At 64.5% G+C, this 57,387-nt stretch carries 53 protein-coding genes and 1 tRNA gene (2 of these 54 running past the window's edge); 22 read left to right on the top strand and 32 right to left on the bottom strand.

The genetic code is table 11. The annotated features are described in order from the left end of the window. Positions 1–444 carry the final stretch of an amidohydrolase family protein gene (locus SMA01S_RS05475; protein ID WP_066818935.1) on the top strand. 612 nt of this gene lie to the left of the window's left edge, so 444 of the gene's 1,056 nt are visible here — the last part of the coding sequence; the start codon falls outside the window, past its left edge; it ends in the stop codon at positions 442–444. Then, entirely contained in the window at positions 441–2,054 is a 1,614-nt protein-coding gene (locus SMA01S_RS05480) for an MFS transporter (RefSeq protein WP_066818937.1), read from the top strand. The genes SMA01S_RS05475 and SMA01S_RS05480 overlap by 4 nt, the downstream gene beginning before the upstream one ends. A gap of 73 nt (positions 2,055–2,127) precedes the next feature. Here the strand turns inward: SMA01S_RS05480 and SMA01S_RS05485 are convergent, their stop codons facing one another. Beyond that, positions 2,128–3,603 (bottom strand): lignostilbene-alpha,beta-dioxygenase, encoded by a 1,476-nt coding sequence (locus SMA01S_RS05485; protein ID WP_066818939.1) that lies wholly within the window; start codon positions 3,601–3,603, stop codon positions 2,128–2,130. A 103-nt stretch (positions 3,604–3,706) separates the two neighbouring features. On the opposite strand from SMA01S_RS05485, the gene SMA01S_RS05490 reads away from it, so the two are divergent. Next, positions 3,707–4,171: a Saro_0803 family transcriptional regulator gene (locus SMA01S_RS05490; RefSeq protein ID WP_066818941.1), complete on the top strand. Its 465-nt coding sequence runs from the start codon at positions 3,707–3,709 to the stop codon at positions 4,169–4,171. A 34-nt stretch (positions 4,172–4,205) separates the two neighbouring features. Here SMA01S_RS05490 and SMA01S_RS05495 read toward each other — a convergent pair whose 3' ends face one another. The 8 genes from SMA01S_RS05495 to SMA01S_RS05530 form a co-directional block, all read right to left on the bottom strand. Continuing rightward, positions 4,206–5,441 carry a molybdopterin molybdotransferase MoeA gene (locus SMA01S_RS05495; protein WP_066818944.1) on the bottom strand — a complete coding sequence of 412 codons (1,236 nt, stop codon included), beginning with the start codon at positions 5,439–5,441 and terminating at the stop codon, positions 4,206–4,208. Continuing rightward, positions 5,438–5,980, bottom strand: coding sequence for a molybdenum cofactor guanylyltransferase (mobA, locus tag SMA01S_RS05500; protein ID WP_066818948.1), 543 nt, complete (start codon positions 5,978–5,980; stop codon positions 5,438–5,440). Before mobA ends, SMA01S_RS05495 begins: the two co-directional genes overlap by 4 nt. Further along, complete coding sequence (gene fdhD, locus SMA01S_RS05505) at positions 5,977–6,741, bottom strand: formate dehydrogenase accessory sulfurtransferase FdhD (RefSeq protein ID WP_066818950.1); 765 nt, start codon at positions 6,739–6,741, stop codon at positions 5,977–5,979. The genes mobA and fdhD overlap by 4 nt, the downstream gene beginning before the upstream one ends. Positions 6,742–6,785: 44 nt before the next feature. Next, entirely contained in the window at positions 6,786–7,016 is a 231-nt protein-coding gene (locus SMA01S_RS05510) for a formate dehydrogenase subunit delta (protein WP_066818957.1), read from the bottom strand. Positions 7,017–7,026: 10 nt separating this feature from the next. Further along, on the bottom strand, positions 7,027–9,873 hold the full coding sequence (fdhF, locus tag SMA01S_RS05515) for a formate dehydrogenase subunit alpha (RefSeq protein WP_066818960.1): 2,847 nt from the start codon (positions 9,871–9,873) through the stop codon (positions 7,027–7,029). 5 nt (positions 9,874–9,878) lie between these two features. Next, positions 9,879–11,435, bottom strand: coding sequence for an NADH-ubiquinone oxidoreductase-F iron-sulfur binding region domain-containing protein (locus SMA01S_RS05520; RefSeq protein ID WP_066818963.1), 1,557 nt, complete (start codon positions 11,433–11,435; stop codon positions 9,879–9,881). Continuing rightward, positions 11,432–11,899: an NAD(P)H-dependent oxidoreductase subunit E gene (locus SMA01S_RS05525; RefSeq protein WP_066819262.1), complete on the bottom strand. Its 468-nt coding sequence runs from the start codon at positions 11,897–11,899 to the stop codon at positions 11,432–11,434. The genes SMA01S_RS05520 and SMA01S_RS05525 overlap by 4 nt, the downstream gene beginning before the upstream one ends. A 111-nt stretch (positions 11,900–12,010) precedes the next feature. Beyond that, the gene (locus SMA01S_RS05530) at positions 12,011–12,898 is read right to left on the bottom strand and encodes a LysR family transcriptional regulator (RefSeq protein WP_066818966.1); all 888 of its coding nucleotides are present in this window, start codon (positions 12,896–12,898) and stop codon (positions 12,011–12,013) included. A 106-nt stretch (positions 12,899–13,004) separates the two neighbouring features. Between SMA01S_RS05530 and SMA01S_RS05535 the strand changes: the two genes are divergently transcribed. From SMA01S_RS05535 to SMA01S_RS05550, 4 genes are all read left to right on the top strand, one after another. Next, a complete protein-coding gene (locus SMA01S_RS05535; protein ID WP_066818969.1) occupies positions 13,005–14,390 on the top strand; it encodes an RNB domain-containing ribonuclease in 1,386 nt (461 codons plus the stop codon). Between the two features lie 134 nt (positions 14,391–14,524). Continuing rightward, entirely contained in the window at positions 14,525–15,469 is a 945-nt protein-coding gene (cysD, locus tag SMA01S_RS05540) for a sulfate adenylyltransferase subunit CysD (RefSeq protein WP_066818972.1), read from the top strand. A gap of 43 nt (positions 15,470–15,512) precedes the next feature. Further along, the gene (cysN, locus tag SMA01S_RS05545) at positions 15,513–17,429 is read left to right on the top strand and encodes a sulfate adenylyltransferase subunit CysN (protein ID WP_066818975.1); all 1,917 of its coding nucleotides are present in this window, start codon (positions 15,513–15,515) and stop codon (positions 17,427–17,429) included. After that, positions 17,426–18,178 (top strand): 3'(2'),5'-bisphosphate nucleotidase CysQ, encoded by a 753-nt coding sequence (locus SMA01S_RS05550; RefSeq protein ID WP_066818977.1) that lies wholly within the window; start codon positions 17,426–17,428, stop codon positions 18,176–18,178. The genes cysN and SMA01S_RS05550 overlap by 4 nt, the downstream gene beginning before the upstream one ends. Here SMA01S_RS05550 and SMA01S_RS05555 read toward each other — a convergent pair. Beyond that, positions 18,175–18,696: a YciE/YciF ferroxidase family protein gene (locus SMA01S_RS05555; RefSeq protein WP_066818979.1), complete on the bottom strand. Its 522-nt coding sequence runs from the start codon at positions 18,694–18,696 to the stop codon at positions 18,175–18,177. The two genes, SMA01S_RS05550 and SMA01S_RS05555, sit on opposite strands and share 4 nt — an antisense overlap. 338 nt (positions 18,697–19,034) lie before the next feature. Here SMA01S_RS05555 and SMA01S_RS05560 point away from each other — a divergent pair, with 338 nt between their 5' ends. Together SMA01S_RS05560 and SMA01S_RS05565 are read left to right on the top strand one after the other, a co-directional pair. Further along, on the top strand, positions 19,035–20,243 hold the full coding sequence (locus SMA01S_RS05560; RefSeq protein WP_066818982.1) for a TetR/AcrR family transcriptional regulator: 1,209 nt from the start codon (positions 19,035–19,037) through the stop codon (positions 20,241–20,243). Positions 20,244–20,265: 22 nt separating this feature from the next. Next, on the top strand, positions 20,266–20,790 hold the full coding sequence (locus SMA01S_RS05565; RefSeq protein WP_066818987.1) for a gamma carbonic anhydrase family protein: 525 nt from the start codon (positions 20,266–20,268) through the stop codon (positions 20,788–20,790). Between the two features lie 138 nt (positions 20,791–20,928). Here SMA01S_RS05565 and SMA01S_RS05570 read toward each other — a convergent pair whose 3' ends face one another. After that, the gene (locus SMA01S_RS05570; RefSeq protein ID WP_066818990.1) at positions 20,929–23,517 is read right to left on the bottom strand and encodes a M1 family metallopeptidase; all 2,589 of its coding nucleotides are present in this window, start codon (positions 23,515–23,517) and stop codon (positions 20,929–20,931) included. A 163-nt stretch (positions 23,518–23,680) separates the two neighbouring features. Between SMA01S_RS05570 and SMA01S_RS05575 the strand changes: the two genes are divergently transcribed. After that, positions 23,681–24,634 (top strand): NAD(P)H-dependent flavin oxidoreductase, encoded by a 954-nt coding sequence (locus tag SMA01S_RS05575; RefSeq protein ID WP_066819265.1) that lies wholly within the window; start codon positions 23,681–23,683, stop codon positions 24,632–24,634. Positions 24,635–24,667: 33 nt separating this feature from the next. On the opposite strand, the gene SMA01S_RS05580 is transcribed toward SMA01S_RS05575, so the two are convergent. Both SMA01S_RS05580 and SMA01S_RS05585 read right to left on the bottom strand, forming a co-directional pair. Then, positions 24,668–25,129 carry a DUF1465 family protein gene (locus SMA01S_RS05580; RefSeq protein WP_066819268.1) on the bottom strand — a complete coding sequence of 154 codons (462 nt, stop codon included), beginning with the start codon at positions 25,127–25,129 and terminating at the stop codon, positions 24,668–24,670. A gap of 68 nt (positions 25,130–25,197) precedes the next feature. Then, complete coding sequence (locus SMA01S_RS05585; RefSeq protein ID WP_066811480.1) at positions 25,198–25,395, bottom strand: YdcH family protein; 198 nt, start codon at positions 25,393–25,395, stop codon at positions 25,198–25,200. A gap of 144 nt (positions 25,396–25,539) precedes the next feature. Between SMA01S_RS05585 and SMA01S_RS24105 the strand changes: the two genes are divergently transcribed. Beyond that, on the top strand, positions 25,540–25,695 hold the full coding sequence (locus SMA01S_RS24105) for a YdcH family protein (protein WP_084250123.1): 156 nt from the start codon (positions 25,540–25,542) through the stop codon (positions 25,693–25,695). A 45-nt stretch (positions 25,696–25,740) separates the two neighbouring features. Here the strand turns inward: SMA01S_RS24105 and SMA01S_RS05590 are convergent, their stop codons facing one another. The 5 genes from SMA01S_RS05590 to SMA01S_RS05605 form a co-directional block, all read right to left on the bottom strand. Continuing rightward, the gene (locus SMA01S_RS05590) at positions 25,741–26,115 is read right to left on the bottom strand and encodes a PilZ domain-containing protein (RefSeq protein ID WP_066818992.1); all 375 of its coding nucleotides are present in this window, start codon (positions 26,113–26,115) and stop codon (positions 25,741–25,743) included. A gap of 107 nt (positions 26,116–26,222) precedes the next feature. Then, on the bottom strand, positions 26,223–26,681 hold the full coding sequence (gene dksA / locus SMA01S_RS05595) for an RNA polymerase-binding protein DksA (RefSeq protein WP_066583685.1): 459 nt from the start codon (positions 26,679–26,681) through the stop codon (positions 26,223–26,225). 531 nt (positions 26,682–27,212) lie between these two features. Then, positions 27,213–27,725, bottom strand: coding sequence for a hypothetical protein (locus SMA01S_RS24470; RefSeq protein ID WP_066818994.1), 513 nt, complete (start codon positions 27,723–27,725; stop codon positions 27,213–27,215). A 60-nt stretch (positions 27,726–27,785) separates the two neighbouring features. After that, on the bottom strand, positions 27,786–27,980 hold the full coding sequence (locus tag SMA01S_RS24475; RefSeq protein ID WP_157093818.1) for a hypothetical protein: 195 nt from the start codon (positions 27,978–27,980) through the stop codon (positions 27,786–27,788). Positions 27,981–28,001: 21 nt separating this feature from the next. Next, positions 28,002–28,442: a host attachment family protein gene (locus SMA01S_RS05605; protein ID WP_066818997.1), complete on the bottom strand. Its 441-nt coding sequence runs from the start codon at positions 28,440–28,442 to the stop codon at positions 28,002–28,004. 89 nt (positions 28,443–28,531) lie between these two features. On the opposite strand from SMA01S_RS05605, the gene serS reads away from it, so the two are divergent. The 5 genes from serS (at position 28,532) to SMA01S_RS05630 (ending at position 33,299) form a co-directional block, all read left to right on the top strand. Further along, on the top strand, positions 28,532–29,809 hold the full coding sequence (serS, locus tag SMA01S_RS05610) for a serine--tRNA ligase (protein ID WP_066818999.1): 1,278 nt from the start codon (positions 28,532–28,534) through the stop codon (positions 29,807–29,809). After that, on the top strand, positions 29,806–30,570 hold the full coding sequence (gene surE, locus SMA01S_RS05615) for a 5'/3'-nucleotidase SurE (RefSeq protein WP_066819002.1): 765 nt from the start codon (positions 29,806–29,808) through the stop codon (positions 30,568–30,570). The genes serS and surE overlap by 4 nt, the downstream gene beginning before the upstream one ends. 17 nt (positions 30,571–30,587) lie before the next feature. After that, on the top strand, positions 30,588–31,643 hold the full coding sequence (locus tag SMA01S_RS05620; RefSeq protein ID WP_066819005.1) for a LysM peptidoglycan-binding domain-containing M23 family metallopeptidase: 1,056 nt from the start codon (positions 30,588–30,590) through the stop codon (positions 31,641–31,643). A 25-nt stretch (positions 31,644–31,668) separates the two neighbouring features. Beyond that, positions 31,669–32,895 (top strand): tyrosine--tRNA ligase, encoded by a 1,227-nt coding sequence (gene tyrS, locus SMA01S_RS05625; protein WP_066819008.1) that lies wholly within the window; start codon positions 31,669–31,671, stop codon positions 32,893–32,895. Positions 32,896–32,981: 86 nt separating this feature from the next. Continuing rightward, positions 32,982–33,299 (top strand): PilZ domain-containing protein, encoded by a 318-nt coding sequence (locus tag SMA01S_RS05630; protein ID WP_066819011.1) that lies wholly within the window; start codon positions 32,982–32,984, stop codon positions 33,297–33,299. Between the two features lie 153 nt (positions 33,300–33,452). On the opposite strand, the gene recG is transcribed toward SMA01S_RS05630, so the two are convergent. Next, entirely contained in the window at positions 33,453–35,561 is a 2,109-nt protein-coding gene (gene recG, locus SMA01S_RS05635) for an ATP-dependent DNA helicase RecG (protein ID WP_439654300.1), read from the bottom strand. A 15-nt stretch (positions 35,562–35,576) separates the two neighbouring features. On the opposite strand from recG, the gene SMA01S_RS25090 reads away from it, so the two are divergent. The 3 genes from SMA01S_RS25090 (at position 35,577) to SMA01S_RS05650 (ending at position 40,080) form a co-directional block, all read left to right on the top strand. After that, positions 35,577–35,843: an FAD assembly factor SdhE gene (locus tag SMA01S_RS25090; protein WP_066819014.1), complete on the top strand. Its 267-nt coding sequence runs from the start codon at positions 35,577–35,579 to the stop codon at positions 35,841–35,843. 114 nt (positions 35,844–35,957) lie between these two features. Then, positions 35,958–39,413, top strand: a complete 3,456-nt coding sequence (gene mfd / locus SMA01S_RS05645) for a transcription-repair coupling factor (RefSeq protein WP_066819016.1) — start codon at positions 35,958–35,960, stop codon at positions 39,411–39,413. A gap of 157 nt (positions 39,414–39,570) precedes the next feature. After that, a complete protein-coding gene (locus SMA01S_RS05650; protein WP_066819018.1) occupies positions 39,571–40,080 on the top strand; it encodes a GAF domain-containing protein in 510 nt (169 codons plus the stop codon). Here the strand turns inward: SMA01S_RS05650 and SMA01S_RS05655 are convergent. The 3 genes from SMA01S_RS05655 to SMA01S_RS05660 are packed head-to-tail and all read right to left on the bottom strand — an operon-like array spanning position 40,056 to position 42,438. Then, positions 40,056–40,316 carry a hypothetical protein gene (locus SMA01S_RS05655; RefSeq protein ID WP_066819020.1) on the bottom strand — a complete coding sequence of 87 codons (261 nt, stop codon included), beginning with the start codon at positions 40,314–40,316 and terminating at the stop codon, positions 40,056–40,058. The genes SMA01S_RS05650 and SMA01S_RS05655 overlap by 25 nt on opposite strands. Next, positions 40,313–40,471: a hypothetical protein gene (locus SMA01S_RS24480; RefSeq protein WP_157093820.1), complete on the bottom strand. Its 159-nt coding sequence runs from the start codon at positions 40,469–40,471 to the stop codon at positions 40,313–40,315. The genes SMA01S_RS05655 and SMA01S_RS24480 overlap by 4 nt, the downstream gene beginning before the upstream one ends. Further along, positions 40,468–42,438 (bottom strand): putative bifunctional diguanylate cyclase/phosphodiesterase, encoded by a 1,971-nt coding sequence (locus tag SMA01S_RS05660; protein ID WP_066819023.1) that lies wholly within the window; start codon positions 42,436–42,438, stop codon positions 40,468–40,470. The genes SMA01S_RS24480 and SMA01S_RS05660 overlap by 4 nt, the downstream gene beginning before the upstream one ends. Before the next feature lie 139 nt (positions 42,439–42,577). Here SMA01S_RS05660 and moaA point away from each other — a divergent pair, with 139 nt between their 5' ends. The 3 genes from moaA to SMA01S_RS05675 all read left to right on the top strand — a co-directional run bounded on the left by moaA (position 42,578) and on the right by SMA01S_RS05675 (position 44,483). Then, positions 42,578–43,576, top strand: coding sequence for a GTP 3',8-cyclase MoaA (moaA, locus tag SMA01S_RS05665; RefSeq protein WP_066819026.1), 999 nt, complete (start codon positions 42,578–42,580; stop codon positions 43,574–43,576). Beyond that, on the top strand, positions 43,573–44,340 hold the full coding sequence (locus tag SMA01S_RS05670; RefSeq protein WP_066819029.1) for an NAD kinase: 768 nt from the start codon (positions 43,573–43,575) through the stop codon (positions 44,338–44,340). The genes moaA and SMA01S_RS05670 overlap by 4 nt, the downstream gene beginning before the upstream one ends. Before the next feature lie 68 nt (positions 44,341–44,408). After that, positions 44,409–44,483: transfer RNA gene (locus SMA01S_RS05675), tRNA-Asn, on the top strand. On the opposite strand, the gene SMA01S_RS05680 is transcribed toward SMA01S_RS05675, so the two are convergent. The 10 genes from SMA01S_RS05680 to SMA01S_RS05725 form a co-directional block, all read right to left on the bottom strand. Next, the gene (locus tag SMA01S_RS05680) at positions 44,469–46,025 is read right to left on the bottom strand and encodes a recombinase family protein (protein WP_157093821.1); all 1,557 of its coding nucleotides are present in this window, start codon (positions 46,023–46,025) and stop codon (positions 44,469–44,471) included. The two genes, SMA01S_RS05675 and SMA01S_RS05680, sit on opposite strands and share 15 nt — an antisense overlap. Before the next feature lie 53 nt (positions 46,026–46,078). Further along, entirely contained in the window at positions 46,079–46,354 is a 276-nt protein-coding gene (locus SMA01S_RS05685; RefSeq protein ID WP_066819032.1) for a hypothetical protein, read from the bottom strand. Further along, positions 46,351–46,584 carry a DUF2274 domain-containing protein gene (locus SMA01S_RS05690; RefSeq protein WP_066819035.1) on the bottom strand — a complete coding sequence of 78 codons (234 nt, stop codon included), beginning with the start codon at positions 46,582–46,584 and terminating at the stop codon, positions 46,351–46,353. The genes SMA01S_RS05685 and SMA01S_RS05690 overlap by 4 nt, the downstream gene beginning before the upstream one ends. A 4-nt stretch (positions 46,585–46,588) precedes the next feature. After that, entirely contained in the window at positions 46,589–46,987 is a 399-nt protein-coding gene (locus tag SMA01S_RS24115) for a TrbI/VirB10 family protein (protein ID WP_084250107.1), read from the bottom strand. After that, positions 46,987–48,423 (bottom strand): glycoside hydrolase family 47 protein, encoded by a 1,437-nt coding sequence (locus SMA01S_RS05700; protein ID WP_084250108.1) that lies wholly within the window; start codon positions 48,421–48,423, stop codon positions 46,987–46,989. The genes SMA01S_RS24115 and SMA01S_RS05700 overlap by 1 nt, the downstream gene beginning before the upstream one ends. Then, positions 48,420–49,277, bottom strand: coding sequence for a basic secretory protein-like protein (locus SMA01S_RS05705; RefSeq protein ID WP_157093822.1), 858 nt, complete (start codon positions 49,275–49,277; stop codon positions 48,420–48,422). The genes SMA01S_RS05700 and SMA01S_RS05705 overlap by 4 nt, the downstream gene beginning before the upstream one ends. Before the next feature lie 188 nt (positions 49,278–49,465). Then, positions 49,466–52,741 (bottom strand): TonB-dependent receptor, encoded by a 3,276-nt coding sequence (locus SMA01S_RS05710; RefSeq protein WP_169804194.1) that lies wholly within the window; start codon positions 52,739–52,741, stop codon positions 49,466–49,468. Positions 52,742–52,825: 84 nt separating this feature from the next. Beyond that, positions 52,826–53,830, bottom strand: coding sequence for a FecR family protein (locus SMA01S_RS05715; RefSeq protein ID WP_066819046.1), 1,005 nt, complete (start codon positions 53,828–53,830; stop codon positions 52,826–52,828). Beyond that, positions 53,827–54,375, bottom strand: a complete 549-nt coding sequence (locus SMA01S_RS05720) for an RNA polymerase sigma factor (protein ID WP_084250110.1) — start codon at positions 54,373–54,375, stop codon at positions 53,827–53,829. Before SMA01S_RS05720 ends, SMA01S_RS05715 begins: the two co-directional genes overlap by 4 nt. Positions 54,376–54,523: 148 nt before the next feature. Next, positions 54,524–57,387: the 3' portion of a M16 family metallopeptidase gene (locus SMA01S_RS05725; protein WP_066819049.1), read on the bottom strand. It continues 64 nt past the right edge of the window; 2,864 of the gene's 2,928 nt are visible here — the last part of the coding sequence; its start codon lies off the right edge, out of view — the gene reads right to left on this strand; its stop codon occupies positions 54,524–54,526.

Genomic DNA, 57,387 nt, shown 5'->3' on the forward strand with positions numbered 1-57,387 from the left:
CTGGATGGCGCGATCTTCGGCTTTGGGGTGGAGACCGGCATGCATCTGCTCCGGCTGATCACCACCGGCATCTTCGATCGCTATCCCGACCTCCAGATCGCGGTCGGCCATGGCGGCGAGGCGATACCTTATTGGCTCTACCGCATCGATTTCATGCACAAGGCAGGCGTCGCCTCGCAGCGGTACGAGCGGCTCAAGCCGCTCAAGAAGGGCATGGTCGCGTGCCTGCGCGAGAATGTGCTGGCGACCACCAGCGGCCTGCCCTTCCCACCCGCGATCAAGCTGATGCTCGAGGTGATGGGCGAGAATCGCGTGATGTACGCGATGGATTACCCCTACGAATATGTCGCCGACGAAGTGCGCGCGCACGACCTGCTCGATATCCCCGACGCTACCAAGAAGAAGCTGATGCAGACCAACGCCGAACGCGTGTTCGGGCTGTGAACACGGGAGCGGGTGCGAGCCGGCCGCTGCCCGGCGCCTGGTACGCGCTGGCGCTGGTCGCCGCGACCCAGGCGATCAGCCTGCTCGACCGCAATATCCTTGCCATCCTGGCGCCGGCGATCAAAGCGGACCTGAAGATCGGCGATGCCGAGATGGGGTTGTTGTACGGCACGGTGTTCGCCCTGTTCTACGCGTTGTTCTCGCTGCCGCTCGGGCGGCTGGCGGATGGCTGGATCCGCACCAGGCTGTTGGCGATCGCCATCCTCTTCTGGTCGCTCGCGACCGGGACGGCGGCGTTCGCCGGCGGCTTCCTGCTGCTGATGCTGTCGCGGTTGGGCGTGGGCATCGGCGAGGCCGCGTCGCAGCCGGCCGGTACCAGCCTGCTCTACGATTATTTCCCGCGCCGGCGCCGCGGGACGGTGATGGCCATCCTCGCCGCGGCGATCGCGATCGGATTGGGCGGGTCGCTGGTGATCGGCGGCGGCGCGGCCGATTGGTGGCACAGGCGTTATCCGACTGGCGGCGCGCCGTTGGGGCTGGCCGGCTGGCAATTCGCCTTTCTCGTCGCGGCCTTGCCGGGACTGCTGATCGCGCCCCTGATGTGGCGCGTGCGCGAGCCCGAGCGCGGCGCGGTCGACGGCATCGCGACGCCGCGCGACCCCAATCCGTTTGGCGCCAGCCTGGGCGTGCTCGGCGCGATCACGCCGGGAATCCACTGGATCGCGCTGGCGCGGCGCCGAGCGACCGGGCGCGACTGGCTGGTCAATGCCGGCATCCTGGTGCTGATCGTGGCCGGCATGGTCGCCGCGATCCACTGGGCCGAAGCCTTTTCGCCCCGGCCGCCGCTGATCCTCGGCGGTGTCGCGATCAGCCCGCACGTACTGCAATGGAGCGTGATCGGCTTCGGCATTTTCGTCATCGCCAATCTGCTCCAGGCGATACGCCGCAGCGACCCGCCGGCCTTCGCGGCGATCGCGACGTCGCCCTCGGTGATCCTTTGCATCGCGGTCGGCGCGCTGCAGGGCGTGGTCAATTATGGCGTGATGGGGTTCACCCCTTCATTCCTGATGAAGACCTATCACCTGTCGCCGGGTGCGACCGGGCTCCAGTTCGGGTTGCTCGCGGCGGCGCTCGGCGTGATCGGGCCGCTGATCGCCGGGCCATTGTCGGACCGGCTGAGCGGCGGCCGGCCGCGCGAGCGGGTATGGGTCACGCTGTTCGCGCTCGGCGTGTCGCCGCTGATCGCTTTCTGGGTTTATCGCGCGCCCTCGGCGGGTGCCTTCTACCTCCGCTTCACCTTCTACAGCCTGGTGCTGACGATGTGGATGCCGCCGCTTTATGCCGTGCTCTACGATCAGGTGCTGCCGCGCATGCGGGGGATCACCTCGAGCATCTATCTGTTCGCGATGACGATCATCGGCCTGGGCATCGGGCCCTATGCCGTCGGATTGGTGAGCGACGCCACGCATGGCGACCTGGCCACCGCGATCCTCTCGGTCAATTGGGTCGCGCCGCCGATCGTCATCATGCTGGTGATCCTCGCGCTGCGCGTCAATCGCGACCAGGCCTCGCTGCTCGACCGAACGCGTGCGGCGGGGGAAAAGGTCTAGCGGCGGGATTTCCGAGGCGCCACGTCGGCGGCTCCCGTGCGTCCGCTTTCGCCGCGCACGGGATCACCTTCGGCTAGGCCGCCTCGGCCAGCCCGATCTCCTCGGCGGTCGCCCAATTGCCGTGCAGGCCGAAGCGCAGCCGGATCGGGATGCGCACTTCGGCGATCGGCCCCTTTTCGATGTCGAGCGCGTCGAACAGCAACAGGTCCGAGCGATGCTCTTCGAGCCGGTTGCAGACCTGGACGATCCAGCCGTCACCTTCCGCGGCACCGGGCCCGCGGGGGATGAAGCAGGGTTCCTGCAGCGACGAAACCGGACCGCACCACCATTTCTGTTCGCGCCCGGTCTCGTGATCGATCAGGCCGAGCGTGTTCATGATCATGCCCCCCGCGCTGCCGCCCTTGAGCTCGACCGGCTTGGCCGGATCGATCACCAGCAGCCAGCCATAGCGATAGGGCAGTCCAGTGCGGCGGTCGTCGATGCGGGGGAATTCGCCCATCATCCCGGTCAGTCGCTCGACGCTTTCGAACGTGTCGGAATTAGATGCCATATCGACCGTCCATCGGGTCAGGAAGCTTGCCGCTTCCATCGGGTTGAACGGTGCGCCGTGGATGTCGGGGAAGAACGGGAACATGTTGTTCTTCGCTTCGGGCGTGTCGAAATGAATCCTGGTTCCGTCCTGGAACGCGTTCATGACATGGCTGGCAAAGCAATTGTCGCGCCTGAACCAGCGTATGTCCTCAGCCGTCGCGTCCGCCCGCCGCGGCAATACGCCGAGATAGACCGGCAAAGTCGTGTCGAAGCCGAAATGCGGCATGCCCTTTTCGAGCCGCTCCCAATTCGAGGTCGAGGGCACGACGTGGAACAGCGCGTAATCGGGCGTGATCGCGAAATCGTGCATCATCGCGTAATAAGGCAGCTCGAACCACAATTCCTGTTTCAGCTCGCCGTCGGGCGACACGACATAATAGGTCATGTCGCGAGTCAGCACGCCCTTGGCGGCATAGCCGAACGCGATCATGTCGCCGGTCGCCGGATCGACCTTGGGATGCGCAGTGAAGGTCTGCCCGGTCATCGCGCCGTTGAACCAGGTGTAACCCTCGGTCTCGAGCGTCGCCGGGTCCATCACCAGCGCGGGACTGTCCTCCTTCAGCGCGTAGAGCTTGCCGCCATAGACGAAAGCATTGGTGTTGGCGGTGCCGCGGATCCGGCCCTTAACGCTGTCGTCGTCGGTCAGCGGATTGCGATAGGCGCCGAACAAGGCATGGCCGGCATCGTGCTCCAACCGCCATTTGTCGGTCTTGGCCCAGCGCTGGCGGAAGTCGACGCGGCCGCCATGGAAGCGGAACATCGTGATCATGCCGTCGCCGTTAAAGGCGATGTCGTCGCCCAGGCGCGGCGCGAATTGGGGATCGGGCTGGACGCGATAGAAAGCGCCGTCGAGCTCGACCGGAACCGCGCCTTTCACGTCGAGATCGGCGATATCCGCCTCGATCCGCGACGGTGTGTTGAAACCGGTGAACGACGGCGTGTCGGGGAAATGCGTCACGGCCGATCCTCTCTCTGTTATCTGCGCCGCATTGTATGCAAGGCAAACATTATTTTCAATCCGCGATGTTGACCTGAACACCCCCGAGGGGCAGGCTGGCGCAATGCTGAGATCGTTTCCCGCCAAAAGCGCCCCCTCGTCGGACGATGGGGACATCGGCGGCATCGACCAGATCGTCGGGTTCCACATCCGCCTGGCCTATGGCGCGGTGTACCGCCATTTCAGCGAGACGTTCAGCGACCTGGGCCTGACCCAGAAACAGGTCTCTGTGCTATGGCTGATCGACGATCATCCGGGCATCGCCCAGGCGGATATCGGCCGGCGGCTGCAGATGGACCGTGCGACCGTGATGGCGATCATCAATCGTTTGCAGAAGCGCGGATTCGTAGTGCGCGGCCCCTCCCCCGACGATCGCCGGCGCCAGACCCTGAAGCTGACCGAAGCCGGCCATGACGGCCTGATCGCGGCGCGCGCGTGCATCCTGGAGCACGAACAATGGCTGAAGAACCGCTTCACGCCGGGCGAGACGGGGATGCTGATCGAGTTGTTGCGGCGGATACACGAGTAAGGGAATGGCTGGGCCCGAGTTTCGGGCCGGCAGATTACTGGGAACGTCCGACTTCCTGATCGCCCACGAAGCTCGGGGTCATCGCGAAACAGGTCCAGACGGGATCGCCCTTCGGATCGACCGACCGCACGACCCAGCTGTTGCACTCCAATAAGGGCCGCATGGTATGCGAGCGCTGGTCAGCCGCGAGGGTGACGGCCGGCGGCGGGCCGGGGTGCCATCGCGCCTTGAGGATCCGGGTACCGACAGTGTCCGCCCCGCCGGGACCGTCCATCGCGACGGCGCATCCGCGCTCACGCCGCAGACCGAGCATCGCGCGGATCGCGGCAATCACGAAGAAGCGAGCACCAACCGCGGCGGCAACCGGATTTCCCGGCAATCCGAAATACAGGCAGCCACTGGGCAAGGTGGCGAAGAGTACCGGCTTGCCGGGGCGCATCGCCACGCCGCGAAAGTGGATCGTCGCGCCCAGCGTCTGCAGCGCGGCGGGCACCTGGTCATGATCGCCGACCGATATCCCACCCGTCGAGATGATCAGGTCCGGCGCGGCGGCAAGGGCCTGCTCTATGCTCGTCACCAACGCCCCGCGCTCGTCGGGCGCCGGCGTGATAAGATGCGGCGCAAGACCGATCTGTTGCGTCATCGCGGCGATCATCGGTCCGTTCGAATCATGGACGAAATGCTCGCCGGTCCCGTTTGTCCGCCGCAATTCATCGCCCGTCGTCAGCACGACCACGCGCGGCAGCCGGATTGCATCGATCCCGGGTACGCCAAAACAGCACAACGCCCCAATGACTTCGGGCGTAACCAACTGGCCACGGGTGGCGACGACATCGCCTTGCCGCGCGTCCTCGCCCCGGCGCCGAATGTTCCTCCCGAGGCCGACCGGCTCGGTCAGCACGACGGCTGAAGGCTCACGAACGACGCGCTCCTTGGCGACCACGGCGTCGAATGGCGCGACGATCGGCGCGCCCGTGCTGATCGCGCAGGCGCCCGGCGCCGACACCAAAGTCGCCGCCGCACCGGCCCGGCTTTCGCCGACCAGGTCCAGACGAACCGGCCTGTCAGACGACGCATCGTCGGCATCGGCGGCCACCACCGCGAATCCGTCCATCGCCGAACAGTCGAACCGCGGATAATCGGCGCGCGCCACGACATCCACGCCGATGATCCGGCCGAGCGCCGCCCCAATTGCCACGGGTTCGACCGGCAGGTGCTGGGCGGCATTCTCGATACAGGTGAGCGCCGCCGGGAAATCGATGCGATTCATTGTCCCGACATACCACGCAGCAGCGCCAGATCGTCGGGCCGATTGACGTTCGGGATAGGCGGCCAGCCGTCGAGCGCCTCGGCGCCAATCTCCTCTGCCCAAGCCCTGACCGCCAGGTTGCCACCGCGGTCGAGATAGTCGCTCAACGCCTCCGCTAAGGCGCAAGGCCACAGTCCGATCACGGGCGTACCGGCGACGAAGCTCGCCACGCTACGCCCGGCGAGGTCGGCGAGCAGGCCGGCGGGAAGCGAGGGCGTGTCGCAAGGGAGCGAGAGGACCGCATCGAAATGGCGATCCCGGGCATGAAGCAGTGCGCCGCACAACCCGCCGAGCGGGCCAAGCCCGGCGGCCGGCCAGTCCGCTATCGAGACATGACCCGGGCTATCGCGTCCGACGATGGCGATGTCGTCGGTGACTGAACGCAATGCCTGGGCCGCATGGTCGAGCAAGGCCATTCCGGACAGCGTCGCGAGCGCCTTGTCGCCGCCGAACCGGCGAGCCTGGCCACCGGCGAGAATGACGCCGAGCAGCCGGGTCACGGTATCGGCTCGAGCAACGCGTCGCTGCGCGCGAGGACGACGAGCCGGAGCCCGGCATCGGCCGCGCGCGCCAAAGCGAGATCGGTCGGCGCCGAAATCGTGACCAGCATCGGACATTGCGCGAGGACTGCTTTTTCGACCAGATCGTAGGAGCAGCGCGACGACAGCAAGGCGAACCCGCCGTCCCAGGTTCGGCCGGATCGCGCCATCGCGCCGATCAGCTTGTCGAAGGCATTGTGGCGGCCGACATCCTCGCGAACCTCGATCACGGCGCCGTCCGCGTCGCACAAGGCGGCGGCATGGACCGCGCCGGTCTGTTCATGAAGCGGCTGGCGGGCACGTAGCCCGGCCAGCGCGGCGAATATCTGGTCGGGCGCGGCACGCGAAACCGTTTTGACCCTGGGTAGCGGCCGGATCGCCTGTTCGAGATTCTCGATGCCGCAAAGCCCGCAGGACGATTCCGACACGCGATGTCGCGCCCGCTCGACCAACGCCTCGGCGCGTGACGGCCCGAGCGACGCGCGGACCACGTCGCCGCTGGGCGCGGTATGAACGTCGATCGCCTCGATCTGGCCGACATGGTCGATCAGCCGCTCGCTCAGCGCGAACCCGACGACAAAATCCTCGATGTCGAGCGGCGTCGCCATCATCACGGCATAGCCGATGCCGTTGAACTCGAGCGCCAGCGGCCGCTCGATGGCCACAGCCCGCTCGACCTCGCCGACGCCCGCGCCGTCGACGGCATGTCGCCGAAAGCGCATGGCGGAGACGCCGGCGGTCGGGAAAGGATCAGATGATGTCCCGGTCAATCGGCCCGTTCCGCAGTCTCGCGGAGCAGCGCAACCGCGTCCCGTGCGGTATCGCTCAGATGCTCCCCACCACCGTCGAGATACGCCACGATCGCCTGACGCATCCGGGGATCCCAGAATTGGCGGAGATGATCCCGGGTCGCCGTCACTGGACGGTCGCGGCACTGGCTGCCGAGTTCGCGCGCGATCTGGTTGGCCATGTAGACGAGGTGGTCGGTGGTCGACATCGCCCGCGCCTCACTCGGCCGCTTCGGGAAGGATGCGGCGCGAGCGTTCGGTTTGCGCCTGATAAGTCTGCTGCCAGTCGCTGGGCCCGTTCGATATCGCCACCTGAACGGCCGTCACCTTGTATTCCGGGCAATTGGTCGCCCAGTCCGAATAGTCGGTGGTGATGACGTTGGCCTGGGTCGCGGGATGATGGAAGGTCGTATAGACTATGCCCGGCGCAACGCGTTCGGTGATCAATGCGCGCAACGTCGTCTCCCCCGCGCGGCTGCGCAGGCTGACCCAGTCGCCGTCCCGGATGCCGCGATTCTCGGCGTCGTGCGGATGAATCTCAAGCCGGTCCTCGGGATGCCAGGCAATATTGTCGGTGCGGCGCGTCTGGGCACCGACATTATACTGGCTGAGGATGCGGCCGGTGGTCAGCAGCAGCGGGAAACGCGGCCCAGTCTTCTCGTCGGTCGGGATATAGTCGGTGACGACGAAATGCCCCTTGCCGCGCACGAATTGGTCGACGTGCATGGTGGGCGTGCCTTCGGACGCGGCCTCGGTCGCCGGCCATTGCATCGATCCCAGCCGGTCGAGCGCCTCATAACTCACCGTGGCAAACGTCGGCGTCAGGGCGGCGATCTCATCCATGATCTCGGACGGATGGGTGTAGGTCCAATCGAGTCCGATCGCATTCGCCACGAGCTGGACGATTTCCCAATCGCCATAGCCATTGAGCGGTGCCATCACCTTGCGCACGCGCTGGATCCGGCGCTCGGCATTGGTGAAGGTGCCGTCCTTTTCGAGAAAGGTCGATCCGGGCAGGAAGACGTGCGCGTAATTGGCGGTTTCGTTGAGGAACAAATCCTGCACCACGACGCATTCCATCGCGGCGAGCCCTGCCGCGACATGGTGCGTGTTCGGGTCCGATTGCAGGATGTCCTCGCCCTGGATGAACAATGCCTTGAACGTACCATCGGTCGCGGCGTCGAGCATGTTGGGAATGCGCAGCCCCGGCTCGGCGTCGAGCGTGACACCCCAGGCGCGTTCGAACATCGCGCGTGTCGCGGCGTCGGAAACGTGACGATAGCCCGAATATTCGTGCGGAAAGCTGCCCATGTCGCACGCGCCCTGGACGTTGTTCTGCCCACGGAGCGGGTTCACGCCAACGCCCTCGCGGCCAATATTGCCGGTCGCCATCGCCAGATTGGCGATCGCCATGACGGTCGACGACCCTTGGCTGTGCTCGGTGACGCCCAGGCCATAATAGATCGCACCATTGCCGCCAGTTGCGAACAGCCGCGCAGCGGCGCGCAGGTCGGCCGCCGGCACGCCGGTCAGCGCCTCGGTCGCTTCGGGCGAGCGCTGGGGCTGCGCGACGAACGCAGCCCAATCCTCGAACTCGCTCCAGTCGCACCGCTCACGGACAAAGGCCTCGTCGGCAAGCCCCTCGGTCACGACGACATGCGCGATCGCGGTCAGCACCGCTACATTGGTGCCCGGACGCAGCGGCAAGTGGTGCGTCGCGGCGACATGCGGCGTGCGAACGAGGTCGATGCGCCGCGGGTCGATCACGATCAGCTTCGCGCCCTCGCGCAACCGCTGCTTCATCCTGCTGGCGAATACCGGATGGCCATCGGTCGGATTGGCGCCGATCACCATGATCACGTCGGCATGGGCGACGCTGTCGAAATCCTGCGTCCCCGCCGACGTTCCGAACGTCGTCTTGAGGCCATAGCCGGTCGGAGAATGGCAGACCCGCGCACAGGTATCGACATTGTTGTTGCCGAACCCCTGGCGGATCAATTTCTGAACCAGGAACGTCTCTTCGTTGGTGCAGCGGCTCGAGGTGATGCCGCCGACGCTGTCCTTGCCGTATTTGGCCTGGATGCGCCGGAACTCGCCGGCGGTATGGGCGATCGCTTCGTCCCAGGACACTTCGCGCCATGGATCCTCGACCGAGGCGCGGATCATCGGCTTCAGGATCCGGTCGCGGTGATTGGCATAGCCCCAGGCGAACCGCCCCTTGACGCAGCTATGCCCGTGATTGGCCTTGCCGTCCTTCCACGGCACCATGCGCACCAGTTGCTCGCCGCGCATTTCAGCCCGGAAAGTGCAGCCGACTCCGCAATAGGCGCAGGTCGTGACGACCGCCTTGTCGGGTGTTCCCTGGGCGATCACCGATTTCTCGATCAGCGCGGAGGTGGGACAGGCCTGTACACAGGCACCGCACGACACGCATTCCGAGGCCAGAAAAGTGTCGTCCTGGCTGGCGGCGACCTTCGAGGCGAAGCCGCTGCCCTCGATCGTCAGGGCAAACGTCCCCTGGATCTCGTCGCAGGCGCGCACGCAGCGCGAGCAGACGATGCATTTGGCGGGATCGAAGGTGAAATAGGGGTTGCTCTCGTCCTTCTCGGCGACGAGGTGGTTGAGGCCCTCATAGCCATAGCGGACGTCGCGCAGGCCGACCGCGCCGGCCTGGTCCTGCAATTCGCAATCGCCATTGGCCGAGCAGGTAAGGCAATCGAGCGGATGGTCGGAGATGTAGAGCTCCATCACCCCCCGCCGCAGCTTGGCCAGCCGATCGGTCTGCGTTCGCACGACCATGCCGTCCGCGACCGGCGTGGTGCACGAGGCCGGATAGCCGGCTCGGCCTTCGATCTCGACCAGGCAGAGGCGGCATGAACCGAACGCTTCGAGCGTGTCGGTCGCGCACAATTTGGGGATGTCGGTGCCGACCAACGCCGCGGCGCGCATGATCGACGTTCCTTCGGGCATCGTCACGTCCTGCCCGTCGATCCTGAGCGTCACCATTGCGGGCGCTGCCGCCGATACCGCCTTGGTGCCGAGATCACGCTCGCCGATCCATGCCATCGTCGCTACTCCGCCGCCGCCGAGGATATGGGTGCGCCCGCACCGAAATCCTGCGGGAAATGATCGAGCGCGCTCAGCACCGGATAGGGTGTGAACCCGCCAAGCGCGCAGAGGGATCCGAATTTCATCGTGTCGCACAAATCGCGCAGCAGCTCGACGTCCTGCCCGGCCGGCCGCGCGCCGCCGGCGACATTGCGCATCTGGGGAAGTCGCTCGACGGCGTCGGCCGCTCGGCGTTCACCGGCGATGAGCCGATCGATCAGCTCGACCCCGCGCGTCGACCCTATCCGGCACGGCGTGCACTTGCCGCAGCTCTCGTGCGCGCAAAATTCCATGGCGAAGCGCGCCATGTGCGCCATGTCGACAGTGTCGTCGAACACCGTGATGCCGGCATGGCCGATCAACCCACCGGCCGCGGCGAACGCTTCATAGTCGAACGGTAAATCGAACATCGACGGTGGGAAATAGGCGCCGAGCGGGCCGCCGACCTGCACCGCCTTGACCGGGCGGCCGCTGTCGGTGCCCCCACCAATATCCATGACCAGCTCGCCCAGCGTGATGCCGAAGCCCACTTCGAACAATCCGCCATTCCTGACATTGCCGGCAAGCTGCACCGGCATGGTGCCGCGCGACCGGCCGAAGCCGATCGCGGCATAGGCATCGCCGCCTTCGCTCAGGATGAACGGCACGGCTGCCAGGCTCAGCACATTGTTGATCACCGTCGGGCGGCCGAACAGCCCGGCGATCGCCGGCAAGGGCGGCTTGGCCCGCACCTCGCCTCTCTTGCCTTCGATCGAGTCGAGCAAGGCGGTCTCCTCGCCGCAGACATAGGCGCCGGCCCCGACTCTGACTTCCAGCGCGAACGGCGCGACGATCGCCGCCGCGCGCGCGATCGCTTCGCGTATCGTGCGGATCGCGAACGGATATTCGGAGCGGATATAGATGTAGCCGCGCTCGGCCCCAACCGCATGGCCGGCGATCGCCATCCCTTCGATCAGGCAGAACGGGTCGCCTTCCATCAGCATGCGGTCGGCGAAGGTGCCGCTGTCGCCCTCGTCGGCATTGCACACGACATATTTGAGAGGCCCTGGCGCGTCATGGACCGTCTGCCATTTGATCCCGGTCGGAAAGCCGGCACCGCCGCGCCCGCGCAGACCGCTCGCCTTGACCGCGTCGATCGCCGCCTGCGGCGACAGCGCGCGTGCAGCCGTCAGTCCGCGCCAGCCGCCATGCGCTTCATAGTCATCCAGACTCAATGGATCGATCACGCCGCACCGGGCGAAGGTAAACCGCTGCTGCCGCGCAAAGAACGGCATGGCGGACACATCGCCGAGCCGCGCGGGATGGCCACCGTCCAGCACCAGGGCCGCATCGGCCGCCGCAACCGGTCCAAATCCCACCCTGCCCTCGGGCGTCTCCACTTCGACCAGCGGCTCCAGCCGAAACAGCCCCCGGCTACCCGTCCGCACGACCTGTGCGCCAGCGTTCGAAAGAGCCTCGGCGACGGCATCGGCGCCGAGCGCGACCGCCGCCATGTCCTTGCTGACATAGACGCGCGTCATCGTGTCAATTCCCCGAGCAGGCGATCGAGCGTCGTCGGATCGATCCGCGACACCGGGACGTCGTCGATCATCGCGTTGGGCCCGGTGGCACAAAGCCCCAGGCAATAGACGGCGTCGAGCGTCACACGTCCATCCACGCTGGTCTCGCCCATCCGCAGGCCCAACCGCTCGGTCGCGATACGCTCGATTGCCGCGGCGCCACGCGCCTGACAACTCTCGGCACGGCACAACCGCACCCGATGCCGGCCGAGAGGCTGGCGGCGGAAATCGTGGTAGAAAGTCACCACGCCGTGAACGTCGGCACGACTGAGGTTGAGCGCCGATGCGATCAGCGGCACCATCAGGTCGTCGATATAGCCGAATTCGTCCTGCAGCGCGTGGAGCATCGGCAACAGCGCGCTCTGTTCGCTGCCGAGATCCTCTGCCAAGCGCGCAACGGCTGCGGCATAGTCGTTCGCATGGATCGCATCGCCGGCGATCAATCTGTCATTCTGTGTTGGACTCACCCGGAGATTAGGAGCCCGAGCCGGCGCCAAGTCAAATCGACAATCTTTGATTTCGATAGAAAATCTCTATCACAGCAGGACCGCCAGCGATCGAGCGGTAGCGAGCGCGGCGCTCGCCAGTGGACCGATCGGCGCGCGGTCGAGCACGATCAGACCGACGCGGCTCGGTGGAAGCGGGTCGTCGAACGGAACGATCCTGGCCCAACCGCCGCCGGGGACGATTTCGGCATAGGTGTCCGGGACGATCGTCGCGAACGGCCCCGCCTCGACCATCGCCAGCAAGGCGACATAGCTGTCGGCGGTCGCCAATGGCCGCACGGCCAACCCCTTACGCGAAAGGTGGTTGTCGAGGATGCGCCGGTTCTGCATGCCTTCGTGGAGCAGGCAGAGCGGGAAGGAAAGCGCCGCGCTCCAGCCGATCCCCGCGCAATCGTCCAGCCTATCGCGGTGACAGAGGAACATCGCCTTTTCCGCATAGAGCGGCGCCGCGAGTACCGAGGTCGGCGGCTCATGATCGAGATAGGTGATCCCCGCATCGAGCTCAAATGCGGCGAGGCCTCGTTCGATCTCGCGCGACGTCAGCGATCGCACGCTCAGCATCAGGTCCGCGTGGGCCGACGCCAGTGCGCGCGCAAATTGCCCGACCATCGGCATTGCCGCGGGAATGACGCCGAGGCGCAGCGTACCGGTCAAAGGCCCGTGTGCCAACTCGGCGGCATGCTCCAGTCCTTCGATCATCGCGATGGCCTGTTGCGCCCATGGCAGCGCCGCGCGCCCCTCGTCGGTCAGGCCGGTAAAGCGCCGATCGCGCTGGATCAGCCGTCGCACTAGTTGTTCCTCCAGCGCGGCGATGCCCGCCGACAGGGTAGGTTGCGACACGTTGCACGCCGCCGCCGCACGGGCGAAATGCCGTTCGCGCGCGACCGCCACGAAATATTCGAGTAGCCTGAGATTCACGCCGTATCGATTTACCTTGCCACGGCGGGTGTCAACCGGCGCGCCATTTCGCGCTCTCCCGCGTCAGGGCTTTCCCCGCCTTGATCGCCCGCTATACCGACCGGCGATGAAGACGCTCGTCGATCCGTCCAATGCGCTTGCGCAGGGACTCGCCACGGTCCGCAGCCAGTTCAAGGTTCCCGCCGCTTTCCCCCCGAACGTGCTCGCCGCCGCCGAAGCGGCCGCGAAACGTGTCCCGACCGAGCATGTCGATCGTACCGCTATGCCGTTCGTTACGCTCGATCCGGCGACCTCGACCGATCTCGATCAGGCATTTGTGATCGAAGCGGCCGGCAGCGATTTGCTGCTGCGCTATGCGATCGCCGATGTCGCCTGGTTCGTCGACGATGGCGATGCCGTCGACCTCGAAGCGTGGACGCGCGGCACGACGCTCTATCTGCCCGACGGCAAGGCCGGGCTTTATCCGCCGGTGCTTGCCGAAGGCGCGGCGAGCCTGTTGCCCGACGGCCCCCGCCCCGCGATCATCTTTTCGGTCGGCGTCGCGCCAGATGGCGCGGTGAAGCTCGACGGCGCCGAGCGCGCGCTGATCCACAGCCGCGGCAAGCTGGCCTATGACAGCGTTCGCGACAGCGACCTGCCGCCCGATTTCGCTGAGCTTGCGCGGCGCATCACGGCGGCGGAGGATGCACGCGGCGCCTCGCGCGTCGACCCGCCCGAACAGGAGGTCGACCAACAAGCCGACGGCAGCTTCGAACTGCAATTCCGCCCGCGGCTGGAAGCCGAAGACCGCAACGCCGCGCTGTCGCTGGCGACCAATCTGGCGGTCGCGGACGCCTTGCAGGCGCACCATACCGGGCTGTTCCGGGTGATGCCCGCACCCGACGCGCATGCCGTCAGCCGCTTGCGCAATACTGCCCGCGCTTTCGGCCTGTCCTGGCCCGCCGACGTCTCGCTCGAAAATTACGAGAATGGCCTCAGCGCCAACGATCCGCGCGAGGCAGCCTTTATGCTGGCGATCCGGCGCGCGGGTGGCGGAGCAGCCTACCAGCCCTATCGCGACGGCGTCGTACCCTGGCACGCGCCGATGGCGGCGACCTATGCCCATGCGACGGCGCCGCTGCGTCGGCTGGCCGATCGCTATGTCGTGCGCGCCGCGCTCGCGATTGCAAACGGCCAGCCGGTCCCGGAGGTCGTCGCGCAGGCCTTCGAGAAGCTGCCGCCGGTGATGGCGCATGCCGACGCGATGGGCGGTCAGATCGACCGCGCGGTTATCGACCTGGCCGAGGCGGCAGCACTCAAGGACCATGTCGGTCAGATGTTCGGCGCCGTCGTGACCGACCTCGACCAGAAGGGCGCGCGGATCCAGCTGAGCGACCTGCCGGTCGTCGCGCGTGTAGACGCGCACGGCGTCGAGCCGGGCGACACCGTTCGCGTCCGGCTAACGGGCGCCGATCCGGAACGCCGCGCGATCACCTTCGTCCGGACCAACTGACCCTATCACGGCTTTGCCGGCCTAAAGAAACCGCAGCGGTGACCCACGGCGCACTACCCCTATGTAGTCGCCCGACAGATAGTGCATTTCCGGCGCACGCGATTAACGTGCGCCCCCGAAAGGTGTTTCGACGCATGGCGACCCGGCCGCTGGCCTCTACTGACGATCTGATCCAACCCGCGACGCTGACGCACCTGCAGCGGCTGGAAGCGGAGAGTATCCATATCCTGCGCGAAGTGGTGGCGGAGGCCGAGCGTCCGGTGATGCTCTATTCGGTCGGCAAGGATAGCGCGGTGATGCTGCATCTGGCGCGCAAGGCCTTCTACCCCGCCCCGCCCCCCTTTCCTTTGCTCCATGTCGATACGACCTGGAAATTCCGCGACATGTACGCGCTGCGCGATCGTGCCGCCCGCGAGGCGGGGATGGAGTTGCTCGTCCATCACAATCCCGATGCGATGGCGCGGGGGATCAATCCGTTCGACCATGGCGCGCTCCACACCGATCTGTGGAAGACCGAGGGGCTGAAGCAGGCGCTCGACCACTATGGCTTCGATGCTGCGTTCGGCGGCGCGCGGCGCGACGAGGAGAAGAGCCGGGCCAAGGAACGCGTCTTCTCGTTTCGCTCGGCCTCGCATCGCTGGGACCCCAAGAACCAGCGTCCCGAGCTCTGGCATCTCTACAACGCGCACAAGGCGAAGGGCGAAAGCATCCGCGTCTTCCCGCTGTCCAACTGGACCGAGCTCGACATCTGGCAGTACATCCATCTGGAGGGGATCGAGATCGTCCCGCTCTATTTCTCGGCGCCGCGTCCGACGGTCGAGCGCGACGGGTTGATCCTGATGGTCGACGACGACCGCTTCCGGCTCAATCCCGGCGAAGTGCCGGTCGAACGCTCGATCCGTTTCCGCACGCTCGGCTGCTACCCGCTGACCGGCGCGGTGGAGAGCGATGCGGCGACCTTGCCGCAGATCATCCAGGAGATGCTGCTGACGACGACGTCCGAACGTCAGGGCCGCGCGATCGACAAGGATGCCGGCGGCGCTGGCATGGAGAAGAAGAAGCAGGAGGGGTACTTCTGATGGCGCGCGTTCTGCAAATCCGCCCCGTTCCGGGGAGGATTTGATGACCACCTCCTACCGCCCCGACGCGCTCATCGCGCAGGATATCGACGAATATCTCGCGCAGCATCAACGCAAGACGCTCCTCCGCTTCATCACCTGCGGTTCGGTCGATGACGGCAAGTCCACGCTGATTGGGCGCTTGCTCTACGACAGCCGGATGATCTTCGACGATCAGCTCGCGCAGCTCGAGGCCGACAGCAAGCGCGTTGGCACGCAGGGGCAAGAGATCGATTTCGCGCTGCTCGTCGACGGGCTCGCCGCCGAGCGCGAACAGGGCATCACGATCGACGTCGCCTATCGCTTCTTCGCGACCGAGAAACGCAAGTTCATCGTCGCCGACACGCCCGGCCACGAGCAATATACGCGCAACATGGTCACCGGTGCGTCGACCGCCGACCTCGCGGTGATCCTGGTCGATGCCCGCAAGGGTGTGCTGACCCAGACGCGGCGTCATTCCTACCTCGCCCATTTGATCGGCATCCGTCACATCGTGCTGGCGGTGAACAAGATGGATCTGGTCGAGTACGATCAGGCCACCTACGACGCGATCGTCGCCGATTATGCCCATTTCGCGACCAGCATCGGCATCGACGAGTTCACGGCGATCCCGATCTCGGGGTTCAAGGGCGACAACATCACCGCTTTGTCGGGCAACACACCCTGGTATGTCGGCCCGACGCTGATCGAGCATCTCGATACGGTCGAGCTGGATGGCGACGCCGACCGCGCCAAGCCGTTCCGCATGGCGGTGCAATGGGTCAATCGCCCCAATCTCGATTTCCGCGGATTTGCCGGGCTGATCTCCGAAGGGACGATCGCGCCGGGCGACGCGGTACGCATCCTGCCGTCAGGCAAGACTACCCGGGTCGATCGTATCGTCACGCTGGATGGCGATCTCGACATCGCGGTCGCCGGCCAGTCGGTCACGCTGACCCTGGCGGACGAGGTAGATTGCTCGCGCGGCGATGTGATCGCTGCCGCCGATGCCCCGCCGCAATCGGCGGATCAATTCGAAGCGACGATCGTGTGGATGGCCGACGAGGAGCTCCTCCCTGGACGCGGTTATTGGCTGAAGCTCGGGACCCAGACCGTCAGCGCGAAAATCCATCAGCCGAAATACCAGATCAACGTCAACACACTCGAACAGATCGCGGTGAAGACGCTCGATCTCAACGCGATCGGCGTCGCCAACCTGGTCACCGACAAGCCGCTGGTGTTCGAGCCCTATGACGATAGCCGCGAACTCGGCGGCTTCATCCTGATCGACAAGCTGACCAACGCGACGGTTGCGGCCGGCATGCTGCACTTCGCGCTGCGCCGGGCGCGCGATGTGCATTGGCAATCGGTCGACATCACGCGGGAAGCGCACGCCCAGCAGAAGGGCCAGGAGCCCAAGGTGCTGTGGTTCACCGGCCTGTCCGGATCAGGCAAGTCAACCATCGCCAATCTCGTCGAAAAGAAGCTCTACGCGCTCGGGCGGCACTCCTATCTGCTCGACGGCGACAATGTCCGCCACGGGCTCAACAAGGATCTGGGCTTCACCGATGCCGACCGCATCGAGAATATCCGCCGGGTCGGCGAAGTGGCGAAGCTGATGACCGACGCCGGGCTGATCGTGCTGACCGCGTTCATCTCGCCGTTCCGCGCCGAACGCGACATGATCCGCTCGATGCTGCCGGAGGGCGATTTCGTCGAGATCTTCGTCGACACGCCGCTCGAAGTCGCCGAAGCGCGCGACATCAAGGGCCTCTACAAGAAGGCCCGCGCCGGAGAGATCCGCAACTTCACCGGCATTTCGAGCCCGTACGAACGCCCCGAACGGCCCGATATCCTGGTCGATACGACGCGCGAAACGCCCGAAGCGGCCGCCGAGCGCATCGTCGAGCATATCATGGGCGTGTGGAGTCCCGACCTGTGAGCTGGACGCAAGCCGACGCCGACTTTGCTGCGGAGATTGCTGCAGCGGCCGGCAAATTGCTGCAGGAAGTCCGGGCGTCGCGCGACTGGGATCCGAAGGAACTCGGCAAGGCCGGCGATGCCGCCGCCAACGAATTGCTGTGCCACGCGATCACCACCGAGCGTCCCGACGACGGGCTGCTGTCCGAAGAGCGCAAATGCGACGGCAGCCGGCTCGGCAAGTCGCGCACCTGGATCATCGATCCGGTCGACGGTACGCGCGAATATGGCGAGGCACGCGACGACTGGGCGGTCCATGTCGCGCTGTGCATCGATGGCCGTCCCGACCTCGGCGTGGTCGCGTTACCCGATGCCGGTCTCGTGCTGCGCTCGGACTCACCCCCTGCCCTGCGGCCGCTTAACGACCCACCGCGCATGGTGATCAGCCGAACGCGCCCCGCGTCCGAGGCGATCGCGGTGGCCGAAGCGATCGGCGCCGAACTGGTGCCGATGGGATCGGCCGGCGCCAAGGCGATGGCTGTCGTCCGAGGACTCGCCGACATCTACCTCCATTCGGGCGGGCAGCACGAATGGGACAATGCCGCACCTGTCGCGGTCGCCCTCGCCGCCGGCCTGCACGCGACGCGGCTCGACGGGTCGCCGTTCGTCTATAATTGCGCCGAGACCTGGGTTCCCGACCTGCTGATCTGCCGCAAGGAATTGGTGGGCGCGGTGACCGAAGCCCTCCGCGCCCACGCAGCGGTGGGCTAGGCCGGCTCAGTCACTTGTTCGGCGCGCGCATTCGCGCCGGTCTCAGCCATTTGCGTCAATTTCTCGTCGGTCGATTTCTCTTCGGCGAGCGTTTCCGCGAGTACAGCGGCGCAATCGTCGCGGCCGAGTTGCTTGGCCCAGGCGATCAACGTGCCATAGCGCGTGATCTCGTAATGTTCGACAGCCTGCGCGGCCGCGATCAGTGCGGCGTCCAGCACCGCCTTGTCGGCCACGTCACCGGCAATCTCATTGGCTTCCTTGATGATCCCGTCGATGGCGGGACAATCGACCTGCTTGGGCTTCTCGCCGTGCATCTCGAACACGCGTTCGAGCCGCGCGATCTGCCCTTCGGTTTCCCGCAGATGCGTTTCAAATCCCTGCTTGAGCTGAGGGTTGCTCGCCTTGTCGATCATCTTGGGCAACGCCTTTGTGATCTGATGTTCGGCGTAATAGATGTCCTGCAGCGTATGGACGAACAGGTCGTCCAGCATCGCGATATCCTTTGAAAACAAGCCCATGGCTACACTCCGACAATAGAGGGGTGTTGGCCGGGATCTGGGGATGAGCGACACCGGCCAACCTGAGCGCACAACGCGGAGGATGACGGCGCGGTTGCCCGCAATCGTCCTAACGTGCGTCAACTGCGGTACGAGGCACCAGCCTATCGAGAACGCCTGACGGCCGGTCCGATCATTCGGCGGCACTGGGCTTTCCGCCTTTGCTGGCAAGATCGTCTCCGGCGATCTCGGGCTCGTTTCCGCCAGCCTGGCACCCTTTGTGCGCGGGTTTTTGTCGAGCGGGACGTGCCGCACGAATTCGGTCGCGAGCAATCCCCGCGAGCAGCTATAGTGCCACTATGACCGTCGACCCGGCCCGCCAGACGCAACGCTTCACGCGCCGCCGCGGCGAGATTCTCGACGTCGCCTCGAACCTGATCAACGTGCACGGCACGCGCGGCATGACGCTGACCGCGGTAGCCAAGGCGCTGGGACTCGATACGTCGAGTGTGACCTATTATTTCAAGCGCAAGGACGTGCTTGCCGCGGCGTGTCTGGAACGCACCTTGCTCCGGCTGCGCGACAGCGCGGCGATGGCGGCGCAAGAGAATGATCCCCGCACGCGCGTCCGCGTTTTCCTGCGCGAGCAGTTCCAGCTGCACCTTCGTCAGCGCCTACCTGGCGCGACGAAACTGGCATTGCTCTCCGACATGCGCGCGCTCGATCCCGACACGCGGGCGCCGCTCGACACGCTCTACTCAGATATGACGCGGCTGGTGCGCGGTTTCTTCGACCTCGGCGACGCGCCCGAGGCGGAATCGCGCCTGCTCATCGCCAGCTCGATCCTGATCCACAATGTGCACTGGTTGCCGGCCTGGCTGCCGCATTATCTCGAACGCGATCTCGATCGGGTGGAAGCCCGGCTGTTCGATATCCTCGACCAGGGGTTGGGTGCCGCAGGCGACTGGCCGGTCGACATCGCTCCGCTCGATCCGCCAGGCGACGGCGATGCGCAAACGCGCTTCCTCCATGCCGCCACCAATCTGATCAACCGCGAAGGCTATGTCGGCGCGAGCGTCGAAAAGATCGCCGCAGAGCTCGGCGTGTCGACCGGCAGCTTCTATCATCATCTCGAGAACAAGGACGATCTGGTCGTCGCCTGTTTCGACCGCAGCTATGCGTTGCTCGATGCCGCCCAGGCGCGCGCCGACGCCGCCGGCAGCGACGAAGGTGAGCGGTTGGCCATCATGGTGTCGAGCCTGGTCGCGCTGCAATTCGCCGCCGACAGCCCGTTGCTGCGCACCAGCGCCTATCAGGCGCTGCCGATCGACCTGCGCGAGCAGATGCTGCAGCGGACCGACCGCGTCACGCGACACATTGCCGGCACCATCGCCGATGGCGTCGCCGACGGATCGGTGCGCGCGGTCGATCCGGAGATTGCCGGGCACGCGATCATGGCCGCGATCGACGCTGCCGCATCGCTGCGGCGTTGGGCGGGACAGCGTCCGCTGGGTGACGCCGTTGCGCAATTCTCCGCGGCCTTGCGCTCCGGCATCTTCCAGCTTTAGCTGCCTCGCGAGGAGAAACCGGGTGCCCATCTACGAACTCGACGGGAAAGTCCCGGTCATTGGCAGCGGCGTGTGGGTCGCCCCCGATGCGCATGTCATCGGCGAGGTTGTGCTGGGCGACAATGTCGGCGTGTGGTTCGGCACCGTGATCCGCGGCGACACCTCGCTGATCACGGTCGGCAACGGCAGCAACGTCCAGGACGGAACGATGCTCCACTCCGATTATGGCGTGCCGCTGACGATCGGTGAGGATTGCACGATCGGCCACCATGCCATTCTGCACGGCTGCACGGTCGGAAACCGCGTATTGGTCGGGATGGGAGCGACCCTCCTCAATCTGGCGGTGATCGGTGACGAATGCGTGATCGGCGCCAATGCGCTGGTCACCGAAGGCAAGGTGTTCGAGGCAGGTAGTCTGATCGTCGGGTCACCGGCGCGCACGATCAAGACGCTCGACCCCGACAAGCGGGCGTTCCTGAAGGCGTCAGCGGAGCATTACATCGCCAATGCGCACCGCTTCGCCAAGGGGCTGAAGCGGATCGATTGAGCCGACGCCCGGTCACAAACACCCCGTCACCCCGGCCTTGTGCCGGGGTCCAACCCTCCACAGCGGAATCCAGCCGCTGTTGCACGTTAGATGCCGGGACAAGCCCGGCATGACGATTGGGGCTAGGGGTTTAAGCGCTCAATTCCCCTTCGCCGCCCACTCCGTCACCCCTGCCCGCAGCCGGTCCGCTACGGCCTTGCGCACCGCGATCGTCGCCAACGCACGCTTGGCGCCGCCGCGTGACGCCGCCGGCAGATACTTCTCGGCATAAGCGGTGATCTTGCCAGGCATCGCCGGGTCGTTCGACCCCGCGCCGAGCCTGACGATATAGCCCGCGCGCGTGCTCGCTTCGAGGAAGCCGTTGACCATGTCGGCGTTGGCGACGGCATAGTCGAACGCCAGATCGGGATGACCGCGCGCCACCGCGCCGAGAATCACCGGCTTTTGCTGCGCGGTCAGTACGTCGGTTTTGAGCAGGTCGAGCGCCTTCTGCGCCAGCGCCGGATCACGCGCCGCCCCGAGCAGGCGGACATATTCGTTCTTCACGACCGGGTTGGTCTCCGCCTTGGTCAGCGCGAGCAGCGCGTCCCAATCGGCCGGCGTCGCATTGCTCGCGAAGGTGGCGAGGATCGGCGCGCGGATCGCCGGCGGAATGGCCGAGCTATCGGTGCGGAGCTTGGCGAAATAGGTACGCGCCCGGCTCAGCACGTCGCTCTCACCGGCCGCGCCAAGGCGCCCGACCAGATCCTCGCGCAGATTCGTCACGAGCGGCGATTCGCCTGCCTTGGCCTCGTAGCCGATCGACGCGAGCACCGGACCGAGCCGCTTGATCGTCAGCGCGTTGATCTGGTCGTGGAGCGGACTGCCTTCATAGAGGCCCGACAGCGACCCGAGTTCGCCCGAGACCAGCGACCATTCGAGCGGGCTGGCATCGTTCGGCACCGCGGCAAAGGTCGCCGCCCAGGCCGAGAAATCCTGGTCGCCGGATCGCGCCAACGCGTAATCGTCGCCCAGCGTGCCCAGCCGGTCGGCGAGCGCGAGTTTGGCATAGTCGGCCACCAGCGCCGCGTGTGCGTCGCCACCATAGCGCGCGCGCAAATAGCTGCCCTTGCCGACATTCAGCACCACCGGGCCGCAGCCTGCCACCGTGACATTGGTCGAGGCACCGGTCGCGATCACGCTGGCCGGCTGACCACCAATGGTCCCCACGCGCAACGGCACGCGCCACGTCGTCGCCGCCTTGGACGCGTCATCGAGCCCAAACCGCCCTTGCGCCAGCGTCGCCACGGTCTGGCCATTGACGCACTTGCTCGACGCGAGCGTCACCATCGGCACGCCGCCCTGCAAGGTGAAATCGTGCGCGCTGTCCTTGATCTTGACTCCCGACGCCGCTTCCAGCTCGTCCCACAGCATGTCGGTCGACGTGTTGCCGTATTTGTACTTCGCCATGTAGCGGCGGATGCCGTCACGGAACTTGTCGGGGCCCAGCACCGACTCGATCATCGTGATGACCGCCTGACCCTTCTGATAAGTGATGCCGTCGAACGCCTCGCCGATCTGATCGACGGTTTCGACATGGCGGATGATCGGGTGAGTCGCGCTGGTCGCATCGGTCCCGATCGCACCCTCGCGATCGAACGCCACCGCCGATTCGCGGGCGAACCAATCGGGGTTGAGATCGCCCGAGGTCTTGTTCTCCATCCACGAAGCGAAGCCCTCGTTGAGCCAGAGGTCGTCCCACCAGCTCATCGTGACCAGATCGCCGAACCATTGGTGCGCCATTTCATGCGCGACCACCGCGAAGATGCGCTGCTTGTCGCTCTCGGTCGCGCGCTTCGGGTCGAACAGGAGCTCCGGCTCGAAATAGAAGATCGCTCCCCAATTCTCCATCGCGCCGAAGAATTGCGACGAGCCCGGACCCGCGATCATGTCGAGCTTGGGCAGCGGATAAGGCTGGCCGAAATAGTCGTTATAATAGGTCAGCAGGCGCTTGGCCGAGGCGAGCGCGTAATCGCCCTGGTCCTTCACGCCCTTGCGCGTGATGACGCCGATCTCCGTCTTGCCGGCCATGACTGTCTTGCGTTCCATGTCCCCCATGCCGAGGAACAGGAGGTAGCTCGACATGATCGGGGTCTGCCGAAAGCTGTAGAGCTGGGTACCATCGGGACGGTTGGTCATGGTGGCGGGCATGTTGGAGAAAGCGAGCTGCCCCTTGGGCGCCACCGCGGACAGCTTGAACTTCGCCTTGAAGCTGGGCTCGTCCCACATCGGCGCGAAGCGGCGGGCATCGGGCGCCTCGAACTGCGTCGCGAGCATCCGCGCCTTCGACCCGTCGTCATTGGTATAGTCGATCGCGAAGAAGCCGGCGGCCGATTCGTTGATCTTGCCCGCCCAGGCGAAGGTGATGACATGGTTGCCGAGCTTGGCCGGCGCAGGCAGCGTCAGGGTCAATTGTTGCGCGTCGTTGTCGAGCTTGAACGGCACCGCCTTGCCGTCGATCGTCGCGCGGCTGATCGTCATGTCGGCGGCATTGAGGATGATCGTGCTGGTCGCCTTCTTGACCGTGACGTTGACCGTCTCGGTTCCGGTGAACGTCATCTTCTGCGCGTCCGGATCGACGGTAATGTCGTAGGACACCGGCACGACGTCGGTCGGCAATCGCGCCGCCGCGAGAGCGGGCGTGGACACGGTGGCGAGCAGCAACGCGACGGTAACGGCGATCTTCATGCGATTTTCCTGGACCCGGTGATATGGTGTATTGTTTCGCCATAACGCGGCCGCAGCGAATGGCAAATGGGTCGATTCGGCCCGATCCGCGGATTCCGTACCGTCAATTCGAAAATTTTCCGGCCGTGCTGGACTGTGGTTTCGGTTGCGCTATGAAACCGGCATGAGGACGCCGATATTCGATCGCCTGCGCCTGCCCGTGATCGGGTCGCCGCTGTTCATCATCTCCGGACCCGATTTGGTAATCGCCCAATGCAAGGCGGGAATCGTCGGGTCGTTTCCCGCCTTGAACGCGCGACCGCAGACCCTGCTCGACGAATGGCTGCACCGGATCACCGAGGAGCTTGCGGCCTGGAACCGCGACAATCCCGATCGCCCTGCCGCCCCCTTCGCGGTCAATCAGATCGTTCATAAGTCGAACGACCGGCTGGAAGGCGACCTCGCCATCTGCGCGAAATGGCAAGTGCCGATCACCATCACGTCCCTCGGCGCGCGCGAAGAACTCAACCAAGCGGTACACGCTTGGGGCGGCATCACGCTCCATGACGTCATCGACGACCGTTTCGCACGCAAGGCCATCGAAAAGGGCGCCGACGGCCTGATCGCGGTCGCGGCGGGTGCCGGCGGCCATGCCGGGCGCCTGTCGCCCTTCGCGATCACCCAGGAAATCCGGCAGTGGTTCGATGGCCCGTTGGTCCTGTCGGGCGCCATCGCGACCGGCGGCGCCGTGCTCGCCGCGCAGGCGATGGGTGCCGACCTGGCCTATATCGGCTCGCCTTTCATCGCGACCGACGAAGCCAATGCCGTCGAGGCCTACAAACGGGGCATCGTCGAGAGCAAGGCGGCGGATATCGTCTATTCGAGCCTGTTCACCGGCGTGCACGGCAATTATCTGCGCGCCTCGATCGTCGCGGCGGGAATGGATCCCGACAACCTGCCCGAGGGCGATCTCAGCACGATGAACTTCGGCGGCAATCGCGAAGCCAAGGCCTGGAAGGATATCTGGGGATCGGGCCAGGGCATCGGCGTGATCGACAAGATCGAGTCGGTAGCGGCGCGCGTCGATCGGCTGGAAGCCGAGTATAAGGCAGCGAAGGCGCGCATAGCGGCGCTGTGACGCTCACTTAGTGCGACGGGCGATGACGACCTTTTAGAACGCCATCGCCAGACGGGCCTGCATCCATTGCACAGGGCTGTCGGCAGGTAGCGAGTCGATCTGGGCGCCGTCCAGGCGTGCTACCCGACGATGGAGATCGATACTGGCCGTGATCAACGCGCGCGCATCCGCCGGCATCTGCGCGATCACTCCGCCGTCGGTCACCGGCGCATCGCCCAGACGCCGAGCGGGGTCGAGCGCATCGCGCGGCGACAATTCCCCCGAATCGACCGCGCGCTGGGTCAGCAGCCAGGCGATGACGTGCATCAGCCGCGTCGTCACCTTGAGTGATTCGCACGAGAAGGTGACGCGGCCGAGCGGATCCAGCGCCTCGCGCTCGACCCGCGCGCCCTGGTCGAAATAGCCCCGCGCCTCGTCCGCCAGCACCATCGCCTCGACATAGAGCGAGTCGATCATCTTGCGGTGGATGCGTAGTTCGGTGACTTCCCCTGTCATGCGCAACACGATTGCCACAAATGCCGGTTCCCGCAAGCGGCGAAAGGACCATCGCGTCCCAAATTCGATCAAGCGATGATGTCGGGGATCAATTGGTTCTCCAGCGCGGTAACCTCGTCCTTCAGCAGCAGCTTGCGTTTCTTCAGCCGGGCGATCTGGAGCTGGTCGCTCGACCCCAATACCCGCAACGCCTCGATCGCCGAGTCGAGGTCGCGATGCTCGGTCCTGAGGGCGTCCAGCCGTTTGTGGATCTGCGCTTCGTCCATCGCTCTCCGCGTCCCCAGGCTCCTCGATGACCGATCTGTCGCCAAAACGATGCGCCGCGTCGAATCGAAAGTGAAATCGATGGCGACAAATCGCGCGACTCGTGTTCTATTGGTCCACCCACCTTGATGAAGGAGGCCGCTCCCATGCAGAACTCGCACCTTTCGGCTCTTGAGGCGAAGCATATGGTGCTGGACCGGCAAATCACTGCCGAAAGCCAGCGTCCGGCGCCGGACACCCGCATCCTCGCGAATCTCAAGAAGCAAAAATTGCGAGTGAAGGAAGCAATCGCGGCAATCTAACCGCGCGCGCGACGGTCCCGGGTGCGATGCGCCCGGGTCGTCCCGTCAGAATAGCGGCTTGATCGGCTTGTCCTTGACCGGGCTCGAACTGGCCACGACCGGTTTGCGCGCGGCCTGAGGATCGATCGGGTGATCGAACGCCACGCCGGCGCGGCCCGCCGCGACCCAGGCGATGCGGCCATTTACCCAGCCCACGCCGCGAACCTCTATTTCGACCATCGTACCGATATCGATCGGCCTGGGCACGTCGGCCATCAGCCCGCCGGACGAAAGGTTGCGGACCCGCACCTGCATGGTTTCGCGCGACCCTTCGATGCGAAACCGCGCCACCAGCAACAGGCTATCGCGCGTATCGTTACGCTGCGCCGCCGCGTCTTCGGCGCCGCCATCGGTTAGGGGGTCGTGCGAAATGTGGTCCATATGCCTGCCAAAAACGGGTCCATGCCGCCCGCGAACGCATAGGCCGAAACACTGTCGAAAGCGTTAAACCGCAGGACCAGAAAAAATCGAATCCGGAATGGATCGAATCAATCCTCGCGCGACACCTTCTCGTTGCGCTCGTGGCGCTCCTGCGCCTCGACGGTCATCGTCGCGATCGGCCGCGCCTCGAGTCGGCCGAGCGAGATCGGTTCGCCGGTGACTTCGCAATAGCCGTACTCGCCTTCATCGAGTCGGCGCAGCGCGGCATCGATCTTGGAGATCAGCTTGCGCTGACGATCGCGCGTGCGCAGCTCGATCGACCAGTCGGTCTCGCTCGAGGCGCGATCGGTCAAATCCGCCTCACGCAGCGGCTCGACCTGGAGCTGCGACAAGGTCACTTCCGCTTCCTTGAGGATCGCTTCCTTCCAACGCAGCAGCTTGTCGCGGAAATACTCCTGCTGACGGGGATTCATAAAAGGTTCGTCAGGGCTCGGCCGATAACCATCGCCATCGTTGGCCGGTACGCTGAAACTGGAATCATCCATGCGATTCAAAGCCGTTGCCATCCCCACTCTCCGCTTGGCCCTTGGAACACTGTTCCCGTGCGCCTGTCGGACCCCTAATGACGAGCGGGCCTATAGCGGTGCGGAAGCGGCTCCACAAGCGATTGACGACAGACGAAAGATCGGTCGCGTTCCGGGCACGATAATGCGGGGTCGATGACGACGGGGTGAACCTCGCCTTCATCCCCTGGTCATAGATCGAGACGCCGGATCGGGCGAAGAAGTTAACCCACGTCGTATCACAATGACACGTTAACCATAACCGCACCCCCATCGATCGATATAAAGATCAAATCGGGCGACTATAATTGGTTAACGGAATTGCGCTTAATTCTTTGTTTTGCACTAACGCACTAGCAGCGAAGTAACTGCGAGAATCACCACCGTCTCTGTGGAGACAGCGACGGTTAGAGAGAGAGTAGACGCGATGTCTGTCCGGATGGCGATGGCTAAACTTTGCGCCTGCGCATGTGGTGGCGCCATTATCGGCGGCGGTGCGGTCAAGGTGGCCGACGGTGCCAAGGCTCGACCCGTTTATGCCAAGACGTACAAGCGGCACGTCGTGCGGGCCCGGGTGGCGAGCGCCGCCCGATCACGCGTTCGCAAGGTCGTGACGACAACGACGACTTGCCCCCCCGCGGTGGTGACAGTCGCCGGGGGCACGCCGTTGCCGATGCCGCCTGCATTCACCGGATCGAGCGGCGGCGTGCCGATCGTCGGCGGCAGCGGTGGCGGTTGGGGCGGCGGTAGCGGCGGGTTCTTCGTCGGCGGCTTCGGCGGCAGCGGCGGTGGCAGCGGTGGGATCGCGATCTCGTCGACCTCATCCAGCTCGGGCGGCTCGTCCTCGACCTCGTCCTCGACCGGCGGCTTCTCCTCGGGCAGCACCTCGTCCTCTTCGTCGGGCAATGTGTCCTCGTCATCCTCGGGCAACGTCTCGTCCTCGACTTCGTCGTCGGGCGACGTCTCGTCCTCCTCGTCGACCTCGAGCTCTTCGAATGGATCGTCGTCCTCGACGTCTTCGTCCTCGAACGGATCGAGCTCATCCAACTCATCGGCCAGCTCGGGATCTTCCTCGACGTCGGGCTCCTCGTCGACTTCGTCGTCGAGCTACGGTTCGTCGTCCAAGGGCTGGAGCTCGAACGGCGGCTGGTCGTCGAACGGCGGCTGGAGCTCGACTGGCGGCCACGGCTCGTCGACCGGATCGACCGGCGGCACGCCAGCCCCGGTTCCGGCGCCGCCGATGATCCTGCTCTTTGGCGGTGCCGCGGCCGCGATGGTCGCGCGCAAACGCCTGGCGAACAAGAAAGCCGAGACGATCGCGGCCTAAGCCGCGGATAACGCTTTCTCGATTTCGGAAATTGGATGGCCGGTCAGGTCCTTCGGGATTTCGCCGGCCAATCTGTCGGCGACTTCGACGTGATAATGTTTGCGCAGCTCACCCAGCGTGTGCGGCGGCGCGGCGATGATGAGCGATTCGAACTCGTTGGCGAGCGCCCGTTCCTTCAACATCGCCGCGATGTCGGCGGCGAACCTGTCCTCTTCCAATCGGTGGAAATCGACCTCGCTGACCGTGCTGCGCGGAGACGCCATCATGTTGGCGACGCTCCCCGGGCCGTCAGTCTTCTGCTCGTGATCGGCCGGGTTGATCCGCGCTTCGGCATGCTCGACCACCAGGTTCGGGTGCACGCCGTCGCCTTCGTTTCGCAGAAACAACGCCTTACGCCCATCGGCGACGAGGACCAGAATATCGTGGCGTAGCTGCATGGGGTTTCTCCTCACGGTTTCGGCGGATCAACGCCGCAGCACCGCGCCGGGTTGCGCGTGCCGCCCCGCCTCGTCATAGCCACGCCGTTATGCACGATATCCGCCTGATCCGCGACGACCCTGAAGCTTTCGATGCCGGCCTGGCCCGCCGTGGCCTGTCACCGATGGCGTCGGACCTGCTCGCGCTCGACGAGAAACGCCGGGCGGTGATCACCGAATTGCAGGCCAGCCAGACTCGCCGCAACGAGGCGTCGAAAGCGATCGGCGCGGCCAAGGCCGCCAAAGACGAAGCGACGGCGAGCGCACTGATGGCCGAGGTCGCCACCCTCAAGACGCGCCTGCCCGAATTGGAAGAAGAGGAACGCGCCGCCGAAGCCGCGCTGAACGAGGCGCTGGCCGCGATCCCCAATCTGCCGCTCGCCGACGTGCCGAAAGGCGCCGACGAGGACGATAACGAATTGATGCACGAGCGCGGCATCAAGCCCGATTTCGCGTTCGATATTCGCGAACACGATGCGATCGGCCCGGCGCTCGGGCTGGACTTCGAAACCGGCGTGGCGCTTGCTGGCGCGCGCTTCACGTTGGTGCGCGGCGCTGCAGCGCGGCTCAATCGCGCGCTGGGTCAGTTCGGGCTCGATATCCTCACCAGGCATCATGGCTATGAGGAAGTCGTACCGCCGCTCATGGTACGCAGCGAAGCGATGTTCGGCACCGGGCAATTGCCGAAGTTCGCCGAGGATCTTTTCCAGACCACCGATGGTCGCTGGCTGATCCCCACCTCTGAAGTGTCGTTGACCAACATCGTGCGGGAAAAGATCCTCGCCGCCGACGACCTGCCGCTGCGCTTCACCGCCTTGACCCCCTGCTTCCGCTCCGAGGCGGGCGCCGCGGGACGCGATACGCGCGGGTTCATTCGCCAGCACCAGTTCGAGAAGGCCGAAATGGTCTCGATCGTGCCGCCCGATCAGTCGGAAGCCGAGCATGAGCGGATGACCGCCGCCGCGGAGGACGTGCTGACCCGGCTCGGTCTCCCCTTCCGACGGATGAAGCTCTGTACCGGGGATATGGGCTTTTCCGCCGCGCGCACGTACGACCTCGAAGTCTGGCTGCCGGGCCAGGGCCGCTATCGCGAGATTTCGAGCTGTTCGACCTGCACCGATTTCCAGGCGCGGCGAATGAACGCCCGCTTCCGGGGCGAGGACGGCAAGCCTTCGTTCGTCCACACGCTCAACGGCTCGGGCCTCGTCGTGGGCCGGATGATGGTCGCAATCCTGGAAAATTATCAGCAGGAAGACGGCGCGGTCGCGATCCCCGACGCGCTGCAACCGTATCTAGGTGGGTTGAACCGGCTCGAGCCCAAGGCGTGAGGATCCTCCTCACCAATGATGACGGCTATTACGCGCCCGGTCTTGCCGTGCTCGAACGTCTGGCGCGGTGCTTTTCCGACGACATCACCATCGTGGCCCCAGCCGAGGAGCAATCGGGCAAGGGCCGCTCGCTGACGCTGACCGAGCCTCTGCGCGTCAAGCGTTTCGCCGATAAGCGTTATGCTGTCGGTGGCACGCCGACCGACGCGGTGATGTTCGCGCTGGCCAATGTGATGCGCGACGCCAAGCCCGATCTGATCCTGTCGGGAGTCAATCGTGGCGCCAATCTGGGCGAGGATGTCTTCTATTCGGGCACGATCGGCGCGGCGATGGAAGGCGCGCTTGCCGGCATCCGGTCGATCGCGATCAGCCAGCGCTACGGTGCCGAAGCCCCCGGCCACGACGTCACCTTCGATACCGCCGAAGCCTGGGGCGAGCGCGTGCTGGCGCCGTTGATCGCCGCGCCGGTCGATCCGCGCATCGTCGTCAACGTCAATTTTCCGCCGATCCCGCCCGATGAAGTCAAGGGCGTGCGCGTCGTCCATCAGGGGTTGCGCGATTATGGCCGGGTCAAGGTGATCGAGCGCACCGACCCGCGCGGGTTCGCTTATTACTGGATGGGCCTGGGCCGCGTGGAGCACTCGCCGGCCGTCGATACCGATCTGGAAGCGATCGAAATGGGTTACGTCACCGTCACGCCATTGCAGATGGACCTGACGCATCGCGATTCACTGGCTATGCTGGAGAAAGCGTATCGGTAACGCAGGGGGGGCCCGCGATGCGAATGATCACACTCGTCTTTTTGATATTCGGACTCTCGGGATGCATCCCGCAGACCGATTATGCGCGACCGTCGGACGCCGGTTTGGCGCCCACGGCCGATTATGACTCGTCGCCGCCGCAGGATGAGGCTCCCGCCCCGCCCTCGGCACCGCCAGCCTGGGAGGCGCGGCCGGTCACGCCCGACGCTCGGACGATCGCCGAATCGAGTTATATCGTGCGGCCCGGCGACACATTGCGCGGCGTCGCCGACAAGACCGCATCGGGTTCGGAGATCATCGCCAGGGCGAATGGCATCGAGTCGCCCTTCACCATCCGCGCCGGGCAGCAATTGCGCATTCCGGGCGGCCGTTACCACCTCGTCCGGCCGGGCGAATCGGGCATCGCGATCGCGCGGGCTTATGGCGTCCGCTGGGCCGACATCGTGGCCGCCAACAACCTGATCGAGCCCTATGTGCTGCGGTCGGGTCGTCGTATCCTGATCCCCGGCGGCACGCGACCGCCCCAGACGCTCGCCGAGCGCGCGGCGGCGTTCAAGATCGACCTTGGCGATATCGCGACCGGCGGCGGCGAGCCCGCCATTCCGGATAATGTCAGGCCGGTTCGCCCGGCCACGTCGGTGACGAGAGCCCTGCCCTCGACCGCGGCGGTCGGGGCGCCCTCGCCGCTCAGCGGCCCGTTCCTCTGGCCGGTCGCGAGTGGCCGCGTTGTCAAGCGGTTCGGCGGCGGCGCGAGCGGGGAACGCAATGACGGAATCAAGATCGCGGTGCCGCTGGGCACGCCGATCAGGGCGGCGGCCGATGGCGTGGTGATCTACACCACCGACAGCATCGCCGGGCTCGGCGGATTGGTCATGGTCCGCCATGGCAATGGCTGGACCAGCGTCTACGGCCATGCCAGCCGCGTGATCGTGACGCGCGGACAGGCGGTGAAGCGCGGCCAGACGATCGCGCTGTCGGGCGACACCGGCTTCGCCGACCGGCCGGAAGTGCATTTCGAGCTTCGGCAAGGCCGTACGCCGGTCGACCCCTTGTCGAAGTTGCCGAGTCGCTAGTCGCGATGCTACCCGCGCCGCCATCATGACCGATTACAAATCCGACCTGCTCCGCCTGCTCAGTGAACGCGGCTATATCCATCAGATGACCGACGCGACGGGACTCGACGCGTTGGCGACGAAGCAGGTCGTGCCTGGCTATATCGGTTTCGACGCGACCGCGCCGTCGCTGCATGTCGGCAATCTGGTGTCGATCATGCTGCTGCGCCGACTGCAACAGGCCGGACATAAGCCGATCGTGCTGATGGGTGGCGGGACCAGCAAGGTCGGCGATCCGAGCTTCAAGGATGAAGCGCGCAAGCTGCTGGCCGAGGAGACGATCGCGTCGAACATCGCCTCGATCCGGCGCATCTTCGAACGCTTCCTCACCTTTGGCGACGGCCCCACCGACGCTGTGCTGGTCAACAATGCCGACTGGCTCGACAAGCTCGAATATCTGCCGTTCCTGCGCGACATTGGGCAGTATTTCTCGGTCAACCGGATGCTCAGCTTCGATTCGGTCAAGCTGCGACTCGATCGCGAACAGTCGCTGTCGTTCCTCGAATTCAACTACATGATCCTGCAGGGCTACGATTTCCTCGAACTGTCGCGGCGGCTGGGCTGTCGGCTGCAGATGGGCGGGTCCGACCAATGGGGGAATATCGTCAACGGCGTCGATCTCGCCCGGCGTGCCGACGGTACGGAGGTGTTCGCGGTCACCACGCCGCTGATCACCAACGCCGACGGATCGAAGATGGGCAAGACCGTGTCGGGCGCCGTCTGGCTGCACGAAGACCAATTGCCGCATTACGATTACTGGCAATTCTGGCGGAACACCGACGATCGGGACGTGGGCAAAAGGCTGCGGCTGTTCACCGACTTGCCGCTCGACGAGATCGAACGGCTCGAAAAGCTCGAAGGCGCCGACATCAACCAGGCCAAGATCGTCCTCGCCAATGCCGCGACCGCGATGTGCCGCGGCCCCGAGGCGGCGCAGGCCGCAGCCGAAACCGCGCGCAAGACGTTCGAGGAAGGGTCGGCTGGCGCCGACCTGCCGACGCTCGCGGTGCCCGGCTCGATAGCCCTGATCGATGCGCTGATCGGCCTCGGCTTCTGCGCGTCGAAGGGCGAGTCGCGACGGTTGATCGCCGGCGGCGGCGCACGAGTCGACGGTGAAAAAGTGGCGGACGAGGCGTTCACCATCGTAATGGCGGGAAATCCGGTGCGCGTGTCGGCCGGCAAGAAGCATCACGGTTTGCTCACACCCGCATGAGTATGGCTAACAGGCGTTAAACACGTTCCTTTTCAAGCTTTTCATGCGCTGGTCGTTACTCATTGTGGCGAACGGAAAAGGAATCGATGGGCGCGGCACTGGCCTATAGCGATCAACGCGATGCTCCACGGGATGAGGTTCATTACCGTGCGCGCGCTTTCGGCGGGGATGCCCGGCCGGTATCGATCCTGGTCGTCAACATGTCGGCGCAGGGGCTCATGGCCCGAGTCGACACCGACCGCCCAATCGGCGAACGGCTGCACATCACCCTTCCCGTCGTCGGCGTAGTCGTCGCCGAGGTGCGCTGGTCGCTTGGTGGGCGGATTGGCTGCGAGCTCGACCGGCCGATCGGCATGGCCGAATATTACGAACTGCTCGCGGCGTTGCTGAAGAACGTCCGCTGAGGACGACTGCGGGTCGACAACCGCGGCTCCACATCGATCGTCACTCCGGACTTGTTCCGCGGGCCAAGCCTCCTCAATAGAATTCGGCCGTTGTTGCACATTGGATGCCGGAACGAGTTCGGCATGACGGTTTGAGATTGGGCAACCGATCGTTCACCCCGACCGCAGCAACTGCACCCCTGCATCGCGTTCAAACAGATAGAGCGCCGTCCGTGCCGCCTGACCACGCGGACCATCGAGGCCGCCATCGCGGTCGATCATCAGCCGGGCATCGTCATGCGCGGTCTGCTGGAGCGAGGCGAAATGCTCGGGGGTCGCCAGCCGATAGCCCTGTTCGCCCGATTGCCGCGTGCCGAGCATCTCACCGGCGCCGCGCAATCGCAGATCCTCTTCGGCGATGCGAAAGCCGTCATTCGTCTCGCGCATCAGCGCCAGGCGCGCGCGCGAAGTTTCGCTCAAGCCATTGCCGCGGATCAGCAAACAGATCGATCGCCCCGTCCCGCGCCCGACGCGACCGCGCAACTGGTGCAACTGGGCGAGCCCGAATCGATCGGCATGTTCGATCACGATCAGCGTGGCATTGGGCACGTCGACCCCCACCTCGATCACCGTGGTCGCGACCAGGACGCCGAGATCGCCGCTCGCAAACCGCGCCATCACTGCGTCCTTCTCGGCGGGCTTCATGCGGCCATGGATCAGCCCGACACGATCGCCGAACCGCGCCTGTAGCGATCCCGCTCGCGCCTCGGCGGCGGCAAGGTCCGATTTCTCGCTCTCCTCGACCAACGGACACACCCAATAGGCCTGTCCGCCGCTGTCGAGATGTCGTCCCAACGCCTCGACGATCTCGCCCAGCCGGTCCTCCGACATCACGCGTGTCTCGATCGGCTGGCGTCCCGGCGGCATCTCGTCGAGCCGGCTGACGTCCATCTCGCCATATTGCGCCAGGGTCAGCGTGCGCGGGATCGGTGTCGCGGTCATCGCCAACAAATGGGGTGCGGCGCCCTTCTCCTGCAGCAGCAAACGCTGGGCCACGCCGAAGCGATGCTGTTCGTCGACCACGACCAGCGCGAGGTCGCGATAGGCAACCGCTTCCTGGAAGATAGCGTGGGTGCCGACCAGGATATGGATCGAGCCATCCGCCAATCCCATCAAGGTCGATTCGCGCACCCTGCCCTTGTCGCGTCCGGTCAACACCGCGACATTGACCGGCAGCCCGGCGAGCATGCGCTGCAGCGTATCGTAATGCTGCCGCGCCAGGATCTCGGTCGGCGCCAGGAACGCCCCCTGCGCGCCAGCCTCGACCGCCATCAGCAGCGCCATCGTCGCGACCAGGGTCTTGCCCGAGCCGACATCGCCCTGGAGCAACCGCAGCATCGGCGCCGATTGCGCCAGGTCGCCCTCGATCTCGCGGATCGTCCGCGCCTGCGCATTGGTCGGCGCATAAGGCAGGTTGAGCATGCCACGCAGCCGCCCATCGCCGTTGAGCGGCCGGCCCTTACGCGACCGCGACGATTGCCGCACCAGCATGAAAGCGAGCTGATTGGCGAACAGCTCGTCATAGGCCAGCCGCTCGCGCGCCTTGTGATCGGCGGGATCGGCATGCGCTCGGCCAAGCGCGTCGCGCCAGTCGGGCCATTGGTGCTGCGCCTTGACCCCCGGCTCGATCCATTCGGGCAGATCGGGGGCGCGTTCGATCGCCTGGTGCGCCATCTGCCCCAGGCGGCGCGAGGTCAGCCCTTCGGACAGCGGATAGATCGCCTCGCGCTCGCGGAAGCCCTCGCCGGGCTCAGCGAGGTCGGGATGGACGATCTGCAATTCCTGACCGTACATTTCGAGCTTGCCCGAAATGCGCTTTGGCTCGCCGAGCGGCAACAGCTTCTTCACCCAGCCCGACGACCCACCGAAATAGATCAGGCTGACATAATTGCCCTTCGCGTCCGTGGCGTGGACGCGCATCGGCCCGCGCGGACTGCTGCTGGTGCGGTAATCGACCGGCGTCACGGTGATCGCGATCGTCCGACCGGCATCGGCCATGTCGAGCTCGTCGCGCGGCACGCGATCGATGAACCCGGTCGGCAGATGGAACGCGACATCGACCACACGATGCAGCCCCAGCCGGTCGAGCGGCTTGGCAAGGCCGGGCCCTACGCCCTTGAGCGCGGTCACTTCGGCAAAGAGCGGGTTGAGGATATCGGGGCGCATGATTATCTGCTCCTTCCTAACCCTAGCCGACTGCGCGTCAACGCGCCGCCGGCCAATTGCCGTTGGAGTGTCATGGACCGCGACATCCGCCTCAAGCGCCTGCGCTTCCGCGCCTGGCACCGCGGCACCAAGGAAGCCGACCTGATGATCGGCGGATTCTTCGACGCGCACGGCGCGACGTGGAACGACGCCGAGATCGACTGGTTCGAAACCTTCCTGGAGGAACAGGACGTCGACATCATGGCCTGGGCGATCGGGACGCAGGACGTGCCGGCGCAATGGCAAGGGCCGATGATCGACACGATGAAGCAGCTGAATTTCGTACCGATCGAGAAGTAACAAGAGTTCGCGTCACCCCGGACTTGTTCCGGGGTCCAATGCTCCCCAACGGACGTCGACCGTTGTTGCGCGTTGGATGCCGGGACGAGCCCGGCATGACGACCTAGGAAAGCTATGACCGACCCGCGCAAGATCCTCTCCGCGAAAGCCCCCCTGACCCTCGCCGGCGTCCCGGCGGGGTTCCTGCCGGTATTGCTCGCCGATCTCGCCCGCGCCCAGGTGCCCGGCCGCGTCGTGCTGATCGCGCCGGACGAGGCGGAGATGCGCGCGGTGGCGGCGACCGCCGGCTTCTTCGCGCCCGAGATCGAGATCGTCTCTTATCCGGCGTGGGACTGCCTGCCCTATGACCGCGCCAGCCCGACCTTGCGGGTCATGGCCGAACGCCTGGCCGCACTTCATCGCCTGCAACAGCCGCCCAAGAAGCCGCAACTCGTCGTCACCACCGCCAATGCCGCGACTCAGCGCACGCTCACCCCGTTCCGCATTCGCCAGCTCGTCGCGCGCCTTGCGCCGGGCGAGCGGATCGGCCGCGACAAATTGGCCGTGTTGCTGTCGGCCAATGGCTATGTCCGCACCGACACGGTCCACGACCAGGGCGAGTTCGCTGTACGCGGCGGGCTGGTCGACCTGTTCCCGAGCGGCGAGGAACAGGCGCTGCGGCTCGATTTCTTCGGCGACGAGATCGAGAGCGTCCGCACCTTCGACGCCGCGGACCAGCGCACCACGGGGCGCGTCGATGGCTTCACCTTGCTGCCCGCGTCCGAAGCCTTGCTCGACGAGGAAACGGTCAAGCGCTTCCGCACCCGCTATCGCGAGAAGTTCGGCGCGACCGCGACCGGCGACCCGCTTTACCAGGCGATCAGCGACGGCCGGCGGCTGGCGGGTATGGAGCATTGGCTGCCGATGTTCGAGGAGCGGCTGGAGACGCTGTTCGACCATCTCGGCGACGATGCGCTGGTGATCCGCGAATCGGGAGTCACCGCGGCCGCCGAACAGCGATTCGAGGCAGTGTCGGACTATCACGCCAACCGCCTGAAAGCGCAGTCGAGCGATCCCGGCAGCTATCGTCCGCTCGCGCCAGGGGCGCTGTACCTGCTTCCCGATGAATGGGCGACTCGGCTCGATCAGGCCAAGGTGCACCTCGCCACGCCGTTCCACGAGCCGCCGAGCGACACCGTGCTCGACTTCGAGGTCGACGGCCCACGCGACTTCGCGCCGGAGCGCGCGAGCGGCGTCAACATCTACGAAGCGGTCGTAGAGCATCTCGACAAGCTACGGAAAGACGGCAAGAAACCCATCCTGGCCAGCTATTCCGCAGGGTCGCGCGAGCGCCTCGCCGGGTTGCTCAAAGACCACGAACTGACCGGGCTGACGCTTGTCGACACCTGGCAGGAAGCGCAGGGCGCCGCCGATCGCGGTGTCGCGCTCGTCATCCTGCCGCTCGACCATGGTTTCACCGCGCCCGACATCGCCTTGCTCACCGAGCAGGACATGCTCGGCGACCGCCTTGTCCGCCGCAACCGCCGCAAGAAGTCGGCCGACGCCTTCCTTGCCGAACTCGCGACGCTTACCCCGGGCGATCTCGTCGTCCATGCCGATCATGGCATCGGCCGATACGAGGGCCTGACTCAGATCCCGGTGCAGAAGGCCCCGCACGATTGCGTCGCGCTGACTTATGCCGGCGGAGACAAGCTCTACGTTCCGGTCGAGAATCTCGAAGTCCTGAGCCGCTATGGCGGCGACGAAGGCGGCACGCTCGATCGTCTCGGCGGCGAAGCCTGGCAGCGTCGCAAGTCGCGGATGAAGGAACGCATCCGCGAGATCGCCGGCGAGTTGATCGCGACCGCCGCCCTGCGCGCGTTGCGCCAGGCCGATGTCGCCCAGCCCGATTCATCGGGCTATCCGGCGTTTGTCGACCGCTTCCCCTATCAGGAAACCGACGATCAGGACCGCGCGATCGCCGAATCGCTCGACGACCTCGCATCGGGCAAGCCGATGGACCGGCTGATCGTTGGCGACGTCGGCTTCGGCAAGACCGAGGTCGCGTTGCGCGCCGCCTTCGTTGCGGCGATGGGCGGGATGCAAGTCGCCGTCGTCTGTCCCACCACCCTGCTCGCCCGCCAGCATTACAACAATTTCGCGGCGCGGTTCGAAGGCTTTCCGATCAAGGTCGGACGACTGTCGCGCTTGGTCGGCAGCGCGGAGGCAAAGGCCGTCAAGGAAGGTCTGACCGACGGCACGATCGACGTAGTGATCGGCACCCATGCTATCCTGGCCAAAGGCATCGAATTCAAGCGGCTCGGACTCGTCGTGGTCGATGAGGAACAGCGTTTCGGCGTCACCCACAAAGAACGGCTGAAGGCGCTCAAGACCGACGTTCACGTCCTGACGCTCACCGCGACGCCGATCCCGCGTACGCTCCAGATGGCGATGTCGGGCTTGCGCGAATTGTCGGTGATCCAGACCCCGCCGGTCGATCGCCTGGCGGTCCGCACCTATGTCATGCCCTGGGATCCGGTGGTGCTGCGCGAGGCGTTGTTGCGCGAACATTATCGTGGCGGGCAGAGCTTCTTCGTCACGCCGCGCGTCAAGGATGTGCCCGAGATCGAGGAATTCCTGCGCGAGCACGTCCCCGAGGTGCGCTATGTCGTCGCGCACGGCCAGATGGCGGCGGGTGAAGTCGAGGAGCGGATGTCCGCCTTCTACGACAAGAAGTTCGAGGTCCTGGTGTCGACCACGATCGTCGAAAGCGGGCTCGATATCCCCAGCGCCAACACGATGATCGTTCACCGCGCCGACCGTTTCGGCCTCGCCCAGCTCTATCAGCTGCGCGGGCGCGTCGGGCGGGGCAAGACACGCGCTTATGCCTATCTGACGACGCCGGCCAATCGCGTCATCACCGAAACCGCGGACAAGCGGCTCAAGGTGCTGTCGGATCTCGATACCTTGGGCGCCGGGTTCCAACTCGCCAGCCACGATCTCGATATCCGCGGCGCGGGCAACCTGCTCGGCGACGAGCAATCGGGACATATCCGCGAAGTCGGCTACGAACTCTACCAGTCGATGCTCGAGGAAGCGATCCTCGACGCCCGCGCCGGTGGCCTGGCGCAGCGCCCGCGCGATTTCAGTCCCCAGATCACGGTCGACGCCCCGATCATGATCCCGGAGGAATACGTCCCCGATCTCGACCTGCGCATGGGCCTCTATCGCCGCCTCAACGAGTTGGACGACCAGAACGGCATCGAGGCTTTCGCGGCGGAGATGATCGACCGTTTCGGCCCGCTGCCCGAGCCGACCGCGAATTTGATCAAGCTTATCGAGATCAAGCTCAACGCCAAGAAAGCCTGCGTCGCCAAGATCGATGTCGGCGCCAAGGGCGCGCTGGTCAGCTTCCACGACGACAAGCCACCCAATGTCGACGGCCTGCTGGCTTATGTCGCGCGGCTCAATGGCGTGGCCAAGCTGCGTCCCGACAGCAAGCTGGTGATCGCCCGCGAATGGGGCGATCCCCAGGCGCGGCTCAACGGCGCGCTGCAATTGTCGAAGGGGCTGGCGAAGGCGGCGGGATAGGCCCTTCGCCCTAAATCCCACGCTGACCATCGTCGCCAACGCAATGCGGATCGCCGCGCATTTGCGCGATCGATTGACCTGACAATAAATTGGTCCAAAAAGAATTAATCTTTACTCCCTGGGCGTAATGCCAGGATTCGCGCGTGGGGTAGGAGCGATGGAGAAGACGGTCCGTTTCAAACGCTTGCGGCTCATGACCGCCGCGACCGATGCACTGACGAAAGCCCAGTCGCTCGCCGAGATACTGGAGATATTACGGTCGCGCGCGCGCGCCATCCTGGGCAGTGACGGGGTGACAGTGGCGATGCGCGAGCGCGATCAGGTCCATTATGTCGGAGAGGATTCGATCGCGCCTTTATGGGCCGGGCGGCGCTTTCCGATCGGTTCGTGCATCTCGGGCATGGCGATGACGCAGCGCCGGACGATCGTCATTCCCGACCTCCGCGTCGATCTCCGCGTGCCGCTCGAAGCCTATCTTTCGATCTACTTCATCGGCCTGGCGATGGCCCCGATCGGTGTCGGCAGGCCAGTTGCGGCGGTCGGCGCCTATTGGCGCAGCGGCCGCCCGATCGACGAGGACGCGTTGGTATTGCTCGACATGCTGGCCAAGGGCGCCAGCGCGCAGTTCGAGCGGATCGTCGATCAGCGGATGAAGAGGGCGTCCTGAGGGCCGACAAGTTCGACCTCCTCTTCGCGTTCGAGGTCGATCTCGGCGAATTTCTCGCGGCGCATCGTGAAGATGCCGTGATGGCTCACGATTATCCAAGTGCCTGATATCTCGGTCGCGTCGCTATTGATCTGGCCCGAATAGCGAACCGCGTGTGCCAGTGCACCGCCGTCATATTGCTTTACGAACCGGAGCCCCGATGCGCTTCGAGTGCCGCTGACAAAGGCCCGCCTCACTCCAGTTCCGCCGCTGGTATCGGGCTCGGTGATCGTTCCCGGATCGCGCCGCCATGATCGTCAAGCCGTGCGACGAAGCTATTGGTATCGGCATAGCCCAATGCATCGTAGCGACCGTACCAGACCCCGCCGAGATTCTGCGGATCGTCACTCACCCCGCGACCAGATCGGCAAGCGCCGCGCTGGTCAACGGCTCGGCACACAGGAAGCCCTGATAATATTGGCAGCCTTCCTTGGCGAGCAGGTCGAGTTGTTCGGCGGTTTCGACCCCCTCGGCGATCACCGACAGCCCGAGCGACAACGCCATTTCGATCACGCCGCGCACGACGATGCGGTCGCGCGGCGATCCGCCAATGTCCTGCGCCAGCTTGCGGTCGATCTTGAGATAATCGAGCGGCAGCGCCTTGAGATAGGCCAGGCTCGAATAGCCGGTGCCGAAATCGTCGATCGCCACCCGGCACCCTGCCTGCCTGAGCCCGGTGAGCAAGGACGACGCCACGCCGAGATCGTCGATCAGCCCGCTTTCGGTGATCTCGACGGTCAGGCGTGAGCGCGCGAACCCGGAGGCATCGATACGGTCGAGCAGGATATCGGCAAAGCCGGGCCGCGCGATATCGGCCGCGGTCAGGTTGATCGACAAGCGCAGGCCGGACAGCGCCTCGGGCCAGGCGGCCGCCCGGCTGAGCGCCAACCGCTGGATATGATCGGACAAAGCGAGCCCCAGATCGGCGCGATCGGCCGCCGCGAACAATTGATCGGCACCGATCGCGCCGAAGCGCGGATGCTCCCATCGCGCGAGCGCTTCCACCCCGACGATCTTGTCCGTCGCGATCGCCACTTGCGGCTGGAACAGCACCGCGATCTCGTTGCTTTCGATCGCCCGGCGCAGATCGACCGATAGCGCCTCGGCGATTGCGGGTTCATCGGCGACGCGGATCGTCGCGCCGTCGGATGCGCGCGCATCGTCCAGCGCGTCATTGGCGCGCCGCAACAACGCATCGACCGTCTCGTTCGCGTGCGCCGCGGCTACCCCCAGCCGCGCGCCGACCGCCACCAAGGTGCCGTCGATCGCAAAAGGGCGCGCCAATGCCTCGGCCAATGCCCCCGCCAGCGCTTCCGCGTCCGCCGCTTCCTCTAGCCCAACGAGAAATTCGGGGCCCTTCTGGCGCGCTACGATCTGTCGCTTGCCGAGCGTCGTGCGGGCGACCCCGGCGATCCGCCTGACCGCCGCCCGGATCAACGCATCGCCGGCGGGCCGGCCATAACCGCTATTGACCAGATCGAAGCGGCTGAGCGCGATCAGGATTGCGCTGGCGCGTTCGCCGCGCTGCAGCCGGCGATCGAGCCACGCACGGGCCGCGCCAGCATCGAATGCGCCTTCGATTGCCTCCTCGGTTTCCGCCGCCGCGTCGGGGGCGGTGCCGAGTTCCTCGATCAATCCATGGACCCAGGGATCGCCTGTCGTCGCCTGGACGTGATGAACCAGCCGACCGACCCCCGGATAATCGTGCGCGAAGGCCGTTGCTCCGCCAACGCCGACACGGCGAACGGCCGCTACCGCTGCCGCGCGATCGTCGGGCGGCAGCGCGCGCAGGGCAGTATCGAGTGAGATTTCTTCGCCGAGATCCAGCCGCTTGCCCAAAGCGGGCGTCAAGCGCACCCGGCGCGTGCGGCGATTGTAGCGCCAGCCGAGCAGGTCGACCGCGCGGCCGCGATCCCAATCGCCGGCGATCCGTTCGACGAAGCGCCACGCGAACCGCAGCGCCTGGGCGAATTCGAGCTCGGTGAACGGGCTGGCCAGAAAATGAGTCGCCCCGGCGGCATGGAAATCGCCCAGCGCGGCGACATCGTCACGCGACACCAGCACGAGCAAGGCGCCGCCGCGAACCCGCGCCGCCTCACCGAATGCCCTGGCGACGACAAGCCCCTCGCCAAGCGCCCCGCGAGCATCGAGTACGGCCAATGCCGCGCCACTGCCGAGATACCGCCGAGCCGCGCCGTCGCCGCGCCGGGCTGCCACCACGCGCCAGCCCGCCTCCGCCGCGATCGCCGACAATTCGCCGCGCTGCCTGAACGACAGCAGGAACAGGGAGTTTCCGGTCTGGGGATCGCTGGGGACCATTGCGCGCGGTTCTACGCATGCCCGCAGGACTTCGCCAATCCGCAATCGGCCATTCCTCAATCAGCCAAGGCGCAATCGAACCGCGCACAGCTAATCGGGGTTGCCGCAGGGGGGACGACGCCCTAGCTGTCGAAGCACGATGGCGACCGCCCCCGCCCTGATCGACCGACATGGCCGCACGATCAGCTATCTGCGCGTGTCGGTGACGGATCGCTGCGACTTGCGCTGCCGTTACTGCATGGCCGAGGATATGCGTTTCCTCCCCCGCGATGCATTGCTCGAACTCGACGAGATCGCCGTCATCGCCGAGCGCTTCATCGCGCGCGGCGTAACCAAGATCCGGCTGACCGGCGGAGAACCGCTGGTGCGCCGTGGCGTGATCGACCTTGCCAGGCGGTTGGGACGGCAGGTCGGCCAGGGCCTCGACGAACTGACGCTGACGACCAATGGCACGCGCCTGGCCGACTATGCCGGAGACCTGCGTGCCGCCGGCATCCGCCGTATCAATGTCAGTCTTGACAGCCTCGATCCCGATCGCTTCCGCCACATCACGCGCCATGGCGATCTGTCGCGCGTCCTGGACGGCATTGCCGTCGCCAAGGCGGCGGGAATCGCGATCAAGATCAATATGGTCGCGCTCAAGGACCTCAACCAGGACGAGATTCCGGCAATGCTTGCTTGGTGCGTCGAGCAGGGCCATGATCTCAGCCTGATCGAAACCATGCCGCTGGGTGCGATCGACGAGGATCGCGCCGACCGTTTCGTACCGCTGACAGCGGTGTTCGACGATCTGTCGCGACGGTTCGACCTGATCCGCGACCCGCGTTCGACCGGTGGTCCGGCGCGATATTGGCGCGTCGGCGCAAGTCCCACCCGCTTGGGACTGATCTCCCCCCTTACCGCCAATTTCTGCGACGGCTGCAACCGAGTCCGGCTGACCACAGAGGGGCGGCTCTATGCCTGTCTCGGCCATGACGATCAGGTGGATCTGAAGGCGGCGTTGCGCACCGGCGGCATGGCCGGACTCGATGCCGGGATCGACGAAGCGCTGGCGATCAAGCCGGCGCGCCACGATTTCCGCATCGCCGCCGGCGCCGCGCCCGCGGTCGGGCGGCATATGAGCGTAACCGGCGGATGAAACGCGCGCTGGTCGCGTCGCCGACCCCACCCGCCCAAGCCGCCGCGCGCGAGTTGCGCGATTCGTACGAGTGGGTGCCGGTCGAGCAGGCGGATCTGGTCGTCGCGCTGGGCGGTGACGGCTTCATGCTCCAGACGCTGCATGCGATGCTCGAGCGCCGCGGCGATCCAGTGCCCGTGTTCGGCATGAACCTGGGGACGGTCGGTTTCCTGATGAACGACTGGCGGCGCGAAGGGCTCGATGCGCGGCTCGAGCGCACGCGCCCGTTCCGGGTCACGCCGCTCCAGATGACGGCCCGAACGATCGCGGGCGAGACATTCGTCCACCCGGCCATCAACGAAGTCTCCCTGCTCCGCGAAACGCGCCAGACCGCGAAGCTGGAAGTTACCGTCAACGATCGCGTCGTGATCCCGGAACTGGCCTGTGACGGCATCCTGGCGGCGACGCCTGCGGGGTCGACCGCCTATAATCTATCGGCCAATGGCCCCATCCTGCCCCTCGGGTCGGCGATGATCGCCTTGACCCCGATCTCGGCTTTCCGCCCGCGGCGCTGGCGTGGCGCGATCCTCCCCGAAAAAGCGCGGATCACGCTCAAGGTGCTCGAAGCGGCGAAGCGGCCGGTGTCGGCCGTCGCCGACCAGCATGAGGTGCGCGACGTCGCTCAGGTCGATATCGCGATCGACCGCTCGCGCGAGCTGACTCTGCTGTTCGACCCCGAACATGCGCTCGACGACCGCATCACGATGGAGCAGTTCGTCGGCTGAGGTTTTAACGGGAAATCAGGGGTTGCATCGTTAATGTGCGACGGTATAGACGCGCGCTCCGGTGACGTTCCCTGATAGCTCAGCGGTAGAGCTCTCGACTGTTAATCGAGCGGCCGTAGGTTCGAATCCTACTCAGGGAGCCACCGCGGACTTTTTGGCATTTTGGCCATTTGTCCGCCTTCTGAAGCCTCTTCGTGCGGAAGATTTTCTACAACGATATCAAAGGGCTTGCGGAACGATGCTCTGAGCGTGTGTCCGCTGTAGGAAAAGTTCGAAAGTAGCGTCGAGAGCAGGTGTCTTTTGACCGCCAAATCCGACCGCTCGAACAGCCGTTTCGCGTCCTTTGCCGCCTGTAAAAGCGTCACCCCTTCGTCGAGGTACTCAAGCTGTGAATCCGCGCGCGTTTCGAGCTCCCGGACGATCTTGCGCTCTTCCTCCTGATAGTCGGCATACAGAAGCCTGAAGACGGGATCGTCGACCTTCCCCTCCTGCCGATCGCGATAGAGCTCCTTCATCCGCCGGCGCAGGTCCGTGATTTCAGCTTCCAGGAGCGTCAGGGCGCGATCGTGGTCAGCTTTGACGTCATGGTTCGATTCGCGCAGCGCCCGCGTAAGCCATCCCAGCATCGTCTTATTGAGCGATACCTGCCCGAGGAGGGCAGTGAACTGCTCGATCAACACCTCCTCGCGCACATAGGGCTCAGGGCACTTCTGCTTAGCGTGGCTGCACCGATAGTAGATGTATTTCTGCTTCTTGATGTCCCCGACCAGGAGGCAGCCGCAATGCCCGCAATGGATCAATCCGGAGAACAGGAAGTCCTTCTCGACGCCGGTCGAGCGCTTGGTGTGCCGCCCATCGAGAATCCCCTGCACCCGCTCCCATAGCTCGACCGAGATCAAGGGCTCGTGCGTGCCCTGGTATCGTTTGCCGAGCCACTCGAATTCGCCGGTATAGATACGTGAGCGCAGCATCTTGTTCACCGTCGTTAGGGCGACGGGTTTGAGGCTCTTGCGGTAGACCAACCCAGCGCTGCGGACCTTCTTGCTCACCTCCTTCAGCGAATAGAGGCCGGTTGAATACCATTCGAAAAGATGTGTCACAGCCGGAGCAGCTATGGGGTCGACCTCAATGATCTTTTTGCCGTTGGGACCGACCACATTTCGATAGCCCAGCGGCGCCTGGGTCGGCCAGATGCCCTGCTCCGCCTTCTCGATCATGCCCTTGCGGGCTTCCTCCGACAGATTGTCGATATAGTTCTTCGCCATCAGCACCTTGATGCCGTGCATGAACTTTTCGGATGATCGCGAGTCCTGCGAGAGCACCACGCCTTCCTTGACGAGGTGGACGTCGATATCGAACTCGTCGATCGTGACCCAGTCGCGCAGGTTGCGGTAGAGCCGGTCGGTCTTTTCGACGAGGATGGTATTCACGGTCGGGTGGCGGCGGATGTAGCCGACCATCGCGTTGAACCGGGTCCTGCCGGTCACCTTGGCGGTCTCGACGTCCACATATTCTTCGATGACGCGGATGCTGTTCTCCTCGGCATAGGTGCGCAGCAGCTTGAGCTGGGCATCGATCGAGAAACCTTCGCGATCCTGCTCCTTGGATGAGACGCGCGCATAGATCAGGGCGCGCGGCATATGCATGATGGATGATGGCAGTCGGGATTGTTGGGTCTTCGGCATTGGGCACCTCCGCCCGGCAAGACACCTGACGGTCCAAATACCCTAGGTTTTTCTCATGGGGCGTCGGGAGACGATGAAATGCGGCGCGTGTGCGGCTTCACCTGCCGCTCTCGCGCCAGGAACCGGGCGAAGCCAACCATGTTCTCGATGATCTGACGGGCGTCTTCGTCGCTCAGCGGCGCCTCGTAATATGGCTGCCAGACCTGCTTGGTTTCGTCGAGCAGCGCTCGTGAATAGCGCAGCCTCACAGGAGAGGATTGGACGCTCGCGGCATTCTCCGGCGGCGACGCGTCGGCCCAGGAACGATAGCGACGCCGGCCGCGCTTCATGGTTTGGGATTGCGGCGAATGTCCGAGCGTCGCCGCTGGAATTCGCGGTCGGCGTCGAGGAACGCGGCCAGTATCGCTGGGATAAGCTCGACGAGTGGTTCCTCGCGGCCGTAACTCTCGGCATAGATCGCCGCATAGTCGCCGAGCGCCTGGTGCGTTTCAGGCGGCACCGCGATCGTCAGCTTGATCGGTGTGCGGTCGGGAATCCGGGCAAGTTTCAACTCTGCCATGCCCCTACCCCTCCCGCCACGGCGCGAGCACCAGATCCCGATCGACGAGGAGGCGGACCGGCGCTCCCGGGCGGATCGTGATGGTCGGCTGGATATCGAGATTACGCGCGGTCAAACGATCCCCCGCGCGCGAGACATTTTGCTCGGCAGCTTCCCGAAGCGCCGTCACGAGATCGCCATTGCCGCTGAACTGGAGCTCGCTGCCGACGCCCAGCACGGACGAGAGGACGACACCCTTCAGCAAGGCCCAGGTGTGGAAGTCGACTAGAGACGCTCGCCTACGCTTTTGGCTTTGCGGTTTGGACGCGACGTGGACTGCCCAGCCGTGTCCAATCGAGCGCCGGATGTCCGAGAAAGGGCGATCGGTCTGCCGGGTCGCACCGCGGCACCCGCAGCACGTCATCAGCGCCTTAACGAGCCCTTCGCGACGCCCCGGCGAAAGCCGCGCAGGATTTTCCCTTCGGTACTCACAGCGAGCGTATCGAGATCTACCCGCATGTGCCCGCCGAAGAGCAGATAATAGTATTTCATCTGCTCCGCCCACCAATAGCCGGGACAATTATCGCCCTGCTTCATCGGTCTCGTCGTGATATCGGCAAGTGAGGTGTACCCATAGGCCGCGCGGCTAGTCCGTTTCATCGTGCGATAATGCTCCGCAGCGAGCATAGGATAGCGATCGTTACGGTCGAGCAGCCAGAGGTTTAGGCAGGCGTCGGGAAATTCCGGCCGGAGGCCGGTGCCTCGCGTCAGGGGGCGCCGCTGTCGGACATCGATGATCTCGGGGATCACGTCGAAATTGGACTGCATCTCGACGAACGTCGCGAGATACGCCTCGCCCTCGGCGCGATGGCCAGTTTGGCCAAGTAAGCCCGCATAATAGGCGGCAAGCTCACTCTGCGTGCCGGAGGTCGCTTCACCGGATTCAAAATCGACCATCGGGAACCAGAGCCGGCCGTCATAGCGCTTGGCCTGGTGCGCAAGCTGCTGTGCGCTACATTCCTCGGACCAGCCCTTCATCTCGATATCGCCAAACAGGTCCCACGCGTCCCACAGATATTCGTAAAAACTGTCGGCATAGATATCGATCGAAGCGTTGCGGCTGGTAAACCTGCCGGTCTCTGCATGGATGTTCGCGGCCATCAGGCCGATGGGCGAGCGCAGATCGAGGGCATGTTTCATCGCCCGCTTCGCCGCGCTGTAGTAGCGATCGTCACCGGTTAACCTGCCCAGCAGGCCAAACTCGCTGGTATAGGTGCCGATCTCAGCAAGGTTCGTATCGGGATCACGGACTGCACCGGTCTTCAGGTTCACGTACCGGTATGGAAGACCATGGGGTGAGGCTTCGAAAGCCTTCATCAGCCGATTGGCAAGGTCCTGTGCCCGCTCGAGCAGCATCGGATCGCCACAGGCCAGATGCGCGGAGAGAAGTCCCCCGACCAGGCGGATATTGGTTTCGAAGACTTGGGCATCTCCGTCGATGTCGAAGTCGAGATGGGCCTTGACCCAGTCGACACCCTCCTGGAACTCCTCATCGAGTCCCATGAGCCACAAGGTATCAAGCGCCTCGACGCACGACAGCCCAAGATCATGTCCCTCGATGAAGAAGGAACGGGAAGATCCGGATACCGGATTTATTTCGTCTTTCCCCCACGCCCGCTCGCGGTAGTTGCGCCATGCCCAGCGAAACTCGCTTCGGACATCCGCGGCGAGCGTGCGCCACTCTTCCCCTGGCCGGCTGGAACCCGTCCCGATAGCACCGGAAGGGCCGCTCGCCAGCCCGGCAAAAGCCCCGCCGAGGATCTTGAGGATGGTGCGTCGAGGCAGATCTGCCGAAATCATGGCCGCGCCGGATTTGGCTTGGTCGCAGGCGACGCGGATACCGATCCCGGCGATGCCGGCTGACCGGGCGTCTCGACCGATTGAGCCAGCCGCCTGTCCGCCGTCATCTGCTCGATCAGTCGCCGCGCCTGTTCCAGACGCTCCGGCGTCGGCGGGGGACCAACCTGTCTGACCACCATTGCCGAACCGGCAAGATAGTCAGCCCAGAGCTGGTCAAGCGTCTCGCCGGTAAATTTCTTCCAGCGCCGATCCTTGTATTTTCCGGCCTGTAAAAGATCGAACAGCGCTTTGACGATTCCTTTGTGGCCGTTCGTCTCCAACCAGGAGAGGAAGCGAGCCGTGACCCTGTAGCCCTCGTCATATCGTGTTTTCGGTCCCGGTGCGGGCATACCCCAGTGTGCCCCTGCGTTGTCGATGCCGTAGACCGATCGCGCGTAGTCGGCGCTGCCCTCGATCAACCAGAGCGGCTGGTTGCCGTGACCTCCTTCCTGAATGATATGCATGAGTTCATGGGTCACCAGATCGACGTCTTCTGGATGTTCCTTGAGCCGAATCGGATTGATCATGATCCTGCCGTTCTCGGCAGCGGCGATCCCGGTCCAGGCGGGATCGATCGCGATTTGCACCTTGCGCGGCGCGTCCGGTCGGAAGTCGGCAGCCATCTGCGGATAGACCGCGAAAAACGTCTCGATGATCCGGTCGGCGACGTTCTGATCAGCGGAGCCCGTCAAATCGCGAAAGTCGACCGAGAAAGTGCCTCGGGTGACCACGCTGCTGTTCGCAGCGGCGGCAGGCACCGCAGAGCTTACAGATACTGCCCCAATGAGCAGGGTGGCGCACAGCAGAAGTCTCACGCGGACAAATCCTCCAACGGTGATGGGGAGCGCTGAACAGCGCAAAGCAAATTTGTCGGCCGCTGGCGGCAGGTCGATCCGTGACGGTCAGGGCGCGGGCGGCTGTTGAAATATTGCGGCGAACCAGGGACTGGCCGTCGTCATCTGGACGCGGCGTGGGTCTGCACCCGCGCCGCGCCCGGGCCGGCTCAGAAGCTTTGCTTCAGGCTGACGTAAAAGCTCCGCAGCTTCGGATCTCCATAGAAGCTATAGAGGAAAAGAGAGGACGTATCGACCGGTGGGCGCGTACCAAGCACATTGTTGACCCCCGCCGCCAGCGTCGTCTTCGGGAGGATTTTGTAACTGCCAAACAGGTCATGATAGGTCTGTGCCGAGACGCGTGCCGAGCCCTGCAACGGCTGGAGGCTATGATCCTGGCTCAACCAGTATCCACTGAAATGATGGACGCGCCAGCCCAGGCTCCATTTATCGGCCGAATAGGAGGCCGTTGCATTACCTTTCCAGGAAACGCCACCGGAGCCCGGAAATGCGAAGAACGAAGCGCCGGCAACCCCCAGGAAGTTGTTGAGCGGCTGTGACGGTGACTGCTGCGATTCCAGCGTCAGCTGCCATGTCGCGTTCGCATCGATATGTAGCGCGCCGCCAAACAAGCCGTGGTCATAGCTCGCCGCGAAATCGAGCGAGTCCGAGCGAGCGTAGGACAGGTTGGCCCAGGAGACATCCACATTGGTGATTGCGCCGACCGTGTAGCCCTTCGCTCTGTCGGCATCGGTCAGGGCCGCACGCGTGAACCGCTCCGGATGCGCCGCCAGGAAGTCGTTGAACTGCGGCTGCACGCTTGCCGCAAAGGAAAACAAGATGCTGGACGGCAGAAAATAGGTGTTGTTCTGCGTTATCCGCGTCCAATCGAGCGAGAGCCGAAGCCCCGGCAGGATGTGGGGCGTCACGATCGTGCCGAAAGACCAGCTTTTCGACGTCTGCGGCGCCAGATCGGGGTTTCCTCCGAGTTCGGCGGGAATGAGACGAATCGAGCCGAGAAACGGCGTTCCGATCGCCTCGTTGCCGCGGCGCGGATCGGTGACGTTCACGATCGTCTGGCCCGATTCCCCTGTAAACGGGTTTGTGAGTTGCCCGTCATTCTTGGTGAGGGCGTTAAGGAAGGGGGGCTGGTACCCTGTGGAATAAGACCCGCGGAATGCAAGGTCCTGGAATACCGACCATTTCACTGCGATCACCGGATTCACCGAACCGCTGCGCGTCCGGACGAACTGAATAGGCAACTTTGTCGTCGGATCGACAGCGGGAGGGCATGCGGCGTCGAACTCCGCCGGGAGAAGCGCGCCCGCATGGCTTACGCACTGAATGGCGCTGTTTGCACCGACCTGGATATAGTGGTCATAACGATAGGCGAGCTGCAGCTCGAGTCCACGAAACAACGGGACGTGATTATCCTTGCCGAGAATCGGAAGCCTGACCTCTCCGTAAACGCTGTCGGTGGTCTGGGAACGCTGCGGCGTATAGCCGATCGACGAGAAGCTCAGGTTGTTGGCAATGAACAGGCTATCACCAAGCGATGTCTTATTCTCTTCCACCTGTAGCGTTACGATCGGCTTTCCACCCCATAGCTTCAGCCAAGGCGCGGGCCCGGCAGCCTTGAGCGTATAACTTCGGTTCGACGAGCGCGAAGGCTGCGTCACCGTTCCGAAGGGTGGCTGGAGGAAGTCATAGGGGATCGGATTCTGTAAGACATCCTGCAGGACGTTGATGGTACCGGTCTTCGTAATCCCATCGATCGTCGCCTGAGTCAGGCCCGCCGCAGCGCCAATGCTGCGAAAGCGGCCCCAATTCCAATTGCCGTCGAGATCGGCCTGCCAGTTGAATGGAAGAGCGACGACGACGCCCGCGAGCAGGCGCTTGTTGCTGCTGATGTTCTCGAGGCGTTGAGTCTGCGTCGATGGCACGGAGACCGTGATCGCTTGGGTGAAAGGGTTGCTTGCGGCACCGGCGGCAATCTGGAACTGATCTGGGACCGGACTCGCGATCGTCGGACTGTTGAAGCGCGAATAGTCGAATTCACCATATGCGCTCAGCCACTTGTTGAAGGTCCGCTTCACCGTCAGCGATCCATTCAATTGCTGCGAAGCGTTCAACAGGGTGGCGAGTTTTCCGGCACCGCCGCGCGGCGTGACGGCCCCGGGAGCGAGCGCTTGGTTCTGCTGCCCCGCATTAGCGAGCAACGCACCTGCGCCGTCTTGCCCAACACCGCGAAAGCCTCTGGGAACGAAGGTGACGTTGGACCCGAGGTTCGTCACGCCGTTCACTGCATATTGCGGCTTGAGCACCAGATTGGCCCCGCTCTGGCTGATGACGTTCGGCGTGGCACTGTCGAGCAGCCCGAGTTCGTCGACATAATTGGGATCGTTCTTCAGGATGAAAGCGCGGCCGCGCTGCGCAAAATCACGCTCGCCCGACAGAAGTGAATCGGTCTTTTGCCAAGCGCCCGTGAATGAAATCCGCGTCTTGCCGTGCTCGATCGGAAAACTTCCGCTCAAGGTGAGACGCCTGTCCGCAGCTTTGAAATCGCCGGTGTTGCCGTAATAAGCGTTCGCCTCGATGCCGCGATAATTGCGCCGCATGATGATATTGATCACCCCGCCGACGGCATCGCTGCCGTAAATCCCGGATGCCGAGGAAGCGAGCACTTCGACGCGCTCGATGGCATCGAGCGGGATCCCGTTGATCGACGACTGATCGATGACGCCCGACCCGGTATTGCCCTGCGAATAGCGCCGGCCATCCACCAGGATCAGCGTCGCTCCGCTGCCCAGCCCCCGAAGGTTGATGATGCTCTGGCTCTTGCTGTTACGCTGCTGAAGCGATGTGCTGCCCGAGGTATTCGAGCCTAGATAGTTGCGGAAAAAATCGTCGAGATTGGTCGCCCCCGAACGCTCAATCTGGTCGTGATCGAACACAACATAGGGCTGCGCGTCGTCGCGCGTCCGCTGGATATCGAGATTCAGATTCCAGTTCTTGGTCCCGACGACCAGAATGTCCGGGATCGCCGACTTTCCATCCGGAGTTCTACCCTGCGACGCGTAAATGTCGCGTACCTTGTCCCTGGCTTCGTCGATAGCCGCTTCGCTCGGCGCACGCTGGATCATGATTGCGCCGCTCGGCGCCTTCTCGAACATGAGCCCGGTTTCCGCCAGCAGATGCCGGAGCGCCTCTTCCGGCGTAAAGTTGCCGTGCAGTCGGGCCGACTGCTTGCCGCGGACAAGGTCCTCGGTGAAAATAAGCTGCCTGCCAGACTCCTTACCAAACGCCCGAAGTGCCTGAGAGAGAGATGTCGCTGGAATATCGTAAGTATGGGTCTGAGCGAAGGCGGGCGCACTCACACAGAACAGGCTGGCCGCACAAACCGTGGTGAGCAAGAGAACGCCGTGGGCGCGTGAACGCTTCTTCATCATTTCCCCCTAAAGCGGCCGTTACGGCCTTCCGTCGGGAGACGCGGAGCATTCAGAAATCCTCCACGGATTCGTCACAATTCTTCAGTTTTTCGGCTCGATCGTCGTCGTGCCTCCACTTTCTACTGCCTTCACAGGAAGATAGTGCGTCACGACGTCGACGAATGTCGCCACATCGCCTGCCTTGAACACGCCGCTGATCTTCATCGCGGCAGCGCCTGGCGCAACAACGATCGGTTCGTCACTATATCGCGCGATCCTTTCTGCGACCAAACCCATCGGCTCATCAGAGAAAACCAAGGTTCCCCCTTCCCAGGCCGTCGCATTGTCCAGATTGACCTGCGCGACTGACTGACGCGCCCCGGGCGAGATCACGAGCTGTTGTCCGGGCGTGAGCGACACGGCGGCGCGCGGCTTCGACCGGAAGGCAACCAGCGGTGCCATATCGAGCTTGCGGTCGACGACGACCACCCTGCCCTCGATCAACGTGACCATCGTCTTCCCACCAAGGAGATCCACGTTGAATGCCGTCCCCGTGGCGATGACAGTTCGATCGCCGGCCTGAACCAGAAAAGGCCTCATCAGATCATGCGCGACGTCGAACCGTGCCTGGCCCTTGATCAGTTCCAGCTTCCGCGTATCGCCGGTAAAACGGACCGCGAGTTGCGTGTCCGCGTCGAGCGAGGCTTTTGAGCCGTCCGCCAGGGTGACGACCCGGCGTTCTCCCAGCGCGGTACGATATATCTCCGGCTGCCTGGACCACCACACCCCCCCACCGGAGATCAGGATCAGAAGGCAGGCCGCTACCGCCAGCCACCAGCCGCCTCGCGTGCGCAGCACAGGTCTGCTACGCCTTGCTCGACGGAGCGCGTCGCTTCGAAATCTCAGCAGATCAGGTGAATTCGCATGTTCGCCGAGAAGCAGCCAGTCGGCTTGGACATGGTCCCAGGCGAGCATGTTTCGCGGGTCGGCCGCGAGCCACGCCTCGAAATCGTCATTTGTCTCAAGATCATGCTCCGCGAGGTGCACACGCCACGCGCTGGCCTCCGCCAGGCGTACGACGTCCTCGCGCTGTGGGGTCGCGGTCATCGGCTTTCGCGTTCAAACCGCAGTGCCAGATGCATGGTGACCCGCATGATCTCCTTTTCGACGGTGCTCCGGCTGATACCGTACAGGGAAGCAATGTCGTGCTGTTTCATGTTTTCTAGGCGGAACAAAATGTAAATGTCGCGGGTCCGTTCGTTGAGTTCGCTGAGCGCGCGCACAACCTGTGCGACACTCTCTCTCCCAAGCAAGACGCGCTCGGGGTCGCGATCCTCCAAAAATTCTCCAGCAATTTCATCGACGGGCCCAAAATAGACGTCCGACAAGAGCGCGGTATTGCGGACCTGACCGCGGCGGCCGCGATCGCGAAGCAGGTTGATCGCGATCTGGAAGACGAAACCCTTCGGGTCCACCGGCGATGAGGCATTGCTGGAGTTCAGCAATCGAGAAAAAACCTCCTGCGTCAGATCCTCGGCGTCAGCCCGATCCTTCACCCGGCGCATGAAGAACCGGATGAGCGGAAGGCGAAGCTCGGCATATAGATGTTCGGCGCGACAATCGCCGTCCCGGAATCCCTTCCGCAGCGCCATCACCGCCGCGCCCTGCCTTCCGGCCCGCCAAACGAACGGGGGGCGCAAACCGGCGATCGACCGGCCGGACGATTCGTCCGGCCGAGCGTTGCTCCCAGCATGCCTGGACGGCCGGGCCGGCCATCCCCCCCCCGGACTCCGTGCATTTCTATTTTCCCTCGGCCTGGCCGGTGCCCGATGCCACGCCGGCGGCCATCTGTGACGGTCCGACTTCCGCCTTCCAGGCCGTCTCGTCTCGCAGATATTTCCGCGCGAGCGCCTGAATGTCCGCCGGCGTGATCGCTTCCACGTCCCTAATAAATGTGAGCGTCTGCGGAATATAATCGGGCCGGTCGACGATGAATGTCAGTTGATTGATCCACCAGCTGTTGGTGTTGAGACCGCGTCGGGCCTGCTCGACCATCGGTTCCCGGGCGCGCTTCAACTCGTCCGCGCTGATCGGTTCGCTCCGCAATTTGCTGGCGATGGCATCGACCGCCTTGAAGAATACGGGCAGCTTGTCAGGGGATGTCTGGGCTTGAAGGGCGATCATGCCATAGCCCTTGTAAGTCTCCGAGTAGCTCGACGTGACGCCCGGTGCATAAGCGATCGCGAGGCGCTCGCGGATCTCGTCCAGCGCCCGAAGCTTCAGTACCGCGGCAAGAACCTCGATGCGGCGCGCCTCGGTGCGATCATGGACCACGTCGGTGGTCGGCCAGGCGACATAGCCCAGGCCCTGCTCGGCGAGGCCGTTATGCGTGAACCTTAACGGAACCGGTGTCGGTGCCGGAAAATGTCGCTGATCCGCGCCCGGGGCTGGCTGCGGAGCCAGAGGCCTGGGAGGCAAGGCACCAAATGTGCTCGCGGTGACCGCGATCGCCTTGTCGACCGTCACGTCGCCCACCATGGTAATGTGGATGGGCCCGTTCGCGAGCAATGCCTTCAAGGCAGGCCGTTCCGTATCCATCGACCATGTCGCCAGGGTTGCGGGCGGGACGAATGCCTCGCGCTTGTCGCCACCGGCGAGTAGGGCTTTTGCCTCGAGCGAGAAGGCACCATCCGGTGTGGCGCGCCGCATCGCGAAGGCGGCCGGATAGCCGGCCTTGGCTTGGTCGAACGACTGGGAGCGATAGGCCGGATCAGTGAGATAGGCCGCCAGGACCTGCATTTCGAGCTGCAGGTCCGCGGGCCGCGTGCCGCCGCTCAACAGGAACTTGTCACCAAGGGTGGCCAATCCGGCGCCATAAACATGTCCGGTCAGCGCCCGGCTCATCTCGTCGACCGTCATCCGGCCGAGACCGCCATCGCGCAGACCGCCGACCATGGAAGAACGCGGATCGAACCGATCGGGCGCAAAATTCTGCTCACCGCTTCCCGTCAGGATATTGATCCCGATGGAGTCCTTGGCGAACGTCGTAGGCTTCACGGTGAGCGTGACGCCATTGGCGAAGGTGACAATCGTGGTGCCCAGGTCCGAGATTTCGTGCCTGGACTGCACCATGCCGGCCTTGCCGAAATCGGTGTAGGGCCAGGCGCGTTGGACCGGTGCGGCAGGTTTGGTCACGGCGACTTCGCGCGATGTCCTCAGCGTCTCGGTTACCGCCGCTTCACCGCCATCGATCGCAACTGGCGAGACGATCGTCGCCAGCGGGCCGCCCCCGGTAAAGATCGGCCGCATGGCCTGGCTGACCGTGGAGGGGGTGAGATCCTTCACCACATCTTCGAACAGCGCCAGATCCGTCTGGGGCGACGTGAAGACCTCGTTCTCGTTGACCGAATTCAGCAGCGACGACGTCAGGCCGCGGGTATTGCGCGTCGACGCGCCGTCCACGGCGTTTTTCAGGGCTGTTCGATAAGTCGAAATCTCGCGCTGCAGTTCGGCTTCGGAAACCCCGAATTGCACGAGGCGGCGCTGCTCCTGATCGATCGCCTCAAGGGCCTGTTTCCATTTGCCGGGAATGAACGAGGCGACGAGATTGGCGACACGGACGCTTCGCAGAAGGTTGGCATCGGCTGCATTTGCATTGAGGAACGGCGCCTTGTCTGTTCGGGAAAGCTCCTCCAGGCGACGATTCAGAACAGCCAACCCCAATTGTTCGATCAAATCGTCGCGGCGTTTGGCGACACTGTCCGGCGTCAGGTCGGGCGCCTTGGTCCACGACAGCGAAACCGTGGACGAGACACCTGGCTCGACAAGGATATTGGTCTCCTGGGCATGGACGGCGACCTTTCCGAGATCGGGTTCCGGCCCATCAGCAGCCTTGGGCTGCCAATCGCCGAACACCTTGCGGATCTTGGCCTCCATCGCATCGACATCGAAATCGCCGACCGCCACGACCGTCGCACGCGACGGCCTGTAATAGGCGTTGTAGAATTCGACGAAGCGGTCGCGTGGCGCCGTGTCGATGATCTTCATGTCACCGATCGGGAAGCGATCAGCGACCTTTTGTCCTTTTGCCAGAATGTGAAACTGCTTCTGCGAGACGCGCAAAGACGGCGAATTGCGCAGCCGCTCCTCGCCACGGATCACGCCGCGCTCGTCAACGATATCGTCCTGGTCCATCGTCGCTTCGGACACCTGCTCCCGCAGGACATGCAGGCCGGTATCGATCGTCAGATCGTCGGAGCGCGGCAGTTCGAGCTGATAGAACGTCTGATCGAAACTCGTGGCGGCGTTGAGATCGGCCCCGAAGGCGAGACCCAGCCGTTCGAGGATCGCGATCAAATCATTTTTGGGAATATGCGTCGTTCCATTGAACGCCATATGTTCCATGAAATGGGCGAGCCCGAGTTGATCCTCTTTCTCCATCAACGAGCCGGCGTCGATCCGGATACGCAGCGATGCCTGACCCGGGGGCGTGGCGTTGTGCAGGATGGCGAACCGCATGCCGTTAGGAAGAGTCCCGAACCGTACGGCGCTGTCAGCGGGCACGTCGCTTGCCGCCTGAGCCCATGGCCGGGACGGGGCCTGAGCCGGCGTTTCGATCTGCGCGGCCACGCGCCCAGGCGTAGTGGGCCGGCTCGTTGCCGGGG

The organism is Sphingomonas mali NBRC 15500 (assembly GCF_001598415.1).
GTDB lineage: Bacteria > Pseudomonadota > Alphaproteobacteria > Sphingomonadales > Sphingomonadaceae > Sphingomonas > Sphingomonas mali.

Coding starts and splice junctions, on each gene's coding strand:
- SMA01S_RS05490 (WP_066818941.1), top strand. CDS start 3,707: ATGCTGAGATCGTTTCCCGCCAAAAGCGCCCCCTCGTCGGACGATGGG.
- SMA01S_RS05495 (WP_066818944.1), bottom strand. CDS start 5,441: ATGAATCGCATCGATTTCCCGGCGGCGCTCACCTGTATCGAGAATGCC.
- fdhD (WP_066818950.1), bottom strand. CDS start 6,741: ATGCGCTTTCGGCGACATGCCGTCGACGGCGCGGGCGTCGGCGAGGTC.
- SMA01S_RS05510 (WP_066818957.1), bottom strand. CDS start 7,016: ATGTCGACCACCGACCACCTCGTCTACATGGCCAACCAGATCGCGCGC.
- fdhF (WP_066818960.1), bottom strand. CDS start 9,873: ATGGCATGGATCGGCGAGCGTGATCTCGGCACCAAGGCGGTATCGGCG.
- SMA01S_RS05520 (WP_066818963.1), bottom strand. CDS start 11,435: ATGACGCGCGTCTATGTCAGCAAGGACATGGCGGCGGTCGCGCTCGGC.
- SMA01S_RS05535 (WP_066818969.1), top strand. CDS start 13,005: ATGAAGACGCTCGTCGATCCGTCCAATGCGCTTGCGCAGGGACTCGCC.
- cysD (WP_066818972.1), top strand. CDS start 14,525: ATGGCGACCCGGCCGCTGGCCTCTACTGACGATCTGATCCAACCCGCG.
- cysN (WP_066818975.1), top strand. CDS start 15,513: ATGACCACCTCCTACCGCCCCGACGCGCTCATCGCGCAGGATATCGAC.
- SMA01S_RS05555 (WP_066818979.1), bottom strand. CDS start 18,696: ATGGGCTTGTTTTCAAAGGATATCGCGATGCTGGACGACCTGTTCGTC.
- SMA01S_RS05560 (WP_066818982.1), top strand. CDS start 19,035: ATGACCGTCGACCCGGCCCGCCAGACGCAACGCTTCACGCGCCGCCGC.
- SMA01S_RS05570 (WP_066818990.1), bottom strand. CDS start 23,517: ATGAAGATCGCCGTTACCGTCGCGTTGCTGCTCGCCACCGTGTCCACG.
- SMA01S_RS05575 (WP_066819265.1), top strand. CDS start 23,681: ATGAGGACGCCGATATTCGATCGCCTGCGCCTGCCCGTGATCGGGTCG.
- SMA01S_RS05580 (WP_066819268.1), bottom strand. CDS start 25,129: ATGACAGGGGAAGTCACCGAACTACGCATCCACCGCAAGATGATCGAC.
- SMA01S_RS05585 (WP_066811480.1), bottom strand. CDS start 25,395: ATGGACGAAGCGCAGATCCACAAACGGCTGGACGCCCTCAGGACCGAG.
- SMA01S_RS24105 (WP_084250123.1), top strand. CDS start 25,540: ATGCAGAACTCGCACCTTTCGGCTCTTGAGGCGAAGCATATGGTGCTG.
- SMA01S_RS05590 (WP_066818992.1), bottom strand. CDS start 26,115: ATGGACCACATTTCGCACGACCCCCTAACCGATGGCGGCGCCGAAGAC.
- dksA (WP_066583685.1), bottom strand. CDS start 26,681: ATGGCAACGGCTTTGAATCGCATGGATGATTCCAGTTTCAGCGTACCG.
- SMA01S_RS05605 (WP_066818997.1), bottom strand. CDS start 28,442: ATGCAGCTACGCCACGATATTCTGGTCCTCGTCGCCGATGGGCGTAAG.
- serS (WP_066818999.1), top strand. CDS start 28,532: ATGCACGATATCCGCCTGATCCGCGACGACCCTGAAGCTTTCGATGCC.
- SMA01S_RS05620 (WP_066819005.1), top strand. CDS start 30,588: ATGCGAATGATCACACTCGTCTTTTTGATATTCGGACTCTCGGGATGC.
- tyrS (WP_066819008.1), top strand. CDS start 31,669: ATGACCGATTACAAATCCGACCTGCTCCGCCTGCTCAGTGAACGCGGC.
- SMA01S_RS05630 (WP_066819011.1), top strand. CDS start 32,982: ATGGGCGCGGCACTGGCCTATAGCGATCAACGCGATGCTCCACGGGAT.
- SMA01S_RS25090 (WP_066819014.1), top strand. CDS start 35,577: ATGGACCGCGACATCCGCCTCAAGCGCCTGCGCTTCCGCGCCTGGCAC.
- mfd (WP_066819016.1), top strand. CDS start 35,958: ATGACCGACCCGCGCAAGATCCTCTCCGCGAAAGCCCCCCTGACCCTC.
- SMA01S_RS05650 (WP_066819018.1), top strand. CDS start 39,571: ATGGAGAAGACGGTCCGTTTCAAACGCTTGCGGCTCATGACCGCCGCG.
- SMA01S_RS05660 (WP_066819023.1), bottom strand. CDS start 42,438: ATGGTCCCCAGCGATCCCCAGACCGGAAACTCCCTGTTCCTGCTGTCG.
- moaA (WP_066819026.1), top strand. CDS start 42,578: ATGGCGACCGCCCCCGCCCTGATCGACCGACATGGCCGCACGATCAGC.
- SMA01S_RS05670 (WP_066819029.1), top strand. CDS start 43,573: ATGAAACGCGCGCTGGTCGCGTCGCCGACCCCACCCGCCCAAGCCGCC.
- SMA01S_RS05680 (WP_157093821.1), bottom strand. CDS start 46,025: ATGCCGAAGACCCAACAATCCCGACTGCCATCATCCATCATGCATATG.
- SMA01S_RS05685 (WP_066819032.1), bottom strand. CDS start 46,354: ATGAAGCGCGGCCGGCGTCGCTATCGTTCCTGGGCCGACGCGTCGCCG.
- SMA01S_RS05690 (WP_066819035.1), bottom strand. CDS start 46,584: ATGGCAGAGTTGAAACTTGCCCGGATTCCCGACCGCACACCGATCAAG.
- SMA01S_RS24115 (WP_084250107.1), bottom strand. CDS start 46,987: ATGACGTGCTGCGGGTGCCGCGGTGCGACCCGGCAGACCGATCGCCCT.
- SMA01S_RS05700 (WP_084250108.1), bottom strand. CDS start 48,423: ATGATTTCGGCAGATCTGCCTCGACGCACCATCCTCAAGATCCTCGGC.
- SMA01S_RS05710 (WP_169804194.1), bottom strand. CDS start 52,741: ATGAAGAAGCGTTCACGCGCCCACGGCGTTCTCTTGCTCACCACGGTT.
- SMA01S_RS05715 (WP_066819046.1), bottom strand. CDS start 53,830: ATGACCGCGACCCCACAGCGCGAGGACGTCGTACGCCTGGCGGAGGCC.
- SMA01S_RS05720 (WP_084250110.1), bottom strand. CDS start 54,375: ATGGCGCTGCGGAAGGGATTCCGGGACGGCGATTGTCGCGCCGAACAT.